This is a genomic window from Paenibacillus sp. J22R67 (genome assembly GCF_059692175.1).
Genome location: NZ_JCAUAX010000001.1, coordinates 1 through 57,671, shown reverse-complemented (window position 1 = coordinate 57,671; position 57,671 = coordinate 1). Strand labels below are relative to the sequence as shown.

At 46.3% G+C, this 57,671-nt stretch carries 53 protein-coding genes (1 of these 53 running past the window's edge); 43 read left to right on the top strand and 10 right to left on the bottom strand.

Features of this window, described 5'->3' with window-relative positions:
* Positions 1–425 carry the 3' portion of an SDR family oxidoreductase gene (locus AC58VC_RS00265; protein WP_497366889.1) on the top strand. 319 nt of this gene lie to the left of the window's left edge, so only the last 425 of its 744 coding nucleotides appear in the window; its start codon lies off the left edge, out of view; its stop codon occupies positions 423–425.
* A 78-nt stretch (positions 426–503) separates the two neighbouring features.
* Here the strand turns inward: AC58VC_RS00265 and AC58VC_RS00260 are convergent, their stop codons facing one another.
* Positions 504–851, bottom strand: coding sequence for a cupin domain-containing protein (locus AC58VC_RS00260; RefSeq protein ID WP_497367874.1), 348 nt, complete (start codon positions 849–851; stop codon positions 504–506).
* 330 nt (positions 852–1,181) lie between these two features.
* Between AC58VC_RS00260 and AC58VC_RS00255 the strand changes: the two genes are divergently transcribed.
* The 3 genes from AC58VC_RS00255 (at position 1,182) to AC58VC_RS00245 (ending at position 3,307) form a co-directional block, all read left to right on the top strand.
* A complete protein-coding gene (locus AC58VC_RS00255) occupies positions 1,182–1,739 on the top strand; it encodes an Hcp family type VI secretion system effector (RefSeq protein ID WP_497366888.1) in 558 nt (185 codons plus the stop codon).
* A gap of 174 nt (positions 1,740–1,913) precedes the next feature.
* On the top strand, positions 1,914–2,222 hold the full coding sequence (locus AC58VC_RS00250; RefSeq protein ID WP_497366887.1) for a hypothetical protein: 309 nt from the start codon (positions 1,914–1,916) through the stop codon (positions 2,220–2,222).
* Positions 2,219–3,307: a PQQ-dependent sugar dehydrogenase gene (locus tag AC58VC_RS00245; RefSeq protein WP_497366886.1), complete on the top strand. Its 1,089-nt coding sequence runs from the start codon at positions 2,219–2,221 to the stop codon at positions 3,305–3,307. Before AC58VC_RS00250 ends, AC58VC_RS00245 begins: the two co-directional genes overlap by 4 nt.
* Positions 3,308–3,372: 65 nt before the next feature.
* On the opposite strand, the gene fabF is transcribed toward AC58VC_RS00245, so the two are convergent.
* Complete coding sequence (gene fabF / locus AC58VC_RS00240) at positions 3,373–4,611, bottom strand: beta-ketoacyl-ACP synthase II (protein WP_497366885.1); 1,239 nt, start codon at positions 4,609–4,611, stop codon at positions 3,373–3,375.
* 142 nt (positions 4,612–4,753) lie between these two features.
* On the opposite strand from fabF, the gene AC58VC_RS00235 reads away from it, so the two are divergent.
* Complete coding sequence (locus AC58VC_RS00235; protein ID WP_497366884.1) at positions 4,754–5,590, top strand: helix-turn-helix transcriptional regulator; 837 nt, start codon at positions 4,754–4,756, stop codon at positions 5,588–5,590.
* A gap of 518 nt (positions 5,591–6,108) precedes the next feature.
* On the opposite strand, the gene AC58VC_RS00230 is transcribed toward AC58VC_RS00235, so the two are convergent.
* Positions 6,109–6,273 (bottom strand): hypothetical protein, encoded by a 165-nt coding sequence (locus AC58VC_RS00230; RefSeq protein ID WP_161411725.1) that lies wholly within the window; start codon positions 6,271–6,273, stop codon positions 6,109–6,111.
* Between the two features lie 137 nt (positions 6,274–6,410).
* Here AC58VC_RS00230 and AC58VC_RS00225 point away from each other — a divergent pair, with 137 nt between their 5' ends.
* Positions 6,411–6,620: a hypothetical protein gene (locus AC58VC_RS00225; RefSeq protein ID WP_497366883.1), complete on the top strand. Its 210-nt coding sequence runs from the start codon at positions 6,411–6,413 to the stop codon at positions 6,618–6,620.
* A 233-nt stretch (positions 6,621–6,853) separates the two neighbouring features.
* Here AC58VC_RS00225 and AC58VC_RS00220 read toward each other — a convergent pair whose 3' ends face one another.
* Entirely contained in the window at positions 6,854–8,350 is a 1,497-nt protein-coding gene (locus AC58VC_RS00220) for a peptide MFS transporter (RefSeq protein ID WP_497366882.1), read from the bottom strand.
* A 121-nt stretch (positions 8,351–8,471) separates the two neighbouring features.
* Between AC58VC_RS00220 and AC58VC_RS00215 the strand changes: the two genes are divergently transcribed.
* From AC58VC_RS00215 to AC58VC_RS00205, 3 genes are read left to right on the top strand one after another with little or no spacing between them, the layout of a single operon-like run.
* Complete coding sequence (locus AC58VC_RS00215; RefSeq protein ID WP_497366881.1) at positions 8,472–8,849, top strand: ribosomal maturation YjgA family protein; 378 nt, start codon at positions 8,472–8,474, stop codon at positions 8,847–8,849.
* Between the two features lie 21 nt (positions 8,850–8,870).
* Entirely contained in the window at positions 8,871–9,323 is a 453-nt protein-coding gene (locus AC58VC_RS00210) for a GNAT family N-acetyltransferase (protein ID WP_497366880.1), read from the top strand.
* Complete coding sequence (locus AC58VC_RS00205; protein ID WP_497366879.1) at positions 9,316–10,488, top strand: alanyl-tRNA editing protein; 1,173 nt, start codon at positions 9,316–9,318, stop codon at positions 10,486–10,488. The genes AC58VC_RS00210 and AC58VC_RS00205 overlap by 8 nt, the downstream gene beginning before the upstream one ends.
* Positions 10,489–10,578: 90 nt before the next feature.
* On the opposite strand, the gene AC58VC_RS00200 is transcribed toward AC58VC_RS00205, so the two are convergent.
* Positions 10,579–10,830, bottom strand: coding sequence for a DUF2642 domain-containing protein (locus tag AC58VC_RS00200; protein WP_497366878.1), 252 nt, complete (start codon positions 10,828–10,830; stop codon positions 10,579–10,581).
* A 183-nt stretch (positions 10,831–11,013) separates the two neighbouring features.
* Here AC58VC_RS00200 and AC58VC_RS00195 point away from each other — a divergent pair, with 183 nt between their 5' ends.
* Positions 11,014–12,657, top strand: coding sequence for a PAS domain-containing sensor histidine kinase (locus AC58VC_RS00195; protein WP_497366877.1), 1,644 nt, complete (start codon positions 11,014–11,016; stop codon positions 12,655–12,657).
* A gap of 68 nt (positions 12,658–12,725) precedes the next feature.
* On the opposite strand, the gene AC58VC_RS00190 is transcribed toward AC58VC_RS00195, so the two are convergent.
* On the bottom strand, positions 12,726–13,106 hold the full coding sequence (locus tag AC58VC_RS00190; RefSeq protein WP_497366876.1) for a YmaF family protein: 381 nt from the start codon (positions 13,104–13,106) through the stop codon (positions 12,726–12,728).
* Between the two features lie 191 nt (positions 13,107–13,297).
* Between AC58VC_RS00190 and AC58VC_RS00185 the strand changes: the two genes are divergently transcribed.
* The 10 genes from AC58VC_RS00185 (at position 13,298) to AC58VC_RS00140 (ending at position 22,825) form a co-directional block, all read left to right on the top strand.
* Complete coding sequence (locus AC58VC_RS00185; RefSeq protein WP_497366875.1) at positions 13,298–15,619, top strand: xanthine dehydrogenase family protein molybdopterin-binding subunit; 2,322 nt, start codon at positions 13,298–13,300, stop codon at positions 15,617–15,619.
* Entirely contained in the window at positions 15,616–16,455 is an 840-nt protein-coding gene (locus AC58VC_RS00180) for an FAD binding domain-containing protein (protein ID WP_497366874.1), read from the top strand. The genes AC58VC_RS00185 and AC58VC_RS00180 overlap by 4 nt, the downstream gene beginning before the upstream one ends.
* 2 nt (positions 16,456–16,457) lie before the next feature.
* Positions 16,458–16,949: a (2Fe-2S)-binding protein gene (locus AC58VC_RS00175; RefSeq protein ID WP_497366873.1), complete on the top strand. Its 492-nt coding sequence runs from the start codon at positions 16,458–16,460 to the stop codon at positions 16,947–16,949.
* Positions 16,950–17,057: 108 nt separating this feature from the next.
* Entirely contained in the window at positions 17,058–17,582 is a 525-nt protein-coding gene (locus AC58VC_RS00170; protein ID WP_497366872.1) for a YfiT family bacillithiol transferase, read from the top strand.
* 9 nt (positions 17,583–17,591) lie between these two features.
* Positions 17,592–18,110, top strand: a complete 519-nt coding sequence (locus AC58VC_RS00165; RefSeq protein ID WP_497366871.1) for a P-loop nucleotide/nucleoside kinase family protein — start codon at positions 17,592–17,594, stop codon at positions 18,108–18,110.
* A 50-nt stretch (positions 18,111–18,160) separates the two neighbouring features.
* Positions 18,161–18,655 (top strand): DinB family protein, encoded by a 495-nt coding sequence (locus AC58VC_RS00160; RefSeq protein WP_497366870.1) that lies wholly within the window; start codon positions 18,161–18,163, stop codon positions 18,653–18,655.
* 223 nt (positions 18,656–18,878) lie between these two features.
* Positions 18,879–19,997, top strand: a complete 1,119-nt coding sequence (locus tag AC58VC_RS00155; RefSeq protein WP_497366869.1) for a serine hydrolase domain-containing protein — start codon at positions 18,879–18,881, stop codon at positions 19,995–19,997.
* Positions 19,998–20,105: 108 nt separating this feature from the next.
* Positions 20,106–20,888: a phytanoyl-CoA dioxygenase family protein gene (locus tag AC58VC_RS00150; RefSeq protein WP_497366868.1), complete on the top strand. Its 783-nt coding sequence runs from the start codon at positions 20,106–20,108 to the stop codon at positions 20,886–20,888.
* Positions 20,889–20,944: 56 nt separating this feature from the next.
* Positions 20,945–21,796, top strand: coding sequence for a helix-turn-helix domain-containing protein (locus AC58VC_RS00145; RefSeq protein WP_497366867.1), 852 nt, complete (start codon positions 20,945–20,947; stop codon positions 21,794–21,796).
* A 9-nt stretch (positions 21,797–21,805) separates the two neighbouring features.
* Positions 21,806–22,825: a phosphotransferase enzyme family protein gene (locus tag AC58VC_RS00140; protein WP_497366866.1), complete on the top strand. Its 1,020-nt coding sequence runs from the start codon at positions 21,806–21,808 to the stop codon at positions 22,823–22,825.
* A gap of 214 nt (positions 22,826–23,039) precedes the next feature.
* Here AC58VC_RS00140 and AC58VC_RS00135 read toward each other — a convergent pair whose 3' ends face one another.
* On the bottom strand, positions 23,040–24,020 hold the full coding sequence (locus AC58VC_RS00135; protein WP_497366865.1) for an aldo/keto reductase: 981 nt from the start codon (positions 24,018–24,020) through the stop codon (positions 23,040–23,042).
* 219 nt (positions 24,021–24,239) lie between these two features.
* On the opposite strand from AC58VC_RS00135, the gene AC58VC_RS00130 reads away from it, so the two are divergent.
* From AC58VC_RS00130 to AC58VC_RS00065, 14 genes are all read left to right on the top strand, one after another.
* Positions 24,240–24,659 (top strand): GTP pyrophosphokinase, encoded by a 420-nt coding sequence (locus AC58VC_RS00130; protein ID WP_497366864.1) that lies wholly within the window; start codon positions 24,240–24,242, stop codon positions 24,657–24,659.
* A 230-nt stretch (positions 24,660–24,889) separates the two neighbouring features.
* Entirely contained in the window at positions 24,890–27,067 is a 2,178-nt protein-coding gene (locus tag AC58VC_RS00125) for a helix-turn-helix domain-containing protein (RefSeq protein WP_497366863.1), read from the top strand.
* Positions 27,068–27,254: 187 nt separating this feature from the next.
* Positions 27,255–28,175 (top strand): ABC transporter permease, encoded by a 921-nt coding sequence (locus AC58VC_RS00120; RefSeq protein ID WP_161411683.1) that lies wholly within the window; start codon positions 27,255–27,257, stop codon positions 28,173–28,175.
* A gap of 13 nt (positions 28,176–28,188) precedes the next feature.
* Positions 28,189–29,049, top strand: coding sequence for a carbohydrate ABC transporter permease (locus AC58VC_RS00115; RefSeq protein ID WP_497366862.1), 861 nt, complete (start codon positions 28,189–28,191; stop codon positions 29,047–29,049).
* Between the two features lie 72 nt (positions 29,050–29,121).
* Entirely contained in the window at positions 29,122–30,687 is a 1,566-nt protein-coding gene (locus AC58VC_RS00110; RefSeq protein ID WP_497366861.1) for an extracellular solute-binding protein, read from the top strand.
* A 57-nt stretch (positions 30,688–30,744) separates the two neighbouring features.
* A complete protein-coding gene (locus AC58VC_RS00105; protein WP_497366860.1) occupies positions 30,745–31,806 on the top strand; it encodes an amidohydrolase family protein in 1,062 nt (353 codons plus the stop codon).
* A gap of 15 nt (positions 31,807–31,821) precedes the next feature.
* The gene (locus tag AC58VC_RS00100) at positions 31,822–32,181 is read left to right on the top strand and encodes a Rieske (2Fe-2S) protein (protein WP_497366859.1); all 360 of its coding nucleotides are present in this window, start codon (positions 31,822–31,824) and stop codon (positions 32,179–32,181) included.
* A gap of 216 nt (positions 32,182–32,397) precedes the next feature.
* On the top strand, positions 32,398–33,996 hold the full coding sequence (locus AC58VC_RS00095) for a response regulator (protein ID WP_497366858.1): 1,599 nt from the start codon (positions 32,398–32,400) through the stop codon (positions 33,994–33,996).
* Between the two features lie 190 nt (positions 33,997–34,186).
* Positions 34,187–35,125 (top strand): ABC transporter permease, encoded by a 939-nt coding sequence (locus AC58VC_RS00090; protein WP_497366857.1) that lies wholly within the window; start codon positions 34,187–34,189, stop codon positions 35,123–35,125.
* A gap of 21 nt (positions 35,126–35,146) precedes the next feature.
* Positions 35,147–36,067 carry a carbohydrate ABC transporter permease gene (locus AC58VC_RS00085; RefSeq protein WP_497366856.1) on the top strand — a complete coding sequence of 307 codons (921 nt, stop codon included), beginning with the start codon at positions 35,147–35,149 and terminating at the stop codon, positions 36,065–36,067.
* A 116-nt stretch (positions 36,068–36,183) separates the two neighbouring features.
* A complete protein-coding gene (locus AC58VC_RS00080; protein ID WP_497366855.1) occupies positions 36,184–37,710 on the top strand; it encodes an extracellular solute-binding protein in 1,527 nt (508 codons plus the stop codon).
* 61 nt (positions 37,711–37,771) lie between these two features.
* Positions 37,772–38,608: a Gfo/Idh/MocA family oxidoreductase gene (locus AC58VC_RS00075; RefSeq protein WP_497366854.1), complete on the top strand. Its 837-nt coding sequence runs from the start codon at positions 37,772–37,774 to the stop codon at positions 38,606–38,608.
* Between the two features lie 9 nt (positions 38,609–38,617).
* Positions 38,618–38,764, top strand: coding sequence for a hypothetical protein (locus tag AC58VC_RS00070; protein ID WP_497366853.1), 147 nt, complete (start codon positions 38,618–38,620; stop codon positions 38,762–38,764).
* Between the two features lie 164 nt (positions 38,765–38,928).
* The gene (locus tag AC58VC_RS00065) at positions 38,929–39,090 is read left to right on the top strand and encodes a hypothetical protein (protein WP_497366852.1); all 162 of its coding nucleotides are present in this window, start codon (positions 38,929–38,931) and stop codon (positions 39,088–39,090) included.
* A 624-nt stretch (positions 39,091–39,714) separates the two neighbouring features.
* Here the strand turns inward: AC58VC_RS00065 and AC58VC_RS00060 are convergent.
* Genes AC58VC_RS00060 through AC58VC_RS00050 form a run of 3 tightly spaced genes read right to left on the bottom strand, consistent with a single transcriptional unit; the run spans position 39,715 to position 45,639 of the window.
* Complete coding sequence (locus AC58VC_RS00060) at positions 39,715–42,933, bottom strand: family 10 glycosylhydrolase (RefSeq protein WP_497366851.1); 3,219 nt, start codon at positions 42,931–42,933, stop codon at positions 39,715–39,717.
* 21 nt (positions 42,934–42,954) lie between these two features.
* The gene (locus AC58VC_RS00055) at positions 42,955–44,013 is read right to left on the bottom strand and encodes a Gfo/Idh/MocA family protein (RefSeq protein ID WP_497366850.1); all 1,059 of its coding nucleotides are present in this window, start codon (positions 44,011–44,013) and stop codon (positions 42,955–42,957) included.
* A 51-nt stretch (positions 44,014–44,064) separates the two neighbouring features.
* Positions 44,065–45,639: an FAD-dependent oxidoreductase gene (locus tag AC58VC_RS00050; protein ID WP_497367873.1), complete on the bottom strand. Its 1,575-nt coding sequence runs from the start codon at positions 45,637–45,639 to the stop codon at positions 44,065–44,067.
* A 220-nt stretch (positions 45,640–45,859) separates the two neighbouring features.
* Here AC58VC_RS00050 and AC58VC_RS00045 point away from each other — a divergent pair, with 220 nt between their 5' ends.
* From AC58VC_RS00045 to AC58VC_RS00005, 9 genes are all read left to right on the top strand, one after another.
* Complete coding sequence (locus tag AC58VC_RS00045; RefSeq protein ID WP_497366849.1) at positions 45,860–46,954, top strand: SGNH/GDSL hydrolase family protein; 1,095 nt, start codon at positions 45,860–45,862, stop codon at positions 46,952–46,954.
* Between the two features lie 23 nt (positions 46,955–46,977).
* On the top strand, positions 46,978–48,516 hold the full coding sequence (locus AC58VC_RS00040) for an extracellular solute-binding protein (RefSeq protein ID WP_497366848.1): 1,539 nt from the start codon (positions 46,978–46,980) through the stop codon (positions 48,514–48,516).
* Between the two features lie 27 nt (positions 48,517–48,543).
* Positions 48,544–50,373 (top strand): cache domain-containing sensor histidine kinase, encoded by a 1,830-nt coding sequence (locus AC58VC_RS00035; RefSeq protein ID WP_497366847.1) that lies wholly within the window; start codon positions 48,544–48,546, stop codon positions 50,371–50,373.
* A gap of 33 nt (positions 50,374–50,406) precedes the next feature.
* Entirely contained in the window at positions 50,407–50,685 is a 279-nt protein-coding gene (locus tag AC58VC_RS00030) for a hypothetical protein (RefSeq protein ID WP_497366846.1), read from the top strand.
* Positions 50,686–51,323: 638 nt separating this feature from the next.
* On the top strand, positions 51,324–53,162 hold the full coding sequence (locus AC58VC_RS00025) for an assimilatory sulfite reductase (NADPH) flavoprotein subunit (RefSeq protein ID WP_497366845.1): 1,839 nt from the start codon (positions 51,324–51,326) through the stop codon (positions 53,160–53,162).
* Positions 53,163–53,197: 35 nt separating this feature from the next.
* Positions 53,198–54,916: an assimilatory sulfite reductase (NADPH) hemoprotein subunit gene (cysI, locus tag AC58VC_RS00020; protein WP_497366844.1), complete on the top strand. Its 1,719-nt coding sequence runs from the start codon at positions 53,198–53,200 to the stop codon at positions 54,914–54,916.
* A 123-nt stretch (positions 54,917–55,039) separates the two neighbouring features.
* Positions 55,040–55,723, top strand: coding sequence for a DUF7002 family protein (locus tag AC58VC_RS00015; RefSeq protein ID WP_497366843.1), 684 nt, complete (start codon positions 55,040–55,042; stop codon positions 55,721–55,723).
* Between the two features lie 97 nt (positions 55,724–55,820).
* On the top strand, positions 55,821–56,324 hold the full coding sequence (locus AC58VC_RS00010; protein WP_497366842.1) for a hypothetical protein: 504 nt from the start codon (positions 55,821–55,823) through the stop codon (positions 56,322–56,324).
* A gap of 99 nt (positions 56,325–56,423) precedes the next feature.
* Entirely contained in the window at positions 56,424–57,242 is an 819-nt protein-coding gene (locus AC58VC_RS00005; RefSeq protein WP_497366841.1) for a class I SAM-dependent methyltransferase, read from the top strand.
* The last annotated feature ends 429 nt before the right edge of the window (positions 57,243–57,671 follow it).

The window sequence follows — 57,671 nt, the reverse complement described above, 5'->3', positions numbered from 1 at the left end:
GGGACAGAATGATCGATGTAAATATAAAAGGTGTACTTTATGCCATCGCAGCCGTGCTGCCAGCCATGCGTGAAAAAAAATCCGGTCACATCATCAACGTTTCGTCGATAGCGGGGCATGTTGTAAGCCCCAATTCGTCCGTTTACAGTGCGACAAAATTTGCCGTCCGGGCGATTGCAGAGGGGCTACGCCAGGAAGAATCACCAGTATCGGGGATCCGCTCCACCATCATTGCCCCAGGAATAGTCGATACGGAGTTACTAAACACAGTCACGAGTCCTGAAGTGAAACAAATGAGCGAGATTGTTCGTGGCATGAGTATTTCTCCTGATAGAATCGCCAATGCAATCGCATATGCTATCGATCAACCTCACGATACCTCGGTGAATGAGATCGTGATTAGACCCACTATACAAGCCATGTAAATAACAAGCGAAAACAACCGGTCCAGAGATTGGATCGGTTGTTTTGGTTATTTGCTTTTTTTTGTAATGACGCTAGGTTTACTTGTTATATACAATAGGTGGCCCTACGACGCTAACTTCATATTTTATCGCTAATTCAATAATTTCTTCCATGGTCTTTCCTGGAATTTCCTTGAAGATGAGTTCATCACCAGGAGGTGTGAACATAATAGACATGTGCAGATGCGATTCGCCGATATTTAAGAATGCATGAGGCGTACCTCTTGGAACGACAAGGACATCGCCTGCACCAGCATTGAATTCTTTGCCATCAATATGGAAACGCGCTTCGCCTTCAAGGATACGGAAAATTTCGTCGGCCTTGTGATAATGGCGATGGGGCCATTTCCTTTGTTGGGGGCCATGCGAAGATCGAACACAGAGTATTCGTTATTCACGTCTTTACCGTGAACGCGATAAGCAACTTGTTCCCCCGGTAGTACGTCGAACCATGCCATTTCTTGTTGGCTATGATGGATTCCTTGGCGATTTGATGCTTGATGACTTGTCATGTTGAATTCTCCTGTCGTAACACTAATTATATATATTCTATAATTAGATTATATGAAGACTAACATTGCATTCATGACTTGTCAAATATTCAATCGATAAAGATCTAAATCGTTCAAATAATTTTGCGGAATAGAAAATCAGTTTCTCCGATATAATTAGGTCGATAGTTACAATTTGTAACATAACCGACGAGGAGTGATGGGATTGAGCAAGTTCCGTAAGCAGGCATTTATCTTTTTTATTCTTAGTGCGTTGGTGCTTGCTTTCAGCGTAGTTCCAGCAGCTGCAGCTGAAAGTGATGACTATGACATTTATTTGAAACTAGATGGAATTAACGGGGATTCGACAACAAGAGGGTATGAGAAGTGGATTCAGCTTAATGATTTTTCGTTCGAAGTGGAAAATAAGGCGGCGGTTAGTTCTGGAAGCGGATCTGGAGCAGGCAAAGCTGCCGCTCAACCCATTTCTATTAACAAAAATTTTGATACAGCCTCCATTCCGCTATTTCTGAGTACAACGACGGGAAAATCGATTGAGAAAGGTCAAATTGTTTTTGTTAAACACAGTGGCAATGAAAAGCAAGCTAGCCTCACCATCGATTTGGAAAGAGTTCTCATCAGCAATTTCAGCTTGTACGATACCCATGAAAACATTGAGCTAACTTATGGAGCCATTACTTTTAAATACAATGCTGTTGGCCCTGATGGCAAAACAAGTACGTTTACGGGCGGCTGGGACTTTACGAAAAATCAGAAAAAATAAGCGAGTAATGTAGAGCTTTTTGGGAACGGAAAGGGCTGACTTGAGAGGACTGAAAGGGCCTTTTGAGCAGCCCTATTTTTAATAACAGCAGCTGGAGTATGTGAACTGTACTTCTCTTCTCCATGTCGATATAATTGGAATTATTTCTCAGATTGTGAGGAGGTAAGAGCGTTCATGTTTATGGAAGAGGAGGTAATCGTATACTTGAGAGCGGGTTTCTTGATCGTTATGCTGCCAGTTATGGCGGTCGTCTTTTTCTTAATGATGAAATTCAAGAGGATGGGGTATGGGTGGTTTTTGATTCATTTGGTTTTATTCTCGATTGGTGCTCTTTGGTGGATACGGCTGCTTGAAACCAGAGCTTTTACCAGTTCTATTTATAATTCACTAATGATCGCAATGATAGGGATGCTTTGGCTGATAAGTATGATCTTTTTCGTAAAAGGGTTATTGTCACTACGTAATAAGGGGGCGCGCGTGTGAATAAATCGATGAAAATAGGAATTGTCACAATGGCGGTAGTCTTGCTAAGCTCAGCTTGCTCGGAAAAGCTCAGCCCTGCGAATAAGTCGAAGACGGTAGATAGTCAGACTAATGCTGGCAATGCCTACACCATACTTGCCGAAAAGTTGCATACACCTTGGTCGATTCAGTTCGATGAGGAAACAATTTATGTAAGTGAGCGTGATGGGCATATTGTCAAAATAAGTAATGGTTCGGTCACACGTCAGAAGGTGAAGCTCAACAAAACGCTAAAAATTCAGGGAGAAGGCGGGTTTCTTGGTATTCAACTAGCTCCTGACTTTCATGAATCGCATCAAGCCTATGCTTATCATACGTATGAAGAAGGCGGCAAAATTCTCAATCGCGTCGTCGTTCTACAGGAGAAAAACGGTGGTTGGGAGGAACTCAAATCGTACCTCGAAGCCATCCCAGGCGGTCATATCCACAATGGGGGCAGACTTGCGATCGGTCCTGATCATATGTTATACATCACAACGGGTGACTCAGGGGTAGACAAGCTTGCTCAAGATGTGAAAAGTACCGCGGGCAAAATACTGCGCATGACACAGGATGGTAAGGTTCCATCTGATAATCCTTTTGCAAAGTCATATGTTTATTCTTATGGTCACCGGAACTCACAAGGTATTGCGTGGGACAAGCAGGGACGCATGTTTAGCTCTGAACATGGTCCTTCAGGAGACCCTGGCGGGCATGATGAGATCAATCTTATTGAAAAAGGCAAGAACTACGGATGGCCAGTCATTATCGGAGATGCGAAAAAGGAGGGTATGGTAACTCCGCTGTATCAAACGGGGGATACCGCCATTGCTCCATCGGGGATTGCAGTAGACCCAGAGGGGCAACTACTCATCGCAACCTTGATCGGCAAGAAGCTATACAGGTTCAATCCCGACACGAAGCAACTAGCTACCATGCTGGAAGGTGAAGGGAGACTGCGTGATGTTAAGCTTCATAATGGGGATATTTATGTTCTAACGAACAACACGGATGGTAGAGGAAATCCTTCAGCGAATGACGACCGCCTTTTGTTGCTAAAGAAATAAGAAAGAGCGAAAAACCTAATCCACGCAGCATCCGCTGCACAGATTAGGTTTTTTGGTGGGATCAATTAGGTGGTAGTTTTCTTGAAAACGAGTACGGCATTATGGCCGCCGAAGCCGAAGGAGCTGGATAAGCCGTAATTGAGCTCTGCCTTTCTAGCGACGAGCGGTACATAATCCAGATCACACTCTGGATCTGGATTTTCCAAGTTAATGGTAGGAGGGATCACTCCGTCTTGCAAGGTTTTAATCAGTGCGACAGCTTCTACACCGCCGGCAGCGCCGAGCATGTGTCCAATCATAGATTTGTTCGCGCTGATAGGGACGTCATATGCGCGGCTGCCAAGCAGCCTCTTGATGGCACGCGTCTCCGACAGATCACCAGCAGGCGTGCTGGTCGCGTGCGCGTTGATCGTGTCGAGCTCCTCTGGCGCTAGGCCGGCATCAGCGAGTGCATCGCGCATGGCTCGGTAGGCACCCGCGCCTTCAGGATCGGTCGCCACGATGTGGTAGGCGTCCGACGTTGAGCCATAGCCGACGATCTCGGCATGGATGCGGGCACCGCGGCGCTCGGCATGCTCGAGCGACTCCAGCACGAGCACGCCAGCGCCTTCGGCGGCGACGAAACCGTCGCGCTGCGCATCGAACGGGCGGCTCGCCTGCGTCGGCGCATCGTTACGCGTCGACAAGGCCGTCGCATTACCGAAGCCCGCCAGCGCAAGGTCGATGATCGTTGCTTCGGCGCCTCCGGCAATGACGGCGTCTGCGCCTCCGCGCTGGATCAGCTTAAAGGCCTCGCCTATGGCGTTGTTGCCAGTGGCGCAGGCCGTTACCGGCGCAAGGGAAGGGCCTTTGGCGCCGAACATAATGCTGACCTGCGCGGCTGCCATGTTGGCGATCATCATGGGCACGACTGTCGGACTGACACGACTGGGTCCGCGGGACAGCAAGGTCCGGTAGTTGTCCAAGATGGTATGAATCCCGCCAATACCGGAGCCAATATAGACACCAACACGTTCCTCATTCGTTGCGTCAATGGTTAGGTCAGCATCTTCCACAGCTTGCTTTGCTGCAGCAACGGCAAATTGTGTGTAACGATCCATACGGCGGACTTCCCGCTTGCCGACGGCTGCTTCCGCATCGAAATCACGCACGACGCCAGCGATACTCGTTTTATATTCGGATACATCCATATGATCTATTGTTGAAATACCAGACGTTCCAGCTACGAGATTATTCCAAAAATGGTCTACCTGATTGCCTATTGGCGTTATTACGCCCATCCCAGTTACAACTACACGTTTCATCTCCAACGCCTCCTTGAATATCATTACTAACTTCTTTTAAGTACTTGTTATAAATAGAATGTCATACTTGTTATCCTATTACAAGTTACCGTTTATACTGGTATAATGACTTCTATGATGAAATGTGAAGGGGGAAAATGAAGTGAATACGAAGGAACGGCTGCAAGCACTTTCCGCGTTTTTGACCACGCATCGAGCTAAGCTTAAGCCTAGCGATGCTGGACTTCTTGGCGGCAGCCGAAGACGCACGCCTGGCCTCCGCAGGGAAGAAGTGGCGGCGATTGCCGGTGTGAGCACGACCTGGTATACCTGGTTAGAACAGGGGAGAGAAATCAAAATGTCGGTGCAGGTTCTGGACCGAATCGCAATTGCCCTACAGCTGAACGAAGATGAGCGACAATATTTGTTCATGCTGGCTCTTGAGCAGCCGGCTCCAACGACAATTGTTGATCAGGCACCAACCGTTTCTCCTTCTTTGAGTCGAATTTTGGTGGAACTTCATGATTGCCCAACCATTATTTCGGATCGCAGATGTAATATCGTGGGTTGGAATCAAGCGGCGGCAGCGGTGTTCCTGGATTTTGCACTGATTCCGCTTGAAGAGCGTAACCTCATTTGGCTGCTTTTTACAAGGAAAGAATTAAAAGCTCTGGCTGTTAACTGGCGCGATTTTGCGATGGGCTTTTTGGCCATGTTTCGTTCTTATTATGGACAATACCTGGGTGACAATTGGTATAGTGAGTTTATTGAACGCATTAGTGGTGAAAATCAGGATTTTCGGACTTTTTGGAATCAAAGTGACGTGAGTAGTGCCCCGGAAGTGTTCATCGAATTTCGTCATGCAAAAGTAGGGAAGCTTCTATTTGATTTGACGACATTGCAGGTGCAAGGCCGAGCCGATTTAAGATGCAGTGTGTATACGGCTTCGCCTGGTTCGGATACCGATTCTAAAGTCAAGCTGTTGATGAGCAAAATTTAGAGCAGCTCCTAACGATGTTATACATCGCTACAGCGAGCGAAACCCCAAACATCCGCGCTGCCCGCAGCATCTAACGATGTTTTACATCGTTGCAGGGTATCCGCCGCCGCGCTGGCACTCTGTAGCGATGTTATACATCGCTACAGCGAGCGAAACCCCAAACATCCGCGCTGCCCGCAACTTCTAACGATGTTTTACATCGTTGCAGGGTATCCGCCGCCGCGCTGGCACTCTTTAGCGATGTTATACATCGCTAAAGCGAGCGAAACCCCAAACATCCGCGCTACCGCAGTATCTAACGATGTTTTACATCGTTGCAGGGTATCCGCCGCCGCGCTGGCGCTCTGTAGCGATGTTTTACATCGCTAAATGGGAGTAGAGTGCAGTAGGGGTGGAAGTTAGTGTAGTAAAGTAAGCTTAAGGTTGGAGAAAAGCTTGTACCCCCGAATTTGGTAGCCGAGCTGTTTTTCAACACAAGAAAAGGAACGCTTTTCAGCGTTCCTTTTAAGCAACTCTATCTACGAATGAGATAACTTTTTATCCTCGCGTTCCAGTGCTTTCTGCTGTTCTTTGGTGAAGGTGCAACGAAGTTTAGCTAATCCCGTATGTTCGTTGACGTAAATGATTCTAACAATACCATGGATTGATTTCAGTTGTTTAGTCCATTCTCTTGGATCGAACATGAACATCAACTCCTTTTGAAAACGCTTTATTCTATAATTCATCTTATGTGCGTGGGACAAGTTTCATGCCTGAGGTATGGAAATGCTAAAAAAGTGGCATTCTGGATAGTAATGACATGATTGTACGGTGGGTGAAAATGTTGAAAGTTGAAAAGAATCAATCAGCACTATGTTCGTATTGTGAGGAATCAGCAACATTTCGGATCGGTAACGACGAGTACGCGCTGCATGCTTGTGATCGTCACGAAGATTCTGCGTATAACGAGTTCGATTTCGTGAGCGGGGAGGACTCGTGGCGAATCATTTCAATGGCGTCGCACGGCTTTCCTGAACTGGCAATCATTTAAACAGGAGGGATTCCCATTCGTTTATATCACTTGAGCTACATTCTTTTTTTTAGCGCTGTGCTGCTTGCAGGTATTATCGGAATCGCTTGGTTTGTTTTTCATCGTAGAAAAAGAAAAGCGCGTTAATCATGGTTTGTAACCATAATTTAGTTTATGCCAAAGAACCTCCATATTCCACTAAATTAGTGGGATTGGAGGTTCTTTGGTGTCTAGCATGTACGAACTTAATCAATTTAGCGGACACCCTTCATAAGGCCTTGAATTTTTGGAGTCAGCAGAAAAAGGATCAAACTAAGGATCAAAGCAATCACACCGATGACACCGAAATAAAGCATTTCCGAGTCAGCTGAGTAAAATTTCACAATCTGCGCATTGATAGCCTGAGCCGCGGCATTCGATAAGAACCATAAACTCATGGTTTGGGCCAGAAAGGCTGCTGGAGCTAACTTGGTCGTAGCCGAGAGCCCAACAGGAGATAGGCATAGCTCTCCGAGCACGACAATGAAATAGCTGAGCACAAGCCATAACGGATTAACGAGCGATTCATTACCGCCAAAATAGGCGGGCAGCAGGATAACGAGAAAGGATAACCCTGCCAGCAGTAAACCCAATGAAAATTTGGTTGGGATAGAAGGCTGTCGATTTCCGAGCTTGACCCAAAGCCACGCAAAGATCGGCGCAAATACGATGATAAATAACGGATTCAAAGATTGGAACCAAGCTGGAGATATATGTATGCCTGCAAAATCAAGTTGTGTCCGCCGGTCCGCGTAATTGGCGAGAATGGTTGATCCCTGCTCCTCAATCGCCCAGAACATAACAGAAGCTATAAAAAGCGGAATATAGGCGATAATTCTGGAGCGCTCGATGCTTGTTGTCTTCGGGCTTTTGTACATGACTATGAAGTATAGAGTTGGAATTAATATGCCTAGCAAGCCAATGAGGGCGCTAAACGTCTGGAAAGTGAGATAACCCGTTGGGATTGTTATTGCAAGTAATAGGATGATGACTACGGCACCTACCCCGATCCATGTCATCACCTTTGTTTTTTCTGACGGGGATAGCGGGTTAACGACAAATGTTCCTGCGAGTCCCAAGTTTTTTTTCTTCGTAAACATAAAAACAGCTAATCCAAGGAACATACCGACGGCGGCTAATCCGAAACCCAAATGGAAATTGTAGTTCAACCCTACAGTGCCTACGATTAATGGGGCAAGAAAACCTCCTAGATTAATTCCCATATAGAAAATGCTGAATCCTGCGTCCCTACGGGCGTCTTCTTCGCTATATATTTCACCAACAATGCTGGATACGTTGGGTTTAAGCATGCCTGTCCCTAACACAATCAGGACCATAGAAACAAAAAAAAGCGCGACGCTTCCTGGTATTGCTAATACAATATGGCCAAGCATAATGAAAATACCGCCATATAGAACAGCTTTTGAATTTCCAAAGATCCGGTCAGATAACCAGCCGCCAATAATGCCGGACATGTAGACAAGTGAGCCGTAAATCGACATAATGGCAAGAGCAGTATTTTCGGCAATACCCAATCCGCCTTTGGAAACTTCATAATACATATAGTAAACAAGGATTGCGCGCATGCCATAATAGGAAAAACGCTCCCAAAATTCTGTGAAAAAGAGTGTGAATAACCCTTTTGGGTGACCCAGGAAGCCGCTTTGTGGAACACTTGAGACAACCTGCTGTTTTTTAGTTATATCGGACATGAAGTAATCTCCTTTGTATAGCCAAGTTATGAGTCACCTGCTGTTTCCCCACAAGGTAGATTTCCCATGTAGATAAAGTTATAAACTTTTTTGTGTTCATATTCGAATGAAGAGGGAAATCATGCTAAAATATGCAACAGCCATCGTTATTACGATCGTCTTAGGGTTAAGCTCAAGAAGGTTCCCAGACGTATTTCCTGATTTTATTGTCGTGCATGCCGGGGACATCCTTTGGGCAAGTATGATTTACTTTGGGATTCGATTTATTTGTCTGAAAAGATCGTTAGCTTGGGCAGTAGGCTGGAGTGTAATATTCTGCTTTGGCATTGAATTCAGTCAATTGTACCAAGCGGAATGGATCGTAGAGATAAGAAGGACACTCGTGGGATCGCTGATCCTTGGAAGAGGATTTTTGGCTATAGATTTATGTCGGTATGTGATAGGAATTGCTGTTGCTTTTGTCATTGACAAGTATGCCATCCAGCGCAGCAATCGTTAATTCGGCTTTGGAGATGATGATGTGGAAATCAAAAACATTCAAAAAGAGCAAGCTTGGCAGCTGCGGCACGAAGTGATGTGGCCAGAGCGTGACCTTTCATATGTTCAACTTTCGGATGACGATGAAGGTATTCACTACGGTCTTTTCGCAGATGAGGCGCTTATTTCAGTTCTTTCGTTATTTATCCATGGAGAGGAAGCACAGTTTCGAAAATTTGCCACGAAGGTGTCCAGTCAAGGCAAAGGCTACGGAAGTCAACTGCTCCGCCACATGCTTATGGAAGCTATGAAGTTAGGTGTGAAGCGCATTTATTGCAATGCGAGGAGCAACAAGGTTTCTTTTTATGAAAAATTCGGGTTGGCAGTAACAGATAAGAAGTTCACTAAAGGCGGAAAAGATTATGTTGTTATGGAACATCATTTCAATTCAGAAACTGATCTAGCTGAGAATAGAAAGGAAGATTCACATGTCTAAGAAGCTGTACTACGATTCTGCCTATATCAGAGAATGGCAAACAACGATCAGCCGTGTATTGGAGAGAGAAGACGGATATTATGTCATCCTGGAGGAGACAGCCTTTTATCCCCATGGAGGCGGACAACCTTGTGATGAAGGACGAATCAATGGTGTACCTGTTTTGGATGTCATCAGTGAAGAGGAGAACGTACTGCATAAAGTGGCGAGTCTACCGGGAGAGGGCATCGTATCTTGTGAAGTGGATTGGCAGCGAAGGTTCGATCATATGCAGCAGCATAGCGGTCAACATCTGTTATCAGCGGTATGTCGCGATCTCTATCAGGCAATGACCGTCTCTTTTCACTTGGGAGCGGATTATGCCACCATTGATGTTGAACAATCGGAGCTCTCACCCGTTCAATTGGCGGCGATCGAGAACGAAGTGAATCAGCAGATTTATAAGAATCGAAAAGTCTCCAGTTATTTCGTTACGGAAGAGGAATTGGCTAAGCTGCCGCTTGTGAAACAACCCAAAGTCACGGAGAATATCCGCATTGTTGAAATTCAAGATGTTGAGTATAATGCGTGCGGGGGCACTCATGTTTCGTCGACAGGCGAAATCGGAATGATTAAGCTGCTGAAAGCGGAGAAGCAGAAGGGGAATACGCGGATATATTTTAAATGCGGATATCGTGCGCTTCAGGAGTTTAATGACAGTCTGAAAATTCTGGGTGCGCTATCCATCAAGTTCAATACGGGAAAAGACGAAATTATCGATCGCGTGGAGAAGTGGGAGCTCGAGACGAAACAGCTTCAGGCTGAGCTAACCCAGTTAAAAGAGGAAAACGACGCTTATGTGGTAGATGAACTGCTCACCCATCGTGAAGGGAACTTGATTGCCCACGTGTTCGAGAACAAATCCATGAAAGATTTGCAAAACCTCGCTGGCAAGCTGGCGGTTCAGAGTGATTGCCCCGTGCTGCTTGCAACCATTGCGGAGAACAAAGTTGTCTTAGCGAATAATAGCGACGCGTTATCCTGCGGCGCTTTCTTCAAAGCCAATTTGGCTGCTTACCAAGGAAAAGGCGGTGGAAGCGACAAAATCTCCCAAGCGGGATTTCGTACATGGGACGACACCGCAGCTTTCCTGGAACACACGAAAGATCTGCTTCGTGTACGCTGAGCAAGAACCTTCTGATTCAAACTATTAGGCAGGTTGAAAATTCATGCAAAAAAAACCTCATCTAAGGAGATGGGGTTTTTGGGTTGAAGATTAGAAGGGACGGAAAGGGAAACAAGATCTAGAATCCAATAAGGCAATCGCTAATAGATCAAACAGGATGAGCGGCAGAATAAAGGGTAGAAAAGAGATTTGCGCTTTTTTCCCGTTCCGCGCTTGTTTCAGATATACCTTATTATTGTCCACTTTAACAATGGTACCTTTGTAAGTGCCGTGTGTTGTTTGGATCACCACTTCTCGATTGAGGTACTTTTTACAAGTTCGATAGGAATCCGCTTTTTTCATCGTGAATACCTCCTCTCTAGCTGTCTTCTTCTAGTATATGTTCGTCCAATAGAACTAGTGCGTGGGAATAGAATAGAATGGGAGAAAGATCCAATAAGTATTTTCTAGAATAAATGATATAATCAATTAGCAAATTACAACGCTGCCCCATAAAATTGCATGGTTAAGGAAGAGTAGATCGATATGCACAAGAAGTCAGTAGTAAGGGTAAAAAGCTCTTTGAAAGTGACCTTCCTTTATGTCTTGTTTGGAAGTTTGTGGGTCATTCTATCAGATCGTTTCATTGAGAGCGTGAGCTTGACCAATGCAGTCTCCGTAAATTCCTCAAAGGGACTTTTTTATGTTGTTATAACAGCATTTATTTTGTACTTTTGTTTAAATCGGTTAAAAAAGGCGTTGTTGGAAAGCGAAGAACGGTACCGAATTCTTGTGGAACATTCACCAGAGCCTATTGTGGTTCACAGCGACGGAATTATCATCTTCATTAACCCTGCCGGGGCCAGAGTATTAGGTGCGAGCTCGCCTGAGGAGCTTATCGGGCAATCCGTGATGACATTCGTGCACTCCGACTATACAAATATTACGCAGGAACGTATCCGTCAAATTATTGAAGACAAGCAGCCAACGGAACCGATGGATCAGAAGTTTTTGCGAGTAGATCAGCAAGTCATCGATGTTGATGTAAGGGAAGTACCGATCGTTTTTCTTGGCAAACCTGCGGTGCAGCTGTTATGCAGGGACATTACGGAGCATAAGCGGGCGCAATGCATGCTAGAGGAGCGGGAACAGAGCTATAAATCGCTTGTTGAGCATAATCCGGACGCTATTTTCACGATGGATTTAAAAGGGAAAGTGGTTTCTGTCAATGCGGCAACGGAGAAAATTACCGGCTATAGCGAAGAAGAGTGCACGCAGCAAACTTTTCTGCCCTTTCTCGCTTCCAGTGACCAAGAGAAGGCATGCGAGCTTTTTGTTAAGTCGATGAACGGTGAATCCAACAATACGGAAATTACCCTTTTGCATAAAGCAGGAAACAGTATCGAATTAAATTTGAAAATGGTTCCTATTTATATCAATGATAAGGTTGACGGCGTATATGGCATTGCCAAAGATATTACAGAGCGTAAACGAACGGAAGAGCTGCTGCTCAAATCAGAAAAGCTATCCATTGTAGGACAGCTCGCGGCTGGCGTTGCCCATGAGATTCGAAATCCATTGACGTCGCTAAGAGGTTTTGTGCAGCTTTTGCAATCGAAGGTAGAAAATTATCAGTACTATTTTCAAATTATGCTATCGGAATTAGACCGAATTAACGATATCGTGAGCGAGTTTATGGTGATTGCGAAACCACAGGTTATCAACTTTGAGATGAAGGATATCCGAAAAATCGTCCAAGATGTCATCTCTTTGCTTCAAACCCAAGCCATTCTTAATAATGTGGAAATTCATACAGAAATCATTACCGAAATTCCTTTCATCAAGTGTGAGGAAAATCAATTGAAACAGGTATTTATTAATATTCTTAAAAATGCGATTGAAGCGATGCCAGATGGAGGAAATGTTGTTATTTCGTTGAAAACGGACGACAACAAGGTGCATATTCGTTTCATTGACGAAGGCTGCGGCATCTCGGAGGAGAGACTGGCGATACTAGGCGAACCCTTCTACACAACGAAAGAGAAAGGGACGGGTTTAGGTTTAATGGTCTGTCATAAAATCATTGAAGCACACCGTGGATGTCTCAAAATCGAAAGTGAAGTTGATAAAGGAACGACGGTTCATTTATTTCTGCCGATTGTAGAGGATGGTTCGGTTAGCATCGCTTAAAACAAGAATGGACTGCTCCGCTAGTAGGTTACTACTAGGAGGCAGTCCTTTTTTTGTTTGCTGTCGCTTTATTTTTTCACGCGTTCCCGAACGACTTTTTCAATAATTAATTTGTGTCCGAGCATGCCGCTGAGACGAATAATACCGGTTGTTCTGCCGGTAATGACATGGCGATGGCCATCGGCAACATTCGTTTGGATGGAAAACCGGTGAAAATGGTTGGGACCATTGCCAATATTGAGTCCGGTTCGACCGGAGTAGGAGTGTCTATGTCCTTCCGCTGTCGTTGTAATGCCGCGGAAATTGTGACGGTGTCTGCCATCATCTGGGATGAACAAATCTGTCAAATTCCCAAAAGCATGTTGATGACCATCCACACGAGTCGTCAAACCCTCCATACGATGCTTGAATTGAACAGGTCCTTCGTCTCCTTGCTTGATTTTCGCCACGATGCCATCATCCTTTCGAAACAAGATGCTATTAAGGTATGTACCGCTTTCAAGGTTGGATTGGACAAACAACTATAGAAGGGCCTATTTTAAGGAGCGGAATAGGACGAGTTTAATCTTGATAAGATGATAGAAAACACCCAGCTTTGTGCTGCGGAGTGTAGGTCGTAATAGAGTAGGAGTGGGAAAACGTGAGCGTAATAGGAAAGGGTATCCAAAGACTTGAATCCCGTGACAAAGTATCCGGCTTCGCCCAATATACGAACGATACACAATCTCCAGGTATGCTGCATGGCTGGCTTGTTACAAGCCCTTATTCGCATGCGTTAATTTCATCCATTGATATTACGGATGCGCTGGCCGTGAGCGGTGTTCACGCTATAATTCGAGGAGAAGACTGTCCCGTCCTAACTGGCAGTCTGCTTGCAGATCGTCCGCCGCTTGCGTGGAAGAAAGTGCGATATTTCGGTGAGCCAATCGCAGTCGTTGTTGCGGAAACGGAGCAGATTGCCAAACGCGCAGCAGCGTGTATTCGAGTGAGATATGAGCAGCTTCCTGTTGTTCATTCCCCAAGCAGCGCTTTACAAACGAACGCGCCATTGATCCATAAGGAATTGGGCAGCTATCAGAAATTCGGGGATGTGTATCCCGTTCCAAATACAAACATCGGCAACTTTGTCAAAATCCGCAAAGGTGACATGACTGCAGGCTGGGCAGCAAGTGAAACGACGGTGGAAGGGACATATGCGTTCAACACATCCGACCATTGCGCGATGGAGCCGCGTTGTGCCATCGTTGAAGTAAAGCCGAGCGGATTAATCAACATTCAAACGTCAACGCAGGATCCTTTTATGATAAAACGTGCCTTCGAGCGCTTTTTTCAAGTTGAGCAATCCAAAGTGATTGTGCATGTGCCTTTTGTAGGTGGCGGATTTGGCGGGAAGGGCTCCATTCAACTGGAATACATGGCTTATCTGGCATCGAAAGCTTGTGGTGGTCGTCCTGTCAAAATCAACAATTCTCGCGAAACGGATATGATTAGTTCCCCTTGTCACATTGGTCTAGATGCAAAAGTGAAGCTTGGCGCGACCAGAGAAGGTAGACTAACAGCAGCTGAAATCACGTTTTTATTTGATACCGGTGGCTATACGGACGAGGGTGCAACGGTTACTCAAGCAGGAGCAATCGACTGCACAGGACCTTATCGCGTAGATAACGTTTGGTGTGATGCTCTATGCGTCTACACGAATCATCCTTATGCGACGGCATTTCGGGGATTTGGGCATACAGAAGCACTTTATTGCGTGGAACGTACGATGGATATGCTTGCAAAGAAGCTGGGGATGGATCCTTTAGATTTGCGGCTTCGCAATGCGATCCAACCTGGCGACACGACACCGACACAAACCCCACTTACCAGAAGTTCTGTGGGAGATGTATCTTTATGTATGAGTAAGTTGAAGGAGTTGATCCAGTGGGAACAAGGCCAGTGGGTTAAGGTTGGTCCTAACAAGGTCAGGACAAAAGGAATGGCCTGTGTGTGGAAAGCCTCGGGTTCTGGCATCGATACGGGTAGCGGAGCTACGATCACATTCAATCACGACGGCAGCGCTAACCTCAGCATTGGTTCGGTTGAAATCGGTCAAGGGAACCGTACAATCATGGCGCAGATCCTTGCTGAGCAGCTGAATATGGACGTAAGCGATATTCATGTCAAGATGGACGTGGATACCCAAATTACACCTGAACATTGGAAGACGGTGGCAAGCAGCAGTACGATGATGGTTGGTCGCGCGGTTCAGGATGCGGCTCAAGATGTCATTGCCCAGTTGAAAGCTAACGCCTCGATTGTCCTGCAAGTGTTGCCGCAAGACCTGGCGGTCGGCCGTGGCATGATTTATGTCAAAGACGATCCGATCATCAGTCTTAGAGTCTGTGAAGTTGTCAGCGGTTACCAATACCCGAATGGCAGTGCTTCGGGCAAACCGGTTATCGGCCGTGGCAGGTACCGAGTCCATGATGTTACGAGGCTTGATCCAGAGACGGGGAAGGGTATCCCAAGCCAGCAGTGGACGGTTGGCGCACAAGCCGTTGAAGTTGAATTTGATACTCGCGAATGTACGTATCGTGTTCTTCGGGCGGCCTCTGTATTTGACGCGGGCAAAGTCATTAATGAAGCCACTGCGCGCGGACAGGTGGTTGGAGGAATGAACATGGGATTAAGCTTTGCCACGCGGGAGGGATTTCTGTTCAATCAAGCAGGTCAAGTGCTTAATCCGCAGCTGCGGTCCTATAAATTGACCCGGTTCGGCGATAATCCGGATTATTTGGTGGCGTTTGTGGAGACACCGTTCATGGAAGGCCCTTATGGTGCTCGCGGCGTTGGGGAGCATGGAACAATCGGGATGGCTCCTGCTCTGGCAAATGCTTTGTCGCTTGCAGCCGGAATAGAGTTGAACGAACTGCCTTTGACACCAGAGATGATTTGGCAAACGATGGGGAGGAGCCAATGATCTCATTTGACTTTGAATATTTTAAACCGGCTACCTATGAAGAAGCAGTAACCTTATTTCAGCAAATGGATGCCAAGGGGAAAGCACCGCTGTATTATTCCGGAGGCACTGAAATCATCTCCATGGCACGATTGGAGCAGCTTCGTACTGGTGCGGTGATTGACATCAAGGACATTCCCGAATGCCGCGTATTTCAATTTCATCATCATCAACTTGTCATTGGCTCAGCAATTACACTCAATGCGCTTGCGGAATCCCCTCTGTTTCCACTACTTGGGGACACAGTTCGAGACATTGCCGATCATACGATTCGCAATAAAATTACAATTGGCGGCCTCCTATGTGGGAAGTTTATCTACCGGGAGGGGCTGCTGCCATTTCTTCTAGTGGATAGCGAGGTTGTATTGGCCAGCCCTAGTGGTGTTCGCCAAGTTCCCATACGCCAAATCTTCAATGGGGAGCCGCGTTTGGAAAAAGGTGAGCTTCTCGTTCAAATTATTAGCGATACTGCTTATTTTAAAATGCCTTTTATGACGATCAAAAAGACCAAATTGGAAAGAATCGATTATCCGATCGTCCGCATAGCAGGACTTCAAACCGGCGAAGGGGTTCGTATTGCATTCAGTGGAGTAAGCGCCATACCTTTTCGATCAAAGAAGATTGAAGAAATTTTGAATGATACATCGCGCACTTTGGAAGCTCGCGTTGATAACGCCATTGAGTGGTGGCCAGTACCGATATTGAATGACATTTTAAGTTCAGCTGGCTATCGGGCATTTGTGCTGCGCAACACCTTATTGGATGTTATGTCAGCTCTGGAACAGGGGAGGCGATGAGGGTGAGCGGGACGATCAAAAGTGAAATTGAATTGGTTGTCAATGACAAGCGCCACCATGCTGTCATTCGATCTGCGGATACGCTGCTCCGAGTACTGCGTGAGCAATTGGGCTTAACTGGAGCAAAAGAAGGCTGCGAAAATGGTGATTGCGGTGCATGTACAGTGAACGTGGATGGCGTCCCGATCAAATCGTGCCTGATGCTAGCTATTGAGGCTCCAGGGAGCAGCATCACAACCATTGAAGGATTAGGCGGAAATGCCCCAATTCAAAATGCTTTTGTAGAGCAGTTTGCTTTTCAGTGCGGATTTTGCACACCAGGTTATATTATGGTGGCACATGCGCTTACCCAGCAGTGTCCGAATGCGAGTGAAGACGTGATGCGTAGATGGCTTCAATCTAATATTTGCCGCTGCACAAGTTATGAAGAGATTGGGAAGGCTGTTAGATCTGTGTTATGTCAGCAGATAGAACCATTGGAAAAAGAAGTCTAGGCGCTGCTGCGTTTAGACTTCTTTTTTTGATGCTTAGCCGGAGGAAATAAATGGATGAAGATAGAATTAGTTTGTAAAGATGAATATAAGAGAAAGGAGCATGGGAGGATGGACCGATTACGTTATCCCATTGGGAGTTTTGAAGGGATTCTGAAAGCGACGGCCGCACAGCGCGCAGTATGGATGGAAGAAATTAAGTTATGCAGCCAAAAGCTGCGGCTTCATGTGCAAAATCTAACAATAGAACAGCTACAAACACCTTATCGGTCTGGCGGTTGGACCGCTCAACAGGTCATTCATCATATGGCTGATAACGATATGAATGCGTATATTCGCTTCAAAAGAGCGTTGACAGAGGATCAACCTGCAGCAAGTTCCTATAGGGAGGATTTGTGGGCAGATCTGAGTGATTATCAGGATACACCAATCGAAACATCGATTGCTATTCTTGAGTCGCTTCATACGCGCTTCGCCATACTACTCGATTCGTTGTCTCCGCTTGACTTTGAGCGTACATTCACGAGTCCCACCCATGGTTTAATGAGTCTTGATACGGCTTTACAAAGGTTTGCTTGGCACAATCGGCATCATATTGCGCAGATTATTTCACTTAAAGAGCGATTGGAGTGGTAAATAACGAACATGTCAACCATTATTTTATTTCGTGGAAAAGCTGGCACTGGTAAAACAACCCTATCCAATGAGCTTGGCAAAAGGTTGAAAGTGCCTGTCCTTCATAAAGATGATATTTATGATTCTGTAGCGAATGCTGTCTCCGAGCACGAGACTAGAAATCAAATCTGTTTTGATTTTCTGTATCGTTTTCTTCATACGGTTGTTGCGACGGATACTGACGTGATCCTTGATTATGGGTTTAATCATTCCGATGCTGTAGGTAAGTTTAAGATTTGGATAGAGGAAAGAGGCGGGAAATTAATGACGTTGCATTGTATATGCAGCGACGATTCTACTTGGGCGCAGCGACTTGCTGAAAGGAGCAAAGCGCCAACAGCTAATCAGTTAATAACCGATTTAGATAAGCTGAAAGAACATTATAAGCAGGTTAGATCGGAAGTTTTGGATGGCGAAATGGTGTTGGACACGTTACAGCCGATTGATTCATTAATGGATCAGGTTTCCAAATTTCATGAGATGATGTAACATATAAGTGTAAATGAAGTGATCACATTCCAATTTTAGGAGGCATTGTAATGAATAAAATCGAGCTTTTGCTTCATGGGTGGGATAGTTGCTACGAGAAAGAAGATTGGTATCCGCCTCTTACGGATGCACTCAAAGGTCTGACTGCCGAGCAAGCGAACTGGCGGCCAGAAGGTGAGCATGTGAATACAATTGCTGAGAATTTGAATCATTTGATTTTTTATAAAGAACGCTTGTTGTACCGAATGACTGGAGAAGAATCCGATTATCCGGATATGACCAATGATGATACGTTTGCTGTGGCATCTACTTCTGTCGAGGATTGGGAGGCAACTCTGACTCGCTTGCAAGCTGTTCATCAGGGCATTCGAGATCGGATTGCGCAGTGGGAGGAGAATGATTTTGAGCATGTTTATCCGAATCGTTCGCAATCCGTTGGGCGTTGGGTGAACAGTCTCATCATGCACGATGCCTATCACACAGGACAAATTATGTTCATCCGTAAGCTGCAAGGATCTTGGCCATCGCGTCGTTCATTTGAGTAAAATTGATAGCTCACTACGAGCAAGTAAACCCTAGCGGTCTTTCCGCTAGGGTTATATGAATTTCTTAGTGGCTGTTGAGGTGGCAGTTGGTGGTATGGTGAGTAACTTGCTGGAATGGTGGAGAGGTTTGCAAAGTAGCTAAAAGAAACGTTCATATAGAGGGATAAGCAAATTTATTTCGAATAAAAGAAAATAACTTATTGTAAGGAGGTCTCGTTGAGACATGAATTCGAACATGAATTTGCCACAAGCCGCTCCAGAACAACTGGGAATGAACGGCGATAAATTACAACGAGCATTGCGTCTGTTGGATCGAGAAGTGGAAGCTGGTGAAATACCTGGTGGCGTGGCACTTGTAGGCCGCAAAGGGGTAATAGTAGGAACCTATGCCGTGGGTCATTCGATTATCTCTAAGGATACGAAGCTGAAGGTAACGGAAGATACGATATATGATTGCGCTTCCTTAACCAAAGTGATGGCGACACTTCCGTTGATTATGCAGCTTATCGACCGTGGCGAGCTGCGCCTCAGGGACACCATCTCCCGGTACTTCCCTGAATTCTCAGGGAATGGGAAAGAAGATGTGACGGTGAAGCATCTACTGACTCACACATCTGGGCTGCAGGCATTCAAGGATCTGCATTCCCATGGCTGGACGCCAGAGCAGATTAAGGCTGCAGTGCTTGGTGAGAACATGAGCCATGCTTGCGGCAGTAGTTATGTGTACAGTGATTTTAACTATATCATTCTTGGTGAATTGGCTGCGAAGCTTTTTAGTATGCCGCTTGATGAGGCTGCTGACCGTTATGTATTTGAACCGCTGGGGATGTGTGATACGAGCTATCGTCCAGCCAACGATTTGCAGTCGCGAATAGCGGCTACAGAGTTCATGGACGGCGCCTATCGATGGGGCGAGGTGCACGACGAGAATGCATGGGCTATGGGCGGTGTCAGCGGGCATGCAGGAGTTTTCTCGACGGCGAAGGATGTCGCGAAATATGCAGCCATGTGGCTGAACAATGGGAAGCTTGCTGACGGAGGGCATCTGCTGTCAGGTGCATCCGTTGCAGCCGCCACGCGAAGTTATACGGCAGACAAAGTGAATGCAAACCGTGGCCTTGGTTGGGTACTGAAGGGGGACGTTTGGGACGCTTCCGGTGATTTGTTTTCCCCGTTAAGCTATGGGCACACGGGATTCACAGGGACGAGCGTATGGATGGATCCCGAGAGCAGCGTTTTCGCGGTGTTATTGACCAACCGTGTGCACTTCGGGCGTGAGAAGTCTGTCGTACGACTACGGGATTGCTTTCATAATGCCGTTGCCGCATCCATTGAAGGGTGAAGGTGGAAAAAGTACTAGATGAGGTGGAACCGCTTCATTGCTATGGGATTTGCTTGGCTTGATAATGAGGATAGGAACTAAATCTCATTGTTGAAGGAGCGAATCGCCTTGAGTAATGTCCACACAGGTCCGCAGGTCCATATCACATCCGAGCAGATGAAGCATTATCAGGAGCAAGGCTATATTATTTTTGAAAGGCTATTTTCAGAGGGAGAAATGGATCGTATTTGCGGCATCATTGACGGCTTCGACGAAGCCTCTGAGAAAGCCTTGCGCGCGAAAGGAAAGGAATTCATTAGCATCTCAGGTCAAATTAATTTTACAGCTAATTTGAATTTCCTAAGTGCAGAGCTACAGCAATTTATAGCTGATCAGCGTTTTGTTGACATTACGACAACGATTTTGGGACCTGATATTAAGCTTTACTGGGATCAGTCCGTATACAAACGTCCGGAAGCAAGCAAAGACTTTCCATGGCATCAGGATAACGGATATGTCCCAACAGAGCCGATCCACTATGTGACTTGCTGGTTAGCGCTCGAAGACGCTACAGTGGATAATGGCTGTATTTGGGTTCAGCCAGGTACGCATTTGGATGGATTTGTGGAGCATGTGAAAACGGATCTCGGCTGGGTTTGTTATTTTGGAGAAGAAAAAGGCATACCTGTCGAACTGAAAAAGGGCAGTATGGTTGTCTTCCATTCCTTGCTCTTTCACCGCAGTACACCCAATTTGAGTACATCGAAGACACGCAAAGCTTACGTGGTGCAATACTCGGTAGACGGATCATTTAATCCAAATACCGGACAATTATTCAAGAATGGACCACTGATTGCGAAAGATGGGAAGTCCGCGTACCAAGGTTTTGTGAATAGAGAGAATTGTTCTTAATGGATCTAGGCAATACCCAGGAAATCGGTTAAGTTGAACATATGAGGTGAATGTGGATGTCGACGAAACCGCCAGATTGGGTAGAAGGCCCTTGGTCCGTTCAACTGCATAGCGTGAATCGATCGGCGTATGCTAAGCTTCACATGGAAAACCGCAGTTTTCCGAATTGGATTATTAGTTATGTGAAGACGGGTCATGTCACTACAGGCACAGGAGGCGAAACGCATACGGTGAAAGCAGGCGAGGTTATGCTTCATCCGCCAGGGCTGTCATTTTCGGAACATGCAGATGTTGGCGGTGTTCACTTATGGATGCAGGTTAGCATTCTGTGTTCCCATCAATTCGACCTCCTGATGCTTTATCGTGTCTCTCCGGTCATTGCCATTCCTGATCCTGCCCGATATGAGGCTGTATTCGCGAAATTGCTAGCCGATTGGGGGAATCGGGAGCTTTCTTTTCGCGATTTGAAAATCACAACTTCGATGCTGCAGTTAACGGAGATGATTCTATCAGGTTGGGAGAAAGCTGGAAATCCAGAGCGCTCAAGCGCATACAGCTCATCTGGCGACCGCTTCGCCCGGTTAATTGGACAGATGTCCATGCGGCTGGAAGAGAAGCTGACAAGAGAGGTGCTGGCATCACTAGTTTGTCTTAGCGCCAACTATATGGACAGAGCGTTTCAGCAGCAGTTTGGTCTAACGCCCATGCAAATGCTTCGAAATATGCGTCTTAAGCGCTCCAAGCAGCTGCTCGAAATGAGTGATGAGACGCTTGAATCTATTGCTGCACGCTGTGGGTTCACAGATGCCTCCTATTTATGCAAGCAATTCAAGAAAGAATATGGCGTTCTTCCTGGGGAATACCGCGAGTCTGCCCAATATAAGCAATCCGACAATGTTTATGGATAGGGGAATGGCATGCAAGATCAACTAGATGAATTGGTTCTTAATTATTTTGAGGAAGCTGCTTATGAGATGGATTCCGTCCCGTTTGGACTGACCAATCTAACAAAGATAGTCAAGATCAACGGCCGAAAGTATGTCCTCCGTATCTACAACCGACATACGAAACAGGTAGAGGGCACCAAACTAGAATCAAGAATAACGTCATTTTTAGCGAAAAAAGAGCTGGCTTTTCAAGTGCCGGAATTTGTTCCAACGTTAACTGGACATGATTTTGTGCGATTGTCTGACGGAAGCTTGGGGGCTATTGTCATCTTTCTAGAGGGTACGAATCACGAGCTAACAAGTGTACAAGACGCCGCTGAATTTGGACGTGTTGTGGGTGAAATGAGTCAGGCACTTCAGCAATTCGAGATAAGTCAGCTCGACTATCACGGCCTATCATTTTCAGAAATTTATAAGCTTCATCCGCTGGCAGATTATAGTGCTGTTACTGCTTTTATGGAAAATCCCCCATTTGTCATACCAAAAGAAAGCGTGGATTTTTATAGAGACAGCGTCGTATTGATGGATAAAAACGTCAGCAGTTTAAGCAAATTGCCTGTTCAGCTTGTTCATCATGATTTGTTAATATTTAATTTGTTATCCCAAAACAATCATATTTCTGGCGTATTGGATTTTGATTTCCTATCCGTGGATACAAGCTTTATGGAGTTCGCCATTTGTTTGAATCATATTTTACAGATGACGAATGGCTCAATGGGGATGACGGAGGCTTTTGTTAAAAGTTATTCAAGTTATAGAAAACACACTTTGCAAGAAATGGAGCAACTACGGAATTTAACTCAGATGTATCATCTGGCTGTACTGCACATTTACATCGGTCAGCACTATGCTGGCAACGACATCGAACAAAACTTCAACTACATGCTGAATCAATTCATTCGGAGAGATTCAATGTTGAATGAGCATAGCGAAACAATAGAGCAGATGCTGATGACTTATTTGATGGAAGATGGTCAAACTACCGACTGAAAATAGAGGGAGGGAACTATGGTCCGCTATTTTGCGGATTTCAGCAGTAAAACGCGTTATGCTGGTAAAATAAGTCCCTGTAGTTCCGCTCAGAGTGGAAAAAGCTTGCTTTTCTCGATATAGAGGACTCCAGTTCCTTTAAAGTAATAGCCTAAGCCGGGTTCTTGCTTAGTCAAAAAAAAGACCGTCAAGGATCCCCTGACGGTCTTATTTGTTACCAGGCGTATGCGCGTGGAGCCTCTCCGCCAGGTCCCGGGAAGATTTCATCTAATTTGTTTAGTGTGGATTCATCGAGTTGGATATCAACCACACGTAGTGTATTTTCGAATTGTTCCAGCGTGCGAGGCCCAATAATTGGTGCCGTCATCGCAGGATGGGCGAGGGTCCAAGCGAGTGCAACATTCGCTTCACTTTCACCTAGCTCTTTGCATAGTGCAGAGAAAGCTTCCAGTTTAGCGCGATGTTTCTCTACCCGTTCAGGGTTGCTAGCACGTTTCGAACCAGCGATTGGATTCAATGCGTTGCCGCCGAGCAGACCGCCATCCAGCGGACTCCATGCGATGACGCCAATGCCCAACTCTTCAGCAGCTGGAAGGACTTCAAGCTCTGGCAATCTGCACAATAAGCTGTATTTATGCTGCTCCGACACTAGACCAAGGAGATGACGGGATTTGGCTTCATATTGTGCTTTCACCAGATCGCGCCCAGCGAAGTTGCTTGAGCCGACATAGCCGATTTTCCCTTGGTACACAGGAACTTGGAAAGCTTCCCAGAGTTCATCCCAGGATACGTTTCGATCCACGTGATGCATCTGGTACAGCTCGATATGATCGGTTTGAAGACGGCGTAAGGATGCTTCCAAGTGACGGCGCAGCTTATAAGCGGATAACCCGCTTTCACGATTCGGTCCATCATTTGCATCATGCATATCGCCATAGAATTTGGTAGCGATAACGGTTTTCTCACGGCGATTGCCACCTTGAGCGAACCATCGGCCGATAATCTCCTCGGTGCGACCTGAATTTTCGCCCCACCCGTAAATATTGGCTGTATCAAAAAAGTTGATTCCGGCATCTAAAGCAGCATCCATGATGCGAAAAGCTTCTTGTTCTTCGGTGTCTACCCCAAAGTTCATCGTTCCCAAGCACAATTGGCTCACTTTTAAGCCTGAACGTCCCAAATAACTGTATTTCATCGTAATCTCCTCCAAAAAAGTTAAGGTTGGGCAAAGCTTGTTCTTTTCCATCACTTCTCATCATACTAGATTCTCAGGCGGTGCAGAAGTACGCACTTTTCCGTTATTTAGTAGACAGAGCGATACCTACTCACTTGAAGGTAAGCGCTTCTTTGTAGCCGTAAATTAGCAATAATGCTATGATGGGGAAGTTACCTATTATAGAATGAAGGTGTAGAAATGAGTACATTAACAAAAGCGATTCTACTAGCAGCCAAAGCGCATGACGGTCAAACCGATAAGGGTGGAAACCCCTACATCTTACATCCAATTCGATTAGCCAGTAAAGCCGAAACGACAGAAGAATCCATTATAGCCGTCTTACATGATGTCGTTGAGGATTCAAATATGACCTTGTTTGATTTAAAAAATGAAGGGTTTAGCTCGAATGTCATAGCAGCTCTTGATTGCCTGACAAGGAGAGTGGATGAAAGCTACGAGGAATTTATTAAGCGAATTAAATTAAACCCGCTTGCCTCGAAAGTGAAGCTTCTGGATCTGGAAGATAATTGCGATATCAACCGAATTCCACAGCCTACAGAAGCAGACTATGCAAGAATTGATAGATACAAAAAAGCTATCGCTGAGCTCAAGTTTTAGACAACGCAGAGCGCTCCATTCCATGGCGGAATGCGAGTGCTTTTTTTTACACGAAAGAGAAATGTCTTATTTTGTCGTAAAAAGAAATAAAAATTCATACTGTTATTTGTGCAATAAAATAAAGTTTCAAAATCTATTGACCCTCTAAATCTTTTTCAATAGTATAAAACAATAGTCATTCTAAGAATTGGGAACAAGGATGACAACATAACAGGGGAGGGGCGATCGAGATGGCCATTTCTAAGGTGCATAAGTTCCGGTTAGCCCTTTTTTGGCGGCTTTTCACCAACTATTTCATTGTTATTTTGATTCCCGTTATTGTTGCCAGTATTCTTGCTCATGTGCTTGCCGTTCGTACGATTGAGAAGGATGCCGAAAAGCTCAATGATGTCGTTATCAGCCATTTCTCCAAGCAAACCGATACAGCTTTAGATTCACTCAAAACCAATATGATCAACATGCTCAGTTCCTCGAATTTAACAAGTCTTCTCAGGGTCATAGATGATTCGCGGGAAAATCAGCAGCGTTCGGATCAGTTTTATGCCCTTAGAGAACAATTAATGAAGCTCCAGTCGGATAAATTGGTATCGAAAGTGTTTTTATATTTTCCGAATCATGATCTGGTTGCGGATGTCGATATTTATACCGATAAATCTTACTATTTCAAAATGACTTATCCGCTCGATGAGCAGCAGCAAACCGAGTATCTTTCCCATTTTACAGGCAAAAAAATGATGGATATCATGGACTCGAGCACGCTCGGCATGTCAGCGATTATGAGTTATCCGTTTAATACAGAAAATCCAGAGGTTTATTTGGTCGTGCATTTTGATCAAGACAAGCTGAAAGAACAAATTTCAATCCCTGAGAAATGGGTGACTGGTACGGCGATTGCGACCAGCCAGGGTGAAATTCTGAATCAGCACGGCCTGACGGATAAAGAAGTTAAAGCGGTGCTGGAGCATACGCGGTCGAAGGTTATTGAATCCCAATTCCTTGTCACTGACGAAATTGCCATGTCTCTGGTGAAATCCCGGTTCAACGATTCTTGGTATTATGTGACGATCGCAGATCTACGGACCTTAATGAAACCGGCCTATATGACCAGATTGATTAGTTGGGGGTTCCTAGTCTTTTTTCTCGTCGTGGGCAGCGTTGTGTCGTATTATTTGAGCCGACGATTGTACCGTCCGATTCAAGAAATTACAGATGAAAATAAAGAACTGTCACAACGGATGAACGGTATGTTCCCCTTGATGCAGGAGCTTTTTATCACCAAAATTTTGCAAGGGGAATATCAAGACGAGTTGTCAATTGCTTATTATGCGAAGGAAATTGATTTTACTTATGACAAGCAGGCGATGCGCACTGTGTTGTGCATTGCGTTTCATTACAATGCGGAAGTGTATGACCGGCTGTCTGAGACGACGAAGTCATTCATGTTCGTGGAGATCAAAGAATTGATTCGTAAATCCACCCCTTCGATGGTCTGGCTATGTCAGACGAAACCGGATGTGTTAGCATGCGTCGTCACTCATGATACGTTCCTGCATTTAGGAGCGGAAGAGGCTGCGGATATCACGAAATTGGTACTGGAATCGTACAGCCAATATTTCAAAGCAACGATTGGCATCGGGAAAACCGTGAACGCAGCGGAAGAACTGCATGAATCGTATGAACAAGCCTTATCTGTTCTACAGAATCGCGGACTGGATGCCGATGTGGAAGTATGTCGTGGACCTCTGGTAGGTGAACGGACGCAGTGGGAAAGCTTTTTATCCGTACAAGAAGTGAACCGCATCTTCAATCAGCATAAAACTAAGGAATATGAGCGGTTGCTGGAGTCAGTGCGCGAGAAGCTGGAGGATGGGAAACACAAGAATGCGACCGCTATGCAGGTGAAATATTTAAGTACGGACGTTTTGAATACATGGATTCGCGCTGTAGAAACGGAGCACAACGATTTTAATGTGCCTTTTTTCTCTAGTTTGTATGATCGGCTTCATAGCTGCATGACGTGGGACGAATTAGAGCAATGTTTCTTTGACATCCATCGTATTTTATTCCGAACGGAAGAACCCCACCAACGCACACAGCAGTTTTCGGAGATCCTGACTTATATTCATGAGCATTATAACGAGGAGCTTTCGATTGAATATTTTGCAGGGTTGTTGAATATGTCGAACGGACATTTCAGCCGAACGTTTAAAGAAGCAGTGGGCGAGAAGTATGTGGAGTACATTGCCAAATATAGACTTATGAAAGCGAAGCAATTTTTGCTGGAGACAGATATGAAAATCGATGACATCGCGGAGAAAGTTGGCTATTGGGGCCGTAATTCGTTTATCCGAACTTTTCGCAAATATGAAGGCATAACGCCGGCCAAATATCGTACGATGCATCATTAAAGGATAGAGACTTCATTTTTTCCGAAGTCTCTATTTTTTCTTCCAGCACATTTAATCTGCTGATAAACCGCATGAAATCGGGCTTGCAAAAAAAGAGACACGAGGTAATTATGCGTGCTTTACGGTTAAGCCCCGCTCTTTGTATAGTAAGGCCATCAACTTCCGAAAGGAGGAGGGGGGAGGCAGTATGATTCAGCGAAATGGGATAGGGTACGTATTGAAGAAGCATAGAGCGCTATATTTGTTAATGCTGCCGGGGATTTTATATTACATCATTTTCAAATACGTGCCTATGTATGGAGTCATCATTGCCTTTCAAGATTATTCGATCGGCAGAGGCGTTTTGGACAGTAAATTTGTAGGCTTTAAACACTTTATTGAATTTTTTTATGTCAATCCGGATTCCTGGAAGCTGATTCGTAATACGGTCATGTTAAATGTCTATGATCTACTGTTTCATTTTCCAGCGCCAATCATTCTGGCTATTTTATTTCATGAGCTTAAGAACAAAATGTTTAAACGCATCGCGCAAAGCATCAGCTACATGCCGCACTTCCTATCAACAGTCGTTATTGCTGGAATTCTGGTCACGTTCCTATCGCCGCAAACCGGTATCATTAATTTCTTGCTGGTGAAGGTGTTCGGGATGGAACCGATTCTATTTCTTGGGCTGCCTGAATGGTTCAGAGCGATCTATGTCTCCTCAGAAATATGGCAAAAAATCGGGTGGGGAACGATTCTTTACTTGGCAGCTATCGCCGGGATTGATCCAACCCTGTATGAGGCGGCGAAAATGGATGGGGCGAACCGTTATCACCAAATGCGCCATATTACCTTCATCGGCATGGTACCCGTGATGATTATTCTATTCGTTCTGACACTTGGCCATTTTATGGAAACAGGCTTTCAGAAAATCTTGCTGTTATACAACTCCATGAACTACGAAACCTCAGATGTGATTAACACGTTCGTCTATCGGCGCGGGATCCTAGATGCGGATTTCAGCTTCGCAACAGCTGTCGGATTATTTCAGTCCGTTATTGGTCTTATTCTCGTCATCGGTGCAAATCGCATAGCTAGAAAACACTCAGAGACAAGTCTGTGGTAAAGGAGGAAACCTATTGAAAATCAAACAGTCCGCAGCCTCCAGAATTTTTGACACATTGAACTACACGGTTATGATCCTTCTTATGATTGTGATGATCTACCCGCTTGTCTATGTGTTCAGTGCCTCGATTAGTGACAATGCGCTGGTGTCAAGCGGTGATGTACTGCTTTTGCCCAAAAAAGTAACGCTGGTAGCCTATAAGCAGTTGGCGGCTAATTCTGATCTATGGATCAGCTACTGGAATACGATCCGTTATACGGTCGTTCATGTCATTCTAACATTGATCACTACGGCAGCTATGGCTTATCCCTTAGCGAAGAAATGGCTGCCCGGCCGCAAATTAATCCTAATGATGGCCGCGTTTACGCTGCTTTTCAGCGGAGGGATAATCCCAACGTTTCTCGTTGTGCAAAAGCTGGGCATGTTGAACTCAATATGGGCAATCGTTCTGCCTTCGATGATTAGCACATGGTATTTATTCATCATGCGGACGTTCTTCGAAGCTTTGCCGGAAGAGCTGGAGGATGCAGCAACGATTGACGGTTGTTCCTCCCTGCAGGTGCTATGGCGAGTCGTCATGCCACTCTCGATGCCAGTAATGGCAACGATCGGACTCTTCACCGCTGTGAACCAATGGAACGCTTTCTTCGATGCTCTCATTTACTTGAACGACCGCTCTATGTATCCGCTGCAAATTATGCTCCGGAACATCCTGGTAGCCGGTACAACGATTCAGGGTGAAGGCGATATGAGCCTGCTCCAAACGATGAAGTACGCCATCATTATGATGGCTACACTCCCGATCCTATGTGTGTACCCATTCATCCAGAAATATTTCGTTCAGGGAACCATGATCGGCGGTATAAAAGGGTAAGATCCGATTGCGATTTTAGCTAGAGCCTACGGTTTTAAAGCAGCCTTTTAAACACATTGGGGAGGTTTTTTCATGAAAAAAAGAACAGTTGCAGCAGCATTATCAGCCGTTATGCTTTCCAGCTTGGTCGCAGGTTGTACGAGTGAATCCAAGGATACACCTGCATCAGGGGATACCAAAAAGGGGGAAGAGGCGAAGAAGCCGATCACCTTTTCCTGGCTGGCTTATGACCGTCCGGAAGGGAAAGTGCGTCAAGACTGGGAAATTTTCAAGGAAATTGAAGCGAAAACCGGCGTGAAAGTGGAGTTTCAAGTGGTCAGTCAAGAAGGCCTGAAAGAGAAGAAACAGATCATGATTGCGACCAATGCAGTAACAGACTTCATTCAGGTTGATACCTTAGAAGGTAGACAGCATGGGCCAGACAAAGTCTTTCTGAATCTGAAGGATTATATGGATAAAGCTCCGAATATGAAGGCGTTTTTCGATAAATATCCGGAAGCCAAGGCCGTTGCCACAGGAGCTGACGGAGGAATTTACACCGTGCCAGTTATCGAGGGCGATGCCGAAGGCAAAGGGTTCAACTTTATCTGGTATACCCGTAAGGACATTATGGATAAATATGGCTTGAAAGCACCAACGACACTGGAAGAATTCTACCAGTATCTGAAAACTCTTAAAGAAAAACAGCCAGATACGTACCCATTGATCAATAATGCAATCGTAGGCGATACAGGGCTATTTACGACGTTCGGCAGAGCTTTCACAGGTATTCATGGCTTCTATAACGTTGATCCAGCTACGGATAAATATGCTTTTGCGCCCTATCACAAAGGGTATAAGGACTCTCTCATCTTCCTCAACAAATTGTTTACTGAGAAATTACTGGATCCTGAATTCTCGATGATCACGCAGGCGCAGTGGGAGGAGCGGATTCTTAAGGGTAAATCGTTGGTTACCTTCTTCTGGAAGGCTGATCTAGAGACTCTTATGGATAAAGGACGTAAAGCAGGAACTGCCGATTACACGCTGGATGCGATTCCGCAGTTTGCTGCTGACGGTATTAAGAACTACCAGTTCTCGCGTTCTGTTGTAGGTGCTACGGGTCGTGCGATTTCAGCCAAGGTAAAAGATAAAGACAGAGCGGTTCAATTCCTCGACTATTTGCTCAGCGAAGAAGGTTCGAATTACTTATCCCTCGGGATCGAAGGCAAAACGTATACGAAGGAAAACGGCGTACCTGTGTACAACAAGGATTTCGGTGCGTCGCCATTTACGACATTACGGAAAGATTGGGGAGTCTGGTATGACATGGTTACACTGGACAATGCCAAATCACGTGCTGTATGGGAAAGCGGCTTAAGCGATAAGAGCAAAGCGATCAACAAGCTCTATGAATCGGTTATTATCCCGGCACCGAAGCAGATTGTTAAAACAAGTGAAGAGCTGGAGCTGGAAAAATCAAAGCTGAACAATTTGAACAAATATTTGGAGCAAAAGCTGACTGAATTCGTGTCTGGTAAAACGCCGATTAACGATAAAACATGGCAAGAGTTTATTGATCAAACGAAAAAGCTAGGCGCAGATGAACTGCTGAATATGTACAATGCCGCTTACACTCGCACATACGGTAAAAAATAAACGCGTTGGCGCTATAAGGAGGTCCATTCACCCAGAACGGGCCTCCGAAATGGAGGGATGATTATGGCCGAAAAGATGAAGGTCATTGATGTGGATGTCCACAATGAGCAGAACGATTCTGATTTGCTGCCGTACTTGGCTGAACCTTGGCGCTCACGCGTGGCTGCTTCAGGAATCGGATATTCCGGTTCCGGTTACTACTCGCCGGTTGGCGTCATGAAGAAAGACGCCATTCCGCCAGGCGGAGGCAAAGCGGGCTCTGACCCGGATCTGATGATCAAACAGCTGCTAGAAGACTATAACGTCGAATACTGCGTATTAACCGGTGTCGTGTATAACATCTCAACGACGCATGATGCCGATTTTTCAGCAGTGATCTGTTCTGCTTACAACGATTTTTTAGCCGATAAATGGCTTGGCAAGCATAAGGCTTTCAAGGGCGCTCTGGCCGTCGCCACACAAGATCCGTATCTCGCTGCAAGAGAAATTGACCGTATGGGAGGGCACCCCGACTTCGTTGAGGTGATGATCTCCAGTGCGGCGCGTGCGCCTCTCGGTCAACGGCAGTTTCATCCGATTTATGAGGCAGCTGAACGCAATGGTCTGCCCGTTGCGCTCCACCCCGGAGCGGAAGGTGGCGGCGGTTCAACAGCCCCTACGGCGGCCGGATATCCGTCCCGTTACATTGAGTGGCACACGTGTTTATCCCAAATGTTCATGGCTCATCTCGTGTCGATGGTATGTGAAGGGGTGTTCGAGAAATTCCCGCGTCTGAAGGTGGTGCTAACCGAGGGGGGGATTGCTTGGCTGCCGCATCTGATGTGGAGGCTGGATAAAAACTACAAAGCGCTGCGCTCCACAGTCCCTTGGCTCAAGAAGATGCCTAGCCAATACATCCGCGAGCATTGCTATTTGACTACGCAGCCCATTGAAGAGCCGGACAATCCGCAGCATTTGATTGATTTATTCAATATGATCGATGCAGAGAATATGATTCTATATTCAAGCGATTATCCGCATTGGGATTTTGATTCTCCAGATATGATTCTGCGAAGATTAAAGCCCGAAGCCAAGAGGAAAATCTTTTATGAAAACGCCAAAAGCTTATATAACCTTTAATTGATGGAGGAGCTTATGACGGTACACTATGTGTTAGATGCAGACGCAGTTCCCGAAGGCGGGCACGCAGTCGTCACAATCGAGGGGAGAAGTATCGGTATCTACCGGATCAACGGTGCCTTTTACGCGATCAACAATTATTGTCCGCATCAAGGAGCTCCGATGTGTGCTGGACTCGTCTCAGGAACGACGCTCCCATCGGACGTATATGCGTATGAATATGGGAAAAAAGGGGAGATCTTGCGCTGCCCGTGGCATGGCTGGGAATTCGATATTCGAACCGGCAAGTCGCTGTTCAGTGAGAAAATCTGGTTGAAAACGTTTGAAGTTAGCGTCCTTGATGGCAAGATCGGCGTTCAATTGGAAAGAAAGTGAAGATGGTATTGATTTTTGGTGTATGTATGGGGCTGTCCGGAGAGTAGAAAATCTACTTGAGGATAGCCCTCTTTTCTTTTATTTAGATCTCACAAAAAAATACGCAACAAAGTACAGAAGAAAGTATTCGTTTTCCTCTAGGAAGATTTTCATCCATGTGTTATTTTTACCACATGTTAGTTCCATACAAATCGTATCCATGAAGGAGTTCATTCGATGAATTTATTAATTGTGGAAGACGAAGTCCGCCTCAGAAACGCACTCGCCAACAACATTCCGTGGGACAAATATGGCATTGAAGTCGTCGGACAGGCAGGAAACGGCTTGGAAGCACTGCAGCTCATCAACCGCAAAAAGCCGGAAATCATTTTACTCGATTTACAGATGCCTGAGATGGATGGATTAACATTGGCCAAGCAGCTTCGCCAGAGCGATCCTTTGCTCAAAATCATCGTGCTGAGTGGTCATGATGATTTCGCTTACGCTCAAGAGGCACTTTCTATCGGAGTCATGAAATATTTGCTGAAGCCGGCTGGCGACGAGGAGATTCTAGAGACAGTGCTCGAAGCAGCGAAGAAACTGAGATCCGAACTGGAACAGCGCCATAATGAGGAAGAGCTGAAACAGAGATGGGAGCAGCATCTGCCCTATTTGGTGAACGATTTTCTGCAAGGATGGCTGAAGGGTAAATTCGAGCTCTGGGAGATCGAGCAGCGAAGTAAGTACCTTCAGATGAATATTCCGAATGACGCACAATTTGCAGTTGCGGTCGTCGATATGGACCCACTGCCGGATACGGAAACCCGCTTCAGCAGGAAAGATATGTCCTTGCTCCAGTTCTCGCTGGGAAGCATCGTGCAGGAATACTTGCAGTCCACTCCCTGTTGGGTGGTTTCGGATTATGCTGGTTATACGGTTGTTGTCTATCAGCTTTCTGGGGATGAAGTCCCTAAGGAAGCCCTGCAAAAAATCAATGTGTTGACGGAGAGGCTGCTTTTTACTGTCCTAAGCTGCCTAAGACTCACAGCTAGCGCGGGAATTAGTGGGACAATTGGCGGATGTGAGGATTTGAACAAGTTGTACGTACAGGCTGTTCGGGCGTTGCAGAACCGGATTATGCTTGGTCACGATCTCGCCATTCCTTATCAGGAAGAACAAGGGAGAGGGCCAGAGCTTTTGCTGCAGCCGAATTTGGAGAAAGCTCTGGAGATCGCTCTTGAAACTGGAGAAGACGATAAGGCAGCTGACATCCTTTCCGCACTCTGGGAGGGAGGTATGGCCAAAGCTGAAACGATCGAAGAAATTCATGAGCATATTTTATATTTCGAAAGCCTTTTTGTCCGCATGATCCAAAAGCAGGGATGGCCCGTACGGGAAGTCGCAGGAGAAGACTATGTCTATTTCCACAATCACCGGGAGCTGATGGTCAAAGATCAAATTTTGTTTTGGCTGCAAAGGATGATCAAAGCCTATTTAACCTATGCCAGAGAACGTAGGAAATCAACAAGCCATGAAATGATCAAAACGATCTTAAGTCTCGTGGAAAATGAAATTGATCAAGAGATGACGCTGCATGCGGTTGCTGACCGGTTATATGTCAATTCCTCTTACTTGAGCCGGTTGTTTAAGCAGGAAACGGGGAAGGCGTTCTCGACCTATGTAATGGAAAGGAAAATGGAACGGGCCAAGGCTACGCTGCAAGAAGGCGTTCGCGTTTATGATGCCGCAGCGGCAGTCGGGTACCGGGATGTGAGTTATTTTACAAGAGTATTTCGTAAATATTGGGGAGTAACCCCTGGGGAAGTTCGTTCATGATTTCCTGCACATTCCTTTAAATAGAACCTTCTTCCCTTATGGGAGGAGGTTTTTTTGTTTTGTTTGTGAGGTTATGACGCGAGAAGTACTGAAAGTACCAAAACAAGTAATATTACTCTAATTCGCAATAAATCGGTGGATGATACACTAAATCTATAACTGACAGACTACCGCAACGGAGGAAACCGTCATGCTTACACCAAATCATGCAAAAAAAAGCTATGCACGGCGATTGTGGATCGACATCCGGAAGGATTGGGACTTATATCTAGCCCTAATTCCCGGCATCGCATTTCTGCTGATTTTTAAATACACGCCGATGTACGGGATTATCATTGCTTTCAAGGATTTCAATATATTTGAAGGCATGGCCGCCAGCCCTTGGGTGGGGTGGAAGCATTTTGAGAAATTGTTGTCCTCCGATAGTTTTTTACAGGTGTTTCAGAATACGTTAGCCATCTCGATTTATAAAATCGTATTTCTTTTTCCTCTTCCAATCATCATCGCCATCCTGCTCAACGAATTGAAAAATATGGCGTTCAAACGAAGTGTCCAAACGGTTATCTATTTGCCGCATTTCCTATCGTGGGTTATTGTCAGCAGTTTATTCATCGATTTGCTATCCACCAACGGCGGTATAGTCAATAAAATGATTGTCGCTATGGGCGGCGAACCCGTTCGCTTTTTTCTGGACAGCCACATATTCCGCTCGGTTCTGGTGTCCTCTGCAGGTTGGAAGGAGACAGGCTGGAATACAATCATCTACTTGGCTGCACTTGCCAGCATCGATCCGGGGTTATATGAATCAGCCAAAATCGATGGCGCCAACAGATGGAAGCAAATCCTCCATATCACCCTGCCAGGCTTGCTGCCTATCATCCTGCTGATGTTTATCCTTCGCCTTGGTTATGTCTTGGAAGCGGGTACGGAACAAGTACTCGTTATGTACAATCCGAGTGTTTACAATGTCGCTGACGTGATTGGTACCTTTGTATACCGAGTCGGTTTAGGCGAGCAAGATTACAGTTTTTCTACTGCTGTCGGCGTGTTTGAATCGGTTGTTGCTTTTATTTTGATACTTACCGGAAATCATTTGGCGCGAAAGTTTTTCGGGCGCGGTATATGGTAACTGGGAGAAAGGAGGCACGTCATGCAAGTTAACCATTATTTGAAATCACCAGCAGTTAAAGCTTCTAGCGCAATTCGCACATCTTCAGCCGAAAAAGTGTTCACAGTATTCAATTATGTGTTCTTCATCCTATTAGGGCTTTCAACGATATTTCCATTCGTCAATCTCATTGCCAAATCGCTCAGCAGTGAGGCAGCCGTCGTTTCGGGCATGGTATCCCTGTATCCCATCGATTTTCAAATAGGGACTTACAAATATGTTGCCAGTAACGCGATGTTTCTGAATGCATTCACCATTTCGATCACAGTGACATTCATCGGATCGCTGCTTTCCTTATTCATGACAACGCTGGCTGCTTATCCGCTCTCGAAACCGAGGCTTCGCGGCCGCAAGTTTTTTATCATCCTCTATTTATTCACGATGCTGTTCAGTGGCGGCTTGATACCAACCTATTTGCTTATGCATACGCTTCATTTGATTGATAAACTGCCGGTGCTCTTCCTGCCTTATATGATTAACGTGTATAACATGCTGATTATCAAAAATTATTTCGAAGGGCTGCCCGACAGCTTAGAGGAATCCGCGAAAATTGACGGTGCCAGCAATATGACCATTCTATGGCGTATTATTTTGCCACTATCGCTGCCCGTGCTTGCGACTATTGGTTTGTTCTATGCGGTTACCTACTGGAACGATTATTTTACTTCCTTGATTTATATCAATTCAGCCGATATGAAACCACTCCAGCTTTATTTAAAAGAACTTTTCGTCTCATCCACGGATGCGTTTCTGCGTACAAATGTGGACGCTTCGCTGAATGTTTCACCGCAATCGATTCAGGCAGCATCTATCATCCTGGCTACGCTTCCGATTGTCATCGTTTACCCCTTTCTACAGAAATATTTTGTGAAAGGCGTGCTGGTTGGTTCCGTAAAAGGTTAAATGCTGCAACACTTGCTGGAACAACTTGAAGGGTGGTGATGGCAAGTCGAGGGGAACATGTCGTTTCGCAGGGGAGAAGGCTTTGTTTGAGACACGAATAAAAGGGAGGCACATGCATGTTAAAAAAATGTTTAGCTGTTCTGTCGATCACAACCTTGGCGGCGTCTTTGGCCGCATGTGGAGGAGGCTCTCCTTCGGGTACGACGGCACCATCTCCGTCTGCGGCTCCTGCCACAACCGCAAATGCCAATGCACCAAAGCCGGAATTCAAGGCGCTTCTGCAATATGCACGATTTGATCCAAATGCTGAAGTGGTGGCGAAGTTCCTGAATGAGAAAACTGGCTACAAAGTAACCTATGACATGCTGCCGGTTGAAAATCCAGATGATAAACTGAATCTGCTCATGGCGAATAAGGAGCAATATGCCTTCATGCTGCTTACGGGCCCGCAGTATTCGAAACTAGCTTCTTCCGGGGCTTTGGAGCCCATCGATGAGCTAGTCAACAAATACGGGACCAATATGAAAAACGTTATTTCTCAAAACTCCTGGAATGGGGCTAAGCTAAACGGTAAAATTTACGGTATTCCACAAACCGGTTCAGGAACGATCGTTAACTCGGCGTTGATTATTCGTCAAGATTGGATGGATGAGCTGGGGTTGAAGCCGCCAACTACGCGTGACGAACTGTACAATGTAATGAAAACGATGAAAGAGAAGAAAAACGTCATGGCCATGTCAGGCGGTAAAAGTCCGCTGCTTCCTGAAGTACTACCGACCTTCGGTCTAAGCATGATACAATCAACGTTAACGACGGGTTGGCAGGATGTAAATGGGAAGCTCGTGAATACCGTGGAAAATCCGAATATGAAAAAATATTTGGAGTTCATGAAAAAACTTTACTCCGAGAAATTGATCGACCAAGAATGGTCGCTTAACCAAGCGAATAAAGTCATCGAAAACTTTACAAGCGGTAAAACGGCAATCATTTCTAACGGCTATTTCAATGCGCCAACGGTTCAAAATGCACTGCTCAAAAATTCGCCGAATGCCAAAATTGCCAGCCTGCCTTACCTCAAGGGGGATGACGGCAAGGTTCAAGTCATGGCAACCGCAGGGATCAGTTATTACGTGGGCATTCCGAAATGGGCTGAGAAGAAAGAAGAGATCGTCAAATACTTGGATTTGAAGCTGGACAAAGATATTCATAAAGAAGCAACAATTGGTAAAGAAGGCGTTCATCATAAAGTGGAAAACGGAAATTATTTCCCAATCCTGCCTATTTTCAATGATCAATACAACAACGCTTCTTCGTTCCTGACAGGTGTGGATGAGAAAAACTATCCGATCTACTGGCAAGCCCGCGTGCGCAAAGATCCGATTTTGACCGATGCATTTAATAAAAATCAGGAGGCAGCAAAAGGGAACATGGTCGTTGATCCTCTTGCTTTTGCACCGCCGCTTGAGGCTATTGGGAAGAACAGCCAGAAGCTGCAGAAACTAATGGAAGATACGTTCTTGAAATACATCACTGGTGCTGAGCCGCTCGAAAACTATGATAAATTCCTAGCCCAGTGGAAAGCGGACGGCGGCGACGATATGACGAAAGCAGCCAATGAATGGTACGCAGCGAACAAGAAGTAAGAAGCAGCATCCCCTGTGGTTCTTCCACGGGGGTTTTATTTCTGGAGGGAGCGGTGGGAAGATGAAAACAATTGGATTTATTGATTATTACTTGGATGAGTGGCATGCGGAGAAATATCCGGAGTGGATAGAAACCGCATCAGAAGGCAGAATGAAAGTTGCTTATGCCTATGGCAAGACAAATATTGGAGGTAAATTGAGCAATGCGGCTTGGTGCGAGAAAAAAGGGATTCAGCTGCTGGATTCCATTGAAGCAGTCGTAGAGCAGAGTGATTATTTGATCGTGTTGTCACCGGATCATGCTGAGTTCCATGAGGAGCTTGCGCAGCTTCCCTTGCGGTCCGGCAAGCCGACCTATGTCGATAAAACCTTTGCACCGAACCGTGATACTGCAGTCCGCATGTTTGAGCTTGCAGAGCAGCATGGGACGCCGATGTATTCTAGTTCAGCCTTGCGTTTTGCTGCGGAATATACAGGGCTGAACATGGAGGGGATCGAGTCCATTTGCGCGTTGGGACCGGGAAGCTTTGAAACGTATGCCATTCACCAGATTGAGCCGATCGTATCCCTGATGGGAACGGATGTGAAACGCGTGATGTGGACGGGGACTTCGAACACACCATCACTAGTCATCGGGTTCGCAAACGGACGCCAGGCTACAATCAACCATTATGGTCCTAACTGTCCGTTCAGCATGGCTTTGCGCTCCGGGCAGGGGGAATCGCAATTTCTGAAAATTGAATCCAACTTTTTCGGGGCATTTATTGAAAATCTTGTGCGATTTTTTGATTCGGGTGTTCCTGCCGTTCCCTGGCAGGAAACGATTGCGATTGCTGCCATTTTGGAATATGGCAAGAAGGCTGCGGAAACACCGTTTCAGTGGGTGGATTTGCCGTAGTGCGCGGACTTGCTTGATTTGTCGCCGAGCGAAGGCGCTGTAACGATGTTTATCATCGTTACAGGAGAGGAAAGAGCAGCCCGGCGTGCGCTGCATGTCATGCAGCGATGTTTTACATCGTTGCGTCAGTCGCCGCCGAGTAAAAGCAAGCTGTAACGATGTTTATCATCGTTACAGGAGAGGAAAGAGCAGCCCGGCGCGCGCTGCATGTCACGCAACGATGTTTATCATCGTAGCGAGAACCGCTGCCGAGTAAAAGCAAGCTGTAACGATGTTTATCATCGTTACAGGGGAGGAAAGAGCAGCCCGGCGTGCGCTGCATGTCACGCAACGATGTTTATCATCGTTGCGAGAACCGCTGCCGAGTAAAAGCAAGCTGTAACGATGTTTATCATCGTTACAGGAGAGGAAAGATCAGCCCGGCGCGCGCTGCATGTCACGCAACGATGTTTATCATCGTTGCGACAGCCGCTGCGGAGTAAAAGCGAGCTGTAACGATGTTTATCATCGTTACAGGAGAGGAAAGAGCAGCCCGGCGTGCGCTGCATGTCACGCAGCGATGTTTTACATCGTTGCGACAGCCGCTGCCGTGTAAAAGCAAGCTGTAACGATGTTTATCATCGTTACAGGGAGGAAAGAGCAGCCCAGCGCACGTTGCGACAACCGCTACTGTGTAAAAGACTCGTCCAGTGGGAACTTATAGGTCGCTATTTCACTGAAAAGGCATATGTTTCACCTGTAGGGAGATCTATGGTCTGCTATTATGGTGGGTTCCCACTAGGGTCTTATGTAATTTGTTATTGGCAGGTTGGAAGGTTGAAGTTGGCTGTAATGTGATAAGTTAGATGAGAAGGATGGAGCAGGATTAGTAAAGTAGCTAACACTGAACATGACGGAGTTTGATTCGTCAAGTACTTAAGTTTGTTTTATGGCGATTTCACCGGAAAAACATGCCATGGAGGCCTGATAAGGACCCCAAGCAAAACCTTAGCGGTCTTCCCCGTCAAAAAAAGCATCCATTTCCCTCCTATACAGGAGGAAACGGATGCTTTTTCACGTCTATTCTTACGTCTATTCTTACGTCTATTCTTACGTCTATTCAACCCTTATTCAAGTTCTCCGGATGGTATTTCATCCAATTCTCTCTCTAATTCAAGGTTGACCTTCTCATCATTCTTTTCTTTTCCGTCGTTGAAGACTTTGATTTTAACTTCTGCCGTCTCGCCTCGATAAGAGGCTTTGATCTTAGCTGCCCCTTTTTTCAACGCCGAGATGGTGCCATCATCAGCAACGGAGGCGATTTTGTCATGGGACGAACGATACTTCGGCTGGGTGGTGATGATCTCCGTTGTGCCATCTGAATAAGTCGCAATTAATGGCGTCACAATAGATTCGCCTTTTAACAACGAGATTTTCTTTTGTTCAAAAGAAAGCTTCGTCAATTCGACGACCGTAACGATCGAGGTGGTCGTCTTACCCTCGAATTGGGCGGTAATTTCGGTTGTGCCGACCTTCAGCGCCGTAATGGACCCGTCTGCGGCAACCGTTGCCACTTTCGGATTGCTGGAGGTGAAAGTTGCTCCCGTAAACACAGCATGCGTTTCATCCGAATAGACGGCTGTGGTGACAGCTGTTTGTTTATCATTTTTCACAAGTCGATAAACAGGGGCATCCAGTGTGATGCCTGTAAGAACAGGAGCCGATCTTGTAATGGTGACGGATTTCTCGTTTGTTTTGCGGCCATCCACATAAACGGAGATGCTAACGGTATTGGCTCCGACATTCAATGGAACAAGACCGCTAAAATCACCACTGCTTGCAACAGCAGCTGGCACCCCATTGAGTCGCGCTTCCGCAGTGCCCGGCCCCAGCACTTCCACATTGCCTTTGATCTCAAAGTTCGCTTGAGGTGTGCTTACGTTCGTATAGGCCAAATGACCACGGAGAATAGCTGCTCTTACGTCATCACCAACTTTGTAAGTGCGGGCGAGGAGCTGACGTCTGGTTCTCACGCCAGAAGCATCGAGCGCAGAGATGACAAAGCCACCTTGAGGAATCACACTGTTGTTAGGTGATAGATTCGTCCAGTTCCACGTTAGCGCTTGCTGCTGATTAACGACTTTGCTAACTTTACCGCTGCTCTCGACTATAGCTTCGACTCCGAAGGTAGATGTGGCTGTTGATTGTCCAAATGAATCGGAGTACATGTTCAGGTTGTTTTCATTGCGGCTCACATTGTATAAATCTCCTTCAAGGAAGGCGTTGTTATTGCCCGGAATGCTGGAGCCTACCTGATAATCCTTGACATATTCCACATTCTGGATGGATGCTTTTACAACCGGCCAATTGACTTGCGAGTAATCAAAAAGCATGAGTCCATTCGATTGCGATAAGCCGGCTTGGAACACCGAGCGCTGAAGCGGAGGGTCCTGAATATTCGCTAGTGCAATACTGGCGTACATCGGAACTTCACCATTGGTAACGATGTTACCGAGTGTAATGTGATGCTCGATCTCTTTTTGCGTAGTCTGATAGGTTCCTATCATAAGAAAATCGATGTTGTTCGTGTAGCCTGTTGCGTAATACGAATCTGTGTATAAGCTGTCTTCAGGGAATTGGAGACGGCTGTCATAGCGGAAGTTCGGGCTGCCCCAGTGAACACCATTCAGATAGTAAGATTCAAACCAAGAGCCCACATAGGCGGAGGATTGAATCTTTTTGCCTTTTAAAGCCGTATAGCGATCGGTAAGTGCGCGTACATCGTCGGTAAACGTTTTAATCGTGAGTGAGCGGAACTCCCACCAATCGTCGATGAGCGGTCCGTTTTGACGGACATTATTTACATAGGAAAACACATCGGCGGGCCAGTTCGTCAACTGCTTGCCCCGAGAGGCAAGGAAAGCTTCAAATTTCGTGCGTGTTAATGGGCTGAAATCAGCTGTTTCGTTATCATAGCGAGTGCGGTCAAGTACGACACCATCGACATCATAATTTTTGATGACTTCTTCCATATTTTTCAATTCAAAAGCTCTTACGTCATCATTCGCAGGGTTTACGAAGGCAACGAGCGATTTTCCCGACTTAAAATAATTGCTCTCACGAAGCCTTAGAATTTGACCGCCATCCTCAGGACGGAAAACATGCTCTTCCCAGTCCAAATGTTGATTCAGCAATCCATATTCGTTATGAGCCGGAGATCCTTCAGCAAAAACGTTGAATGCTGCGTGTATTTTAATACCCATCTGATGCCCATACGTAATGAATTCTTCCAGCATGTCGAGGTTCGGATTCGCTCCCGCGCGGGTAGGCGCCGTCATCTGAGAGATGTGCGGTCGGCCGGTCAAGTCGTTTTTCTTGTAGTTGGCGAAACCTTCCACACCTTTGACATCAAGTGCAATTGCCGTAACGCCGGCATCTTTCGCTTTTGTCAGCATATCCCGCACATTGTCAGGTGTCTGAAGTTTGAAAATATTCGTTCCTTGATCCACCCAGAGGACGACTTCCTTCGCAGTTCCTGTTTGTTTTTTATAAAACACAATTAAAGACTTGCGATCATTTTCGACCCCATTCTTGGCGGCAATAACGTCGAGGTAATTCACGCCTTCAGCTAGGGCCATGTCGACTTGGAACGTATGATCCGTTTTCAGCGTCACATTCGTTTGATTGACTTGGATGGAGTAGGGGATACCGGGCTCTACGTTTTCCAACTTGCCAGAAATGGTCAACTTTGGCACGGTGACTGTAGACCAGTCATCATTATTCAGTTTCAGCTGTGCTTTCAAACCTTGACCGGTCATTAATGCGGTTACGGGGATGACTTCACCGTTTTTGCGCAGCTTGATGGCATCTCCGACCTTGAAATTTTTAGCTAAATATTGCTTATACGTTTTGTTGGCCCAGCTATCATCGTTTGCAACGAGAACATAACCTCCTTGCGGGATGAGAAGGTCCGTTGGACCTGTCCAGACTGGCACGCCGCCATTCACAGAAGGATTAACAACACGTGTCACATGATTGGCAGCATCAACGACAACGCCAACAGAAGTAGTACCCACTGTAATTTGTGTGGCATATTCCGGTGTGAAGAGCGCTACATAATCCGTAATGCCGTCTACGCTCTTGTCGACATAGTTAATCTGTTTGCGCGGACCTTCGATATCAATCGTGATATCTATAGGTGCGGCTTCAACTTCAATGTAGTCTGCTTCGCTAGGAGCGGCAGAAACGCCCGCTCCTGCCGCAGAGGCTCCGATTGGCCAAGAAGTAGCGATCATCGTTAACAAAAGTGAACAAATGAGCCATTTGGACGTCTTCAATGGTTTCACGATCTTTCACGATCCTTTCAATTAGAAGCTTATTTCTTTTCCTAATTTGCTGGATTCATAGATGCCGCAAAGAATTTTCATCATCTCAACACCGTCCTGCACAGGGGAGAGGGTCTCCTTTTTGCCTTGGCACACTTCAACGAAGTAATTAATCTCTTGCTGAAAACCGGCCACAAAATCGAAGGAGAGGTTATTAATCTGCGGTGTTAGGTTCAGAATGGTGTCGTATTTCTCAGTCACGATGGATAGCTCTGGCTCCAATTCTGCGCCTCCTTTATCGCCATACAGCTTGACCGTAAGTTCATCTTCCTTGGCATGAAGCGTGAAGCTGACATCAACGAGAATGGAAGCCCCATTTTCAAAACGAATCAACGCATTCGCCATATCCTCCACGGTATTGTGAGTGGCATCGTAATCTGCCGCTTTGTAGAAAGCGAGGTTTTTCACGTTGGCACGATTACCAAGCTTGTTGTAGGTGTTGCCGGAGACGGATTTGACCTTCGGTCTTCCCATAAGGTACCAGCAGAGATCAATCACATGTACGCCTACATCGATCAGCGGGCCGCCGCCTGAACGTTCCACATCGGAGAACCAACCGCCTGGATTGCCCAGACGGCGAATACAGGATGCTTTGGCATAATAAATCTCGCCTAGTTCGCCATTATCCAGAAAGGACTTGACGATGCCGGTATTAGAGGCATACCTGCGGACAAAGCCAACCTGCAGTGTTTTGCCAGATCGATGAACGGCTTTTTCAACAGCTAAAGCTTCTTCCACTGTTTTGCAGAGCGGCTTTTCAGTAAGCACATTCTTGCCCGCCTCTAGCGCAGCGATGGAAATGGGCGCATGGCTGTTGTTCCACGTACAAATGCTTACCGCATCTATAGCTGGATCTGCAAGAAGCTTCTTATAATCCGTGAATACACGGCTAATGCCATATTTCTCAGCTTTCGCTTTTGCGCGTTCCTCATTTAAATCGCAGATAGCGTATAGCTCTACATCTGGATTGCTTTGATAGGATCTTAAATGCATCTCAGAAATCGAGCCAGCTCCGATTACGGCTACTTGTACCTTGCTCATCGTAAAAAGCACCTCGTTTGTAGTTTATTTTGGTCGTGTCATACAGAACGACTAAACAGCATGGATTGTCGGCCATTCCAGTTCGATTCCGAAACTCACCAGCATGCGTTGAAACTCTCGAAGCTCTGATTCTTGGTTCCGAATGTCGCGGGGCTTCAGTTTGCGATCGATGCAGCGGCTAGCCAAGAAACCTGCGGCTTCCCCGATATTCCATTCGACGGGATGGAGGCGATAGCAGCCGTTAGTAATGTGTGTAACGCCAAGGTTTTTGCAGGCCGGCAGCAGATTGTTCATCCGAATTGGAATCAGACTACCCAGCGGAATCTGGAACGGAAGCGAGGAGATATCGATATAATGCCGATTGCCTGTACTCGGATGCAGGTCGATGCGATAGCAGCCAATTCCGACGGAGTCATGGAACTGCTCAGCTTTGCCATCTGCACGGCAATCAGTACTCACATGCTGCTCCAGCACAGTAAACTCTGCTTTAATTCGGCGGGATTCTCGCATATAAGGATACATGGCTAGCCCGTCGTCCGTGCCGACGACGTCTTTGCGCAGTCGTAGTCCCGGGTAGCCTGTGCCGCCGTCTGGGCGCGGGGCTTCCGTTTGAAGCCAGTAGAGCAAAGAGAGACTTAGCTGCTTGGCATCCCACAGGTTCCGTTCACGTTCGCTTTCACTTACGTCAATGACGGAACCCAGCCAGTAATCGTTTTGCGGCCAATTCACCAGCGTGATGCTCGAGGGATATAGGCCTTCCTCAAATTGTGCAGCATCGATAATTCGGCGGTAATAGAACAGAGAATATCGCTCTGTACCCTCGAATAGTTCATATTCGACGGCTTCAAGCGTATGCGGTCGGACACCTGTCCAGCTGAGCAGCCGATCAGGCCAGAAGTCGGCTTTGTACGCTCGCCAAAAATCGTAGCGCTCAGGGCGCTCAATCGTATGGTCTTCGCCTTCGATATAGTCCATGGCAAAGCAGTAAGTAAAGCCCTGCATGTCCTGAGGAAGCGTATCGCCCTTAACCGCATGGGGCTCGCCAGTTTGGCTGAACGATTCCGCTCCAGTTACATACTCCGCTCCGGCAAGCGGCAGAACGTCCCCGCATTCAGTTGCATCCAGATAGTAGGCAGCTTTGAGTTCAGTAAGCTCATCTGTCTGCAAATTCTTCATCGTAACCGATTGAATGTCGTCGCCATCAACCGATACGTCATGTATGCGAATGCGGTGAAGGATCTGCAATCTGCCGCTATGAACATAAGGAGACAACATTGCCTGTAGTACGGCTAATGCAGCTCGCGGCTCATGGCACAGCCGGGAAACACCGCCGTTACCCGGGTTCAGATGAATGCGGGAGCGTGCTTCCTCGGTAAGCGGGAAATGGCGTCGATAGTACTCACGCACTTCATCCCGAAACTCGCGATATGTACGCGTACAGCCAAATTGCTCAATCCATCGATGTTCATCAGGCGGGACGGCTTGGCTTGTCAATTGCCCCCCGATCCAATCGGTCTCCTCGGTTAAAATAACCGACTTCCCGGATTTGGCTGCGGCAAGCGCAGCGGCACATCCGCCAGTACCGCCTCCGATAATGACAATATCGGCGGTGTATGATTTACAGATCTTGTTTGCCAACAAAGATCCCTCCTTTTCTCCTGTTTGCGCAGCGGCTGCACAGGCTATTCCCATTGTATTACAGCAGGAAAATAGCCACAGCAGAGGACGATGACTTCTTTTGGTACTTTAATAACCTTTGATGAAGAGAAAAAAGGGATTCATCGTCCGTATGACGAAAATTTTTACAGAAGCATAATCAAGTGAACGAAAAGGGGTCGTTAACCGTATGAGCGATATGAAAAACGTTAACGCTGTACAGCTAGATGCGAATATGCAAATCGAGTCAAGTGAAAATAATCTTCATTGGTACTCTCCGCTGGAGATTCCTTTTCAAGTAGCTGGCTTCGGCTGGTTGGAGGAAGAGAGGCGGTATCGCAGGCTTCCAGGAGAACCAGCGTGGGAGCTGCCGCTAGCCGTTGATAGGCTAGCCAACTGCACGACTGGCGGCCAAATTCGATTTACAACAGACACCGCGTCGCTTTCTGTCAAAGTCAAGCTGACCGGAGCTGCGGACATGTATCATATGCCGGCTACTGGGCAGTGCGGATTCGATTGCTACATCGGTGTTCCTGGTGAACAGGTTTATTACGGAACGACAAAATATGATCAACAGTTAACCAATTATGAAAGCGTGTTATTTACAGATATGAGTCGGGAACATCGTGTTATTACGCTGAATTTCCCGTTGTACCAAGGGATAGATGAGGTTTGGATCGGTTTGGACCCGGAAGCACAAATCACACCGCCTCCAGCGTACGTCAGCAATAAAAAAATCCTTGTGTACGGGACTTCCATCACCCAAGGAGCCTGCGCATCCCGTCCAGGAATGTCCTATACGAACATTTTATCGCGCCGTTTCAATCTAGAATTCCTTAATTTAGGGTTTTCTGGAAATGGAAAAGGCGAGCCTGAGTTGGCGCATCTCCTTGCTGAAATCCAGGATCCAGCCTGCCTAATCCTGGATTATGAGGCCAACTGTGTTTCGACTGAGCTTTTGCAGCAGACGCTGCCAAATTTCATTGCGATTTATAGAGAAACGCATCCATTAACACCAATCTTGGTGATATCCCGGGTCACACATGCGAGAGAGCATTTTGAAGCTCAGATGGCGAAGGACCGGGCAGACCGCAAACAAATTTCCAGGCAAGCCGTAGAGGAGCGACGTGCAAGGAATGACGCGAATATTTATTTCTGCGACGGTTCTCTGCTATTAGGAGAGAATGCGCAGGAATGTACAGTAGATGGTTCACATCCGACTGATCTGGGGTTTCTTCGGATGGCCGACGGACTGACGCCGATTTTGCAGCAAATTTTGGGATAATGCTTGCTCGAAGGGGTGGTTGAATGAAACTAAGATCGAAATCGTCCGGTCTCGTTGCTCTCGTTATAGTCACTTGTTTCACCGCCTCTGGCTGCAGCATGCAAGCGGATAATAGGAACGATTCTGATACTGGCCAAAAGGGTGGAATTTCATCCATCCGAATTGTGGTAAACAGTCTGGGCATGATTTTCCCCGAAGGAATGGACGAGAATAACAACCCTTATCTAGCTTACATAGAGAAAAATACAGGAGTTCAAGTTGGTGTCACACTGCCCCCACTGAATGGGTACGATGAGAAATTGAACGTCATAATGACCTCTGGGGAGCCGCCGGATTTACTGAATACAAGCAGTCCTTCTTGGTTTATTAATTTTGTCAATCAAAAAGCACTGACACCATTAAACGACTATATCGATAAGTACGGAGCGAATCTGAAAGCCAAGATTCCCAAGGAAGCTTGGGATAACGTCACCGTGGATGGCAAAATTTATGCCATTCCCAGCTTGAATGAGGTGAAAGGGACTGAGCTCATATATGCCAGAAAAGATTGGCTGGACAAGCTCGGTCTTCGTCCCCCGCGGACTCTGCAGGAGTACACGGCGGTGATGAAAGCTTTTGCTGAAGGGGACCCGGACGAAAACGGAAAGAAAGATACATTTGGGCTTTCGATCTTGGAGCGACTTGGGAGAACTTCACCTTTTCTGGGCGCCTTTGGGGTACAAATGAACGCTTGGTACGAAAGAGATGGCAGACTGGTTTACTCAGGTGTTTTGCCCGAAATGAAAGAAGCGCTTGCTTACCTGCACAGCTTGTACGAACAGGATATTTTAGACCCGGAATTTCCTCTGAACAAAATCGATGTGCTTGGCGAAAAAATAGCATCTGGGAGAGTCGGCCTTTATTCAGCCGCTTGGTCCGACACCCGCTCGCATATTGCCGAGAGCCGTAAAAATGATCCCAAAGCGGATTGGATTCCGCTTGATTTTCCAATTGGGCCTAGTGGTAAGCATGGGGTATACAGCACTTCCAACGTCCGTTCGTATAATGTTGTGCCACTTAAGAGCCAGCAAGCGGAATCCGTGGTCAAATTTCTTGATTTCATCGCTGGGCCAGGTCAACAGAATTTGAAGCTCGGTTTTGAAAATGAAGTTTGGACCAGGGTCGGCGACAAGCTTTCCATTCGTTTCGATGAGCATATCAAGCAAGGTTATAGGGGGATCTATGGGGCTTTGGCAGATACGGTGGAGCCAGATATGACCCGGGATCGGTTGAAAGCGCTGGGCGAGCCGTTCAAGCTGTATGAAAATTTACAGCAGATCGATGGCAATCTCATGGAAAATCGATTTAACGGACCGCCAACGCCCGCTATGGGCAAGCACCAAATGAAGCTTTCAAAGCTTCAAGAAGAAACATTTACGCGCATTATTGCGGGGATGAGTCCGATTGAGGAATTCGATGCTTTTGTGAAAAAGTGGAAGGAAGCCGGCGGTGATGAGATTACCGGGGAAGTGAATGAATGGTGGCGGGATACCGGGAAGCAGCCAGCGAAGCCGGGGAATTGACCCGGTACAAATGGAGGGACCACCAACATGGCCATTGACATCGTGCCAAAATTGCGAAAAGTGCTAACTGGCTTCATTCAGGTTAGATTAACGTGGTATTTTTTACTGATCCTACTCCCGCTTTCCGGATTCAGTCTTTTTGCCATAGCCAAATCACAGATGATTGTGGAAGTGCAGACGGGCGAGAGGACCCAAGGGGCCTTGCACACAATGGCTGATTATATTGATCTCTCGCTTCAAAACATCGAGCAGCTATCCTCACTAATTGCTTTTGATATGAATATGAATGCGACCTTACAATCCGTCGGTCAGGAGCCGAAGAAGCAATCGTTCGTTCAATTCGCTCAGGTGATGGATCAGATCACGAATATGACGAATGTTAATCTCATGGTAGATCAAATTACGATCATTCATATGCCGTCGCGGACCGTGATTTCTACCAAGCTTGGGGGCAGTAAGCTGCCGGAGGGCGCGGAGAAGCAGGAGTGGTATGTGCGATTAATGGAAGCGGGAGGCGGGACGTATTTCTATACCCCCCAAGATGGCGAATCGTATTTCGATGCGGACAGTGTTCATTTGATTCGCACAATGGACCCTTATAATCGAACGTTGATTAATCCTAACTTGCTAGTCATTTCGATTAAAAAGAGTGCATTGATTGAGCAGGCTAAACCGCTCCTACCATCTAAGAATGCGAACATTTACTTATTTGGCAGCAATGGGAAGCCGATAACGGGAACAGGTGCAAGCCTCAATCCGCAGGTTTGGGACAAGAAGGAAGAGGTCAGGTCGATCCGTAAATCCCCTCAGACCGGACAAGAAATGGTCACGATTAGCGTGAAGTCGAAGTTGTCGGGGTGGTCACTCATGATGGAGCAGCCGCTGTGGGAAATTCGAAGCCATACAGATTCGCTAAAAGTGTTTACCTATGGCATCGTTGTGGTCAGTCTGGTGCTTGCAATTGTGATTTCTTGGATCGTTTATCGAGGCATATCAGCTCCGCTGCGGAAGCTTGCCTATGGGATGAAACAGCTGCGGACCGGAAATTTTACCATTCAATTAGAAGATAAACGTGTGGACGAACTAGGGTACGTGATTGAGTCTTTCAACCGAATGGCCGAAAATCAGAAGACGTTGATCCGCGACCATTATGAGAAGCAATTATTATTGTCCAAAATGGAACTGAAATTTTTGCAGTCGCAGATTAATCCGCATTTTCTTTACAATACACTCGACTCCATTTATTGGACCGCCAAAAATTATGAAGCAGATGAAATCAGCGAGATGGTGCTGAATTTGTCGAAGTTTTTCAGGTTAAGCCTGAATAAAGGAAATGAGACTTTTTCAGTTGCAGAGACAATCATTCATTTGACATATTATATTAAAGTGCAGCAGCTGCGGTTTTTGGACCATTTTACCGTTAGATACGAAATTGCCGAGGAAAGCAAGCCCTACCATGTGCTGAAGCTGCTGCTGCAGCCGTTAGTAGAAAACGCCGTTTTGCACGGACTGGAGAAACAGAGTGATGGCGGAGAACTCGTCATTTCTTCCTATTTGCAGGGACCCATGCTCGTGTTGGAGGTTAGTGATAATGGGGTTGGCGTGAATCAGGAGAGACTTACCTACATTTGTGCTAAACTAGAGGAAGCGGCTAAGCAAGCGGCCGAAGGCATGTCTACGGATCGTAAAAAAGAGAAAGATCTGTTCGGTCTGCGTAATGTAGTCGCCCGTATGAAAATGTACTATGGCGCTGAGGCTTATTTTCGTTTCGAAAGCCGTGCAGGACATGGTACCCGAATGACGTTATGCCTTCCGCTTGATAAGTGCATAACGGCTTTGGAAGATCAAGTGGGCTGAAAAAGTTTTCATTATAAGTAGGGAGGGTGAGCTATGATTTATGTAATTGTTCTAATCCCCGTGCTCGCACTTATCATTTATGGTTTGGTTAAAATGAGGCAAAAAGTCAGGGATAAGGTCGAGACTGCCAAAGTCGTTCAAATGTCGTCGTATCAATCAAAAAAGAAGACGCCTACGAATACACAGGCCTGTTCCTTCTGCCGGAAGAAGCAAAAGAAGTTGGCGTTCTATTCGGATGAGAACGGTAAAGTCGTTGGGGTTTGCTCCGTTTGCAGGCCGCAGGCGGAACGCCGGGCGTTGATGCGGCTGTGAGCGAGGGTGTTACATAGAGCCTTAGTGGGATTCCCACTAAGGCTCTGATTCGTCAAGCTGAACCCAATAATAGGCCTGACGAGTTAAGCTTCGTCAACTTTCGTGTAGCTACTTCACTAACCTTCCACCATTTCATCATACATCCTCTATACAGCCAACTTCCATCTCACCTGTCAAAACAAATTACATAAAACCTAGCGGGAACCCCGCTAAGGCTTTACTAAGAGAACTAGAGTCCTCTATTTTGAGGAAAACGAGCTTTTTACTCTCGGAGCGGAACTCCAGGACCTTATCCAGCCTCCATGGCATGTTTTTACTGTGAAACTGGCAAATTAGCGGACCGTAGTTCCCCTTACAGGTTGAATATGTGCTTTTTCACCGAAATAGCGGCCTGTAGTTCCTATTGGACGAGTCTTAGTAAACAAAAGAACCTGACGGATCAAAATCCGTCAGGTTAAGTGTTAAATGAAAGGGTTATCAGGCTAAAAATGCGCCATATCAGTTTATCTGATAGAACTTATAAATTCATTATAATTGACCTGCAACTAAACCTATGATAGCTTCAAGAGAGTGATATTTTTTGTGACAAATTAATTGGGGAATTTCTTATTACTGCAAGATATGAGAGGTGGATTTTGTTGGAACTTCAAGTAACAAACAGTCCTTTTAACCAGGAACAAGTAGAACTGCTTAATCGTCTACTGCCTTCATTAACAGAATCACAAAGAGTTTGGTTGAGCGGTTACTTCACAGCAATGAATGGTGCAGCAGGATCAGTTAGTGTTGGCACAGTTCCTGTAGCTCCTGCAGCAGCAAATGCTGCGCCAAGCGTGGCACCAATTTCCAAAGAATTGACAGTGCTTTTCGGATCTCAGTCCGGTAAAGCGCAAGGTTTGGCCAAAAAGTTCTCCAAGAAACTTGAAGAACAAGGATTTCAGGTAACGCTTTCTTCCATGTCCGATTTCAAGCCGAATGCTTTGAAAAAGGTACAAACTTTGTTGGTTATTGTCAGCACCCATGGTGAAGGGGTTCCGCCGGATAATGCGATTTCCTTCCACGATTTCCTTCACAGTAAAAGAGCACCTCAATTAGAGGGTTTACAGTATTCCGTGCTTTCGCTCGGCGATACGTCCTATGAGTTTTACTGTCAGACGGGCAAAGATTTCGACAAGCGTCTGGGCGAACTCGGCGGTAAGCAGCTTGCTCCGCGCGTAGATTGTGATGTCGATTTCGACGAACCAGCAGCAGAGTGGATGAGCAGCGTACTAAGCTCTCTGAGCGCATCTTCAGCATCGTCATCCGCCCTGGTGGCAGGTAGTGCTGTTAGCTCTACGAGTGGTGCTGAGTCCGAATTTTCCAGAACAAATCCATTCCAGGCTGAAGTCCTTGAGAACTTGAATCTGAATGGACGCGGGTCAGACCGCGAAACGCGACATGTGGAGATTTCTCTGGAAGGATCGAACCTTCAATATGAACCAGGCGACTGCTTAGGCATCTATCCGGAAAATCATCCGCAACTTGTCGAAGAATTGATTGAAGCAATGAGCTGGCATGCAGATGAACTTGTTACTATTAATAAAAATGGCGACAAACGGTCCGTACGTGAAGCTTTAACACATAATTTTGAAATTACAGTTCTTACGAAGCCGCTAGTTGAACAAGTTGCTAAACTGACTGTGAATACGGACCTGAATGGGCTAGTAGCTGCAGGAAATGAGCAAGAACTCAAATCCTACATCAACGGCAAAGACCTGCTTGATTTGGTTCAGGATTATTCGCTACAAGGTATCGCAGCAGCCGAATTTATCGCTGTTCTGCGCAAAATGCCAGCACGCTTATATTCCATCGCTAGCAGCTCCAAAGCATTCCCGGATGAAGTGCATGTAACGGTTCGTACGGTACGCTATGAAACGCGTGGTCGTGAACGTTATGGTGTGTGCTCGGTTCAATTGGCTGAAAGAATAAAAGCAGGCGATTCGCTGCCGGTTTACATTCAGAACAATCCAAATTTCAAATTGCCTGAAAGTTCAGATACCCCAATCATTATGATCGGGCCTGGAACCGGGGTTGCTCCTTTCCGTGCATTCCTTGGCGAGCGTGAAGAAACAGGTGCTGAAGGAAAATCATGGTTGTTCTATGGCGATCAGCATTTCTCAACAGACTTCTTGTATCAGATTGAATGGCAGCGTTGGTTGAAAGATGGCGTTCTAACGCGCATGGATGTTGCTTTCTCGCGTGATACTGATCAGAAGGTCTATGTACAGCATCGCATGCTTGAGAAGAGCAAGGAACTGTATCAATGGCTGCAAGAAGGAGCTAGCGTATATGTCTGCGGGGACGAAAAACGCATGGCTCATGATGTTCATGAAACATTGGCAAAAATTATTGAACAAGAGGGCGGTTTCAGCTCAGAAGAAGCTGCTGAATACTTGTCCCGGATGCAACAGCAGAAACGCTATCAGCGGGACGTTTACTAAGACGAAACCGTTGATTGCTAGAGGAGAGAGCCGATATGTCAGAAAACAATTTATTGTCGAAGAACAGCGCACCGCATAGCGACGTTGAACACATTAAACTAAGAACGAATTATTTGCGGGGGAGCCTCGCAGAGACCCTTCTAGGTACTATCACGGGATCGATTCCTGAAGATGATAACCGCTTGATGAAGTTTCACGGCAGCTACATGCAAGATGACAGAGATCTGCGCAATGAGCGCCAAAAGCAAAAGCTAGAGCCAGCTTATCAGTTCATGCTGCGCGTACGTGCAGCCGGCGGTGTCGTGACAGCGGACCAATGGCTAATGATGGACCGCGTTGCACAGAAATATGCGAATGGCACCATTCGCTTAACGACTCGACAATCTTTCCAGCTTCATGGCGTTCTGAAATGGAACATGAAGAAAACGATTCAGGAAGTTAATGCCTCGCTGCTCAGCACACTGGCAGCCTGCGGTGACGTTAACCGTAACGTCATGTGCAACCCTAATCCTTACCTTTCGGATGTGCATGGTGAAGTTTACGAGTGGGCTTGCCGCATTAGTAACCATCTAGATCCACAAACTCGCGCCTACCATGAAATTTGGTTGGACGGAGAGAAAGTCATCGACAGTCAAGACGCTGAGCAAGAACCCATTTACGGCAAAGTGTACTTGCCGCGTAAATTCAAAATCGGTATTGCCGTTCCACCATCTAACGATGTAGACGTGTTCTCACAAGATCTTGGTTTCATTGCGATTGTGGAAGATGGAAAGCTGAAAGGCTTTAACGTATCCGTTGGCGGCGGCATGGGCATGACGCATGGCGATACGCTGACGTACCCACAGGTTGCCCAAGTGATTGGATTCGTTACACCGGATCAAGTCGTGGATTTGGCAGAGAAAACCGTCACGATTCAGCGTGATTATGGTGATCGTTCCGTGCGTAAACACGCACGTTTCAAATATACAATTGATGACCGCGGCATCGAGTGGTTCGTTGAAGAACTAACTGCTCGCCTAGGCTGGAAGCTTGAAGCTGCGCGTCCTTATCAGTTTGACGATAACGGAGATCGTTACGGCTGGGTAAAAGGAAGCAATGGCAAATGGCATTTCACCCTGTTTATCCAGAATGGACGCGTCAAAGATGAAGATAATTATCAGCTGTTAACTGGACTTCGTGAAATTGCCAAAGTACATTCCGGTGACTTCCGACTGACAGCAAACCAGAATCTAATTATCGGAAATGTTAGCGCTCAGAAGAAGAAGAAGATCGAAGAGTTAATCAAGGAATACGGTCTTACAGATGGTCTGCACTACTCCGCACTACGCAGAAGCTCCATGGCTTGCGTGTCACTTCCGACATGCGGCATGGCGATGGCGGAAGCCGAACGTTACCTGCCTGATTTGATGGGTAAAATCGAGCCGATGCTGGAAGAAGCAGGTCTTAGCGAGAAAGAAATTACCATCCGTATGACCGGATGCCCGAACGGTTGTGCACGCCCGATGCTGGCTGAGCTTGCGTTTATTGGTAAAGCACCTGGCAAATACAATATGTATTTGGGTGGCGGTCACGCGGGTAACCGACTCAACAAGCTGTATAAAGAAAATATCGGCGAAACAGAGATTCTACAATCGCTTGGGCCGATTATTACCCAATATGCCAAAGAACGCTGGGATGGCGAGCACTTCGGTGACTTCGTTATTCGCGCTGGTTATGTGAAAGAAGTTCGTTCCGGTCAAGAATTTCACGCATAAGATTTAATCTCATAGGGGCTGTCCTGAAGATCGGAATGGATCTGAATGGATAGCCCTTTTTTGAATGTTAAAAGGGATGTTGTGGTAAAATATGGCCAGGATTGACTTAAAAGGAGCACAACGATGAGTGACGCTGCTGTCTCAGCTATGACCAAAGCACAAAATAGAAAAAGCTTATTCCATTTTACACGCGCGAAAAATTTGCCGGCTATTGCGCATTTCGATACGCTATATTCAAGTTATCAAATCGATCCTTCCCAGATCGGCGAACGCCGGTTAGCGCCAAAGCATTTGCAATATCAAGATCGACAGGTAACGATCAATTCTCACTTGAGAATCGCGGATAGCATGATCGATGCTTCTACGACACAAGAGCAGTTTCGGGCGTTCTTGGACCGGCATGTTTTTCTATGGCCAACTTTAAAAGATTGTCAAAAAATGATGGCAACGTATGCTAGAAGGGAGCCGGAGGAGGCTTTTGCCGTTCTAGAATTTGATGCGTTTGCTTTGCTGATGAAACACTGCGCCCAAGTTACACTTTCGAAATACGACTCTGGGAGTTCACCGCGATTCCCCAATCATTGTTCGTATAAGAAAAGTTTGGCCATGTTTTTGCCATTAGACCAGTTTGGCCTTATAAAGAATGACTTAGTGCCAAGCACGCCATCGCAGATAAAAGAGATTCTTATCGATGGCCAGATGAAGGGTGTGTTAGAGCTTTTAACAGCTGTTTATGTCAGCAATAGGGGAGAAGTTCCTGCTAATTGGCGTGATTTGGCGCGTCCATGGACGAATTTAATCGACTAATTTCGAGCAAACAAGCATCTACCTGACACTATCCCTCATACACTGTTACAACAAGGAATTCATGTGTTTAACAGCGGTCTGACGAGGAGGGGTACAGGTGAGATATACCGTACAGTATATATCTCTGAGTAAAATTATGCCGGAAAGTACCACAACCAAAACCTCACAGCGGAAGAAAGAGTTGAAAAAAGTAGCGCAAGATCTCATGCATTTATTGGTTGTGCAAAAAAGCAAAAAAGACAAAGGTTACGTCGTCATAGACGGGCATCAACATTTCAATTTCCTCAAAAAACATACCCATAAACAAACAGCCGTGTGCCTTGTCGATGAGAGTAAATTAACGGCAAGTGTAGGCAAATTTGTTGATCGTTTTCGCAAGCAGCCGCTTCCATTCGACATTCCAGCTATCAAATCGGATCGGGTAACTGTCAGCAGTTGGTCGATCATACGGACATTTCTGAAACGTGAACCGCGGTTTCGTAAACTTTCGCGCAGACAGCAATTGAAGGTGCTTCGGCTAGGTATGCAATATAAGAAAACAACGGTTCGGAGCATGCAGGATAAGGTCGATGAATTAGTTAAAAAAATGGTCACGCATTAAAATAGTTTGAACGTTAATGGGCTGCTAAGGCAGTTCTTTTTGTTTTTTCGGAATGAGGTATAATTAGAGGTGTAGATGAATGAAGGAGTGATTGTACCTATGATAGAGAACGTACGCACTAGTAATGTACAGCGTTTTGTCGGATTCGGCGCGTTGTACGATCAGAATCGTCCTACGGCACCGCAGGAAGTCGTTAAGCTGATAACAACCTACTTGCAGCATAAACCGCAAACTGTTGTTGACGTAGGATGCGGCACGGGGCTTTCAACTTTTATATGGCTGAATGAAGCAGAGCAAATCATTGGCGTAGAGCCAAATGATGATATGCGCGCTGTAGCCATAAGTAAGTGGGAGACGATACATAAACCGGACACTATGCAGTTTGTAAAAAGACTTTCACACGAGTTGGAGCTGCCGTCTGGCTCTGCTGACGTTATCACCTGCTCGCAGTCGTTCCATTGGATGGAGCCGCAAAGCACACTGCGTGAGTTCGCTCGCGTACTCCGTCCTGGCGGGATTTTTGCCGCTTACGACTGCGACTGGCCGCCAGCGCTTGATTGGAAGATTGAGGAGCAGTATAAGCGTCTTCTGGCATTAGGCGACGCTAGGGCGCTAGAACTGGCCCCGACAGAGCAGCAAGCTCACAAATGGGATAAAGAAGGACATTTGCAGCAAATTCGCGACTCCGGTTTTTTCCGATATGCGAGAGAAATCGTTTTTCATAATTGGGAAACGTGCGATGCTGAGCGCTATGCGAATCTAGCGTTTAGCCAGGGAGGCTTGCAAACGGCGTTGAAGTTGGGTGCGGATGAGCTGCACGCGGAATTTTCGGCATTCCGCGAGCAAGTAGCTGAGGCTTTCGGTGGTAAGGAACGGGAGATTATGTTCGGTTACCGGTTGCGCATGGGTGTGGTTTAGGTTTCAAACGGTCGGCTATGATGGATTTCTCATCATAGCCGTTTTTTGTTTTCATCGTTGGAGCGTGCACCAGCGCGCTAGTGGCAACTGCAACGATGTAAAACATCGCTGCAAGCCACACGGACCGCGCTAGCGGAAGCTCCTTGCACCTCCAACGATGTAAAACATCGCTGCAAGCCACACGGACCGCGCTAGCGGAAGCTCCTTGCACCTCCAACGATGTAAAACATCGTTGGAGCGTGCATCAGCGCGCTAGTGGCAACTGCAACGATGAAAAACATCGCTGCAAGCCACACGGACCGCGCTAGCGGAAGCTCCTTGCACCTCCAACGATGTAAAACATCGTTGGAGCGTGCATCAGCGCGCTAGTGGCAACTGCAACGATGAAAAACATCGCTGCAAGCCACACGGACCGCGCTAGCGGAAGCT

Bases quoted from the DNA above. Each gene is read 5' to 3' on its own strand.
- AC58VC_RS00045 (WP_497366849.1), top strand. From the start codon at position 45,860: ATGAGCGATATGAAAAACGTTAACGCTGTACAGCTAGATGCGAATATG.
- AC58VC_RS00080 (WP_497366855.1), top strand. From the start codon at position 36,184: ATGTTAAAAAAATGTTTAGCTGTTCTGTCGATCACAACCTTGGCGGCG.
- AC58VC_RS00225 (WP_497366883.1), top strand. From the start codon at position 6,411: ATGTTGAAAGTTGAAAAGAATCAATCAGCACTATGTTCGTATTGTGAG.
- AC58VC_RS00180 (WP_497366874.1), top strand. From the start codon at position 15,616: ATGATCTCATTTGACTTTGAATATTTTAAACCGGCTACCTATGAAGAA.
- AC58VC_RS00015 (WP_497366843.1), top strand. From the start codon at position 55,040: ATGAGTGACGCTGCTGTCTCAGCTATGACCAAAGCACAAAATAGAAAA.
- AC58VC_RS00090 (WP_497366857.1), top strand. From the start codon at position 34,187: ATGCTTACACCAAATCATGCAAAAAAAAGCTATGCACGGCGATTGTGG.
- fabF (WP_497366885.1), bottom strand. From the start codon at position 4,611: ATGAAACGTGTAGTTGTAACTGGGATGGGCGTAATAACGCCAATAGGC.
- AC58VC_RS00135 (WP_497366865.1), bottom strand. From the start codon at position 24,020: ATGAAATACAGTTATTTGGGACGTTCAGGCTTAAAAGTGAGCCAATTG.
- AC58VC_RS00160 (WP_497366870.1), top strand. From the start codon at position 18,161: ATGAATAAAATCGAGCTTTTGCTTCATGGGTGGGATAGTTGCTACGAG.
- AC58VC_RS00040 (WP_497366848.1), top strand. From the start codon at position 46,978: ATGAAACTAAGATCGAAATCGTCCGGTCTCGTTGCTCTCGTTATAGTC.
- AC58VC_RS00035 (WP_497366847.1), top strand. From the start codon at position 48,544: ATGGCCATTGACATCGTGCCAAAATTGCGAAAAGTGCTAACTGGCTTC.
- AC58VC_RS00095 (WP_497366858.1), top strand. From the start codon at position 32,398: ATGAATTTATTAATTGTGGAAGACGAAGTCCGCCTCAGAAACGCACTC.
- AC58VC_RS00085 (WP_497366856.1), top strand. From the start codon at position 35,147: ATGCAAGTTAACCATTATTTGAAATCACCAGCAGTTAAAGCTTCTAGC.
- AC58VC_RS00250 (WP_497366887.1), top strand. From the start codon at position 1,914: ATGTTTATGGAAGAGGAGGTAATCGTATACTTGAGAGCGGGTTTCTTG.
- AC58VC_RS00055 (WP_497366850.1), bottom strand. From the start codon at position 44,013: ATGAGCAAGGTACAAGTAGCCGTAATCGGAGCTGGCTCGATTTCTGAG.
- AC58VC_RS00065 (WP_497366852.1), top strand. From the start codon at position 38,929: ATGTCACGCAACGATGTTTATCATCGTTGCGAGAACCGCTGCCGAGTA.
- AC58VC_RS00005 (WP_497366841.1), top strand. From the start codon at position 56,424: ATGATAGAGAACGTACGCACTAGTAATGTACAGCGTTTTGTCGGATTC.
- AC58VC_RS00105 (WP_497366860.1), top strand. From the start codon at position 30,745: ATGATTATGGCCGAAAAGATGAAGGTCATTGATGTGGATGTCCACAAT.
- AC58VC_RS00075 (WP_497366854.1), top strand. From the start codon at position 37,772: ATGAAAACAATTGGATTTATTGATTATTACTTGGATGAGTGGCATGCG.
- AC58VC_RS00125 (WP_497366863.1), top strand. From the start codon at position 24,890: ATGGCCATTTCTAAGGTGCATAAGTTCCGGTTAGCCCTTTTTTGGCGG.
- AC58VC_RS00230 (WP_161411725.1), bottom strand. From the start codon at position 6,273: ATGTTCGATCCAAGAGAATGGACTAAACAACTGAAATCAATCCATGGT.
- AC58VC_RS00145 (WP_497366867.1), top strand. From the start codon at position 20,945: ATGTCGACGAAACCGCCAGATTGGGTAGAAGGCCCTTGGTCCGTTCAA.
- cysI (WP_497366844.1), top strand. From the start codon at position 53,198: ATGTCAGAAAACAATTTATTGTCGAAGAACAGCGCACCGCATAGCGAC.
- AC58VC_RS00140 (WP_497366866.1), top strand. From the start codon at position 21,806: ATGCAAGATCAACTAGATGAATTGGTTCTTAATTATTTTGAGGAAGCT.
- AC58VC_RS00130 (WP_497366864.1), top strand. From the start codon at position 24,240: ATGAGTACATTAACAAAAGCGATTCTACTAGCAGCCAAAGCGCATGAC.
- AC58VC_RS00220 (WP_497366882.1), bottom strand. From the start codon at position 8,350: ATGTCCGATATAACTAAAAAACAGCAGGTTGTCTCAAGTGTTCCACAA.
- AC58VC_RS00170 (WP_497366872.1), top strand. From the start codon at position 17,058: ATGGACCGATTACGTTATCCCATTGGGAGTTTTGAAGGGATTCTGAAA.
- AC58VC_RS00165 (WP_497366871.1), top strand. From the start codon at position 17,592: ATGTCAACCATTATTTTATTTCGTGGAAAAGCTGGCACTGGTAAAACA.
- AC58VC_RS00110 (WP_497366861.1), top strand. From the start codon at position 29,122: ATGAAAAAAAGAACAGTTGCAGCAGCATTATCAGCCGTTATGCTTTCC.
- AC58VC_RS00120 (WP_161411683.1), top strand. From the start codon at position 27,255: ATGATTCAGCGAAATGGGATAGGGTACGTATTGAAGAAGCATAGAGCG.
- AC58VC_RS00200 (WP_497366878.1), bottom strand. From the start codon at position 10,830: ATGAAAAAAGCGGATTCCTATCGAACTTGTAAAAAGTACCTCAATCGA.
- AC58VC_RS00215 (WP_497366881.1), top strand. From the start codon at position 8,472: ATGCTAAAATATGCAACAGCCATCGTTATTACGATCGTCTTAGGGTTA.
- AC58VC_RS00205 (WP_497366879.1), top strand. From the start codon at position 9,316: ATGTCTAAGAAGCTGTACTACGATTCTGCCTATATCAGAGAATGGCAA.
- AC58VC_RS00195 (WP_497366877.1), top strand. From the start codon at position 11,014: ATGCACAAGAAGTCAGTAGTAAGGGTAAAAAGCTCTTTGAAAGTGACC.
- AC58VC_RS00100 (WP_497366859.1), top strand. From the start codon at position 31,822: ATGACGGTACACTATGTGTTAGATGCAGACGCAGTTCCCGAAGGCGGG.
- AC58VC_RS00030 (WP_497366846.1), top strand. From the start codon at position 50,407: ATGATTTATGTAATTGTTCTAATCCCCGTGCTCGCACTTATCATTTAT.
- AC58VC_RS00155 (WP_497366869.1), top strand. From the start codon at position 18,879: ATGAATTCGAACATGAATTTGCCACAAGCCGCTCCAGAACAACTGGGA.